Origin of the sequence: Mycolicibacterium nivoides, assembly GCF_003855255.1 — a bacterium.
Lineage (GTDB): Bacteria > Actinomycetota > Actinomycetes > Mycobacteriales > Mycobacteriaceae > Mycobacterium > Mycobacterium nivoides.
On sequence record NZ_CP034072.1, the window covers coordinates 2,880,300 to 2,935,848 of the forward strand.

Genomic DNA, 55,549 nt, shown 5'->3' on the forward strand with positions numbered 1-55,549 from the left:
AACGGCGGCACCGACATGATCACGGCCTTCGTGAACGGATTGTCCGGCAACGCCGCAACACCTGACGCCGCCATGGCACCCCAGTCGTGGCCGATGATGACGTCGCGCCCGGTCGGGCCGACCGCCTGCAGCACGCGCAGGGCGTCGTCCATCAGAGCCCCGACGTGATAGCTCCCGTCGGCCGGAATCGACGAGGGCAGGTAACCCCGCATGAACGGCGCCACCACTTTCCAGCCGGCCTCCGCCAGAACCGGCGCCACTTTGCGCCAGCCGTGGGCTGTGTCGGGAAAACCGTGCAGACACAACGCAACCGGGCCATCCTCAGGCCCCCACACCAGCGCCCGCAGCTGTACAGCCGGGGTGGCGACATCGATCCAGCGTGGCTCGGTCACAGCGGCACCGGTTCATACTCGGACATCAGCCAGCGGTCGCCCTCTTTGACCATGGTGGCCCGGGCAACCGACGGAGTCTTCTGCGGCATGTGATTTCCGACCTGGACGCTCTGGTTGACGAACAACACCAGTTCGACGGTGCCGGGCTTCACGCTCACCGTCCCCGCGCGCAACACCTCGGCGACGGCCGCGATCTGCTGAGCATGCGCTGCCGGGATGACCTCGTTGATCATCGCGGTGTAAGTCCCGAGAAAGTCCCCGGTCATCCGGTCGCGGGCCGCGGTGAGCTGCTGATCGACGGTCTCGGTCTCATACGACAGCATCTGGGCGGTGATCTCTTTGGCCGCCTGAACCGCTTCATCTCGGGCCGTGGCGCTTTGGTCCTCCGACACGGTCAGCCACCGCAGCACCGCGCAGGTCAATGCCAACACCAGAGCGATTGCCCCCAGCACCACCGGCAAGCCGACCCGCCGGCGTGCGCGCGACGGTTCGGGTTCGGCAGGCTCTTCAGCGGTCTCGTCAGCTTCGCTCTCGTTGGCCTCTGTCTCGTCAGCCTCGGCGTCTTTGCTGGCCTCCTCGGCGTCGACCGACTCCTCCACCACCGACTCGACGTCAGCAGACTCCACAGCTGCGGCCGGTTCCTCGGCGATCGATTCTTCGACGGTTTCCGGCTCGGGGCTTGCCGATTCGGAGTTCTCCGCAGCAGCCGCCGCGGCCTTACGACGCCCGGCCGGCGGCATCGTGTGCCGGCCGCTCATTGGATGAACTCCACGTTGGAAACCTTCGCCTTGCCTTCAATGTCCTGCACCGTCAACACCATTCGCCACACCTGCGGCGTCTGCTCAGGTACGCCCGCATTCGTCGACCGGACGGTCACCGACACGAGAACATCCGCCCTGTCGTCGGAGTAGGACTCCAGCCCCGATGAGGTCACCGTGCCCACCGACTTCGACTTGATCTGCTTGACCACTTCGAGGAAGGACTTCGATCGCTTCTCGAAGTCGTCGTAGAACTTTCCGGCCGACGTGTCCAGCACTCGCTGGATGTCGTCTTCGGCGTGCTCCCAGTCGATGCTCGTGAGGTTCGTGGCGCCCTGCCGTGCGGTGTCCACGAACATCGCGCGTCGCTGCTGCTCGTGATGCACCTGATAGAAGTTGTAGCCCAGCCAACCGGTCAGTGCCGCGAGCGCGACGACGAGCACCACTCCGACAAGCCCCGCGGTCGGCCCGCGCGGGAACCCGCGTCGCTTCGGTGCGGAAGCCTCAGCAGCCTCTTCGACCACTTCGGCCTCGGGTTCTGAGGCCTGGGCTTCAGGGGCGGACTGGCTCGACTCCTCGGTCTCGGTCGGCTCGACCGGCTCGGTGTCGGCGCTGTCGGCTGCCATTCATCTGCTCCTCGGTGGCACTGCGTGGCGCGTGCAATGGCACGCGTGCGGTCCAAAGTACGTGGCACCGGTCACACCGTCATCAGCGGTACCGGCAGTCCCGGATAGGCCCGCGCGGTCCCCGTCCTACCGGCCGCCGAGCTCCTGGGACGTGACGTGCGCCCCGACCGCACGCAACGCAAAGTCCACCGCCGCGGCACACGCGCACTCCCAATCTCCGTCGGCACCCAGACGAGACAACTCATGGCTGACCACTGCGCGGATCGCCGCCGCATCCCGCTCCGGCCTGGTCAGCGGTAACGACCCGTCGTCCCGGCCACGACGCAAGAGACCCGCCAGCGCCCGTTCGCGGTCGAGGCGCCACTGCTCTTGCACGGACTGGTAGCCCTTGGCCGAGCGGACCTCCTCCAAATCCAGAACCAACGCGCGCCCACGCAAACGCGCGTCGCGTATCACGCCGAACGACACCCTGATCCATTGCGCCAGCTGATCTGCCGGTGCACCATCGGTGTCGTCGGCGATCTGGTCGAGCCGGCGGCCCAACGACCTGCCCGAACTTTCCTGCATGGCCAGGAACAACGCATCCTTGGATTCGAAGTGCCGATAGAACGCCCGGGTGGACAGCCCGGCCCTGGCCAGTACCGCGGCGATCGGCACGGCTCCGGTGTGGGGCTCGGACAGGCAGGTGAAGGCGGCTTTGATGATCGCGTGGCGCTCATCGGCCATCGCGTCACCCGCGTCCGCACCTGGCTTGCTCTGCACGGTTGACGATTCTAGGAATGTCGGGTCGCAGATGCGGCGAAAACCCGCCTGGGTAACGTGACCTCCCGGGGCCTGCCGAGAGGAATGTCCGTGAGCACCGGGAAAACCGAGCACAGCGATTCGCGCACCGTCACGTTCCGGGGAGTCGACGACCTGAACCTGGTCGGCGACGAATGGAACCGGGATGCCGCATCGGCTGCCGGGCGGCCCACGGTCCTGCTGCTGCACGGAGGTGGGCAGAACCGGTTCTCCTGGAAAAACACGGGACAGATCTTGGCCGATCGCGGTTTGCACGTGATCGCGCTCGACGCACGTGGTCACGGCGACAGCGACCGCTCACCCAGCGCGAACTATTCGGTGGAAGTGCTCTGCGCGGACGTCCAGCAGGTGCTGTATCAGATCGGTCGCCCGGTGGTGCTGATCGGAGCCAGCATGGGTGGTCTGACCGGCATCCTGGCTGCGCATGAAGCAGGCCCGGAACTGGTCACCAAGCTCGTGCTGGTCGATGTGGTGCCGAGGTTCGAGAAGAGCGGCAGCGCCCGCATCCGCGATTTCATGTTCACCAACGTGGACGGCTTCGATTCCCTGGAGGAGGCCGCCGACGCCGTCTCCTCCTATCTGCCCCATCGCACCAAGCCACGTAGCCCGGACGGGCTGAAGAAGAATCTGCGGCTGCGCGACGGGCGCTGGTACTGGCACTGGGATCCGGCGTTCCTCACCAAGCCCGAGGACGACCCGTTCATCCGGGTGGAGAAGCTCGAGCAGGCCGCGATGAACCTGACCATCCCGATCCTGCTGATTCGCGGCAAGCTGTCCGATGTGGTCAGCCCCGAAGGCGTGCAGGACTTCCTGGAGAAGGTGCCCGCGGCCGAGTTCGTCGAGTTGTCCGATGCGGGGCACACGGCCGCCGGTGACGACAACGACGCGTTCTCCGAAGTCGTCGTGGAGTTCGTCGGGCGGTGAGCGCCGAGACCGCCACTGTCGGCTTCAACTTTCTGCGCGAACCTGAGCTGCCCGCTCCTCAAGTCGGTGAATCGCAGGCTCGCGACATCCTGGCCGCCCATTTCGGCCTGGATGCGAGCGTGAAATCGCTGGGTAGCCAGCAGGATAAGAATTTCCTGGTCGGCGACGGCGACGCGGCCACCGGCGTGCTGAAGATCGCGAACCCGGCCTTCAACGAGGTCGAGCTGGCTGCCCAGGAGCTGGCCGCGGACCGGATTGCGGCGGCCGAACCGGGCTTGCGGGTGGCCCAGTCATTGCCCAACCAGCGCGGCCAGAAGCTCACTGCGGTAACCGGTCTGGGCTCGAAGCGGGCCGACGGCACCGCCTATGTACGGCTGCTGCGCCACATTCCCGGCGGAACCCTGATCGAATCCGGTTATCTGCCTCCGGCCACGGTCGCCGAACTGGGCGCCCTCGCCGGGCGGGTCAGCCGGGCATTGGCCGGTTTCAGCCATCCCGGCCTGGACCGTGTTCTGCAGTGGGACCTGCGCTTCGGGGCCGAGGTGGTACGCAGGCTGGTCTCCCATGTCGACGACGGCGCCGCGCGTTCCCGGCTGCAGGCTGCGGCCGATCAGGCGTGGGCACGCATAGAACCGCTGGCCGACAGCCTGCCCCGGCAGGCCGTGCACATGGACCTCACCGACGCCAATGTGGTGGTGTCCCACGCCATCGGCGGTGTTGTCCATCCCGACGGGATCATCGATCTCGGCGATCTGTCCGACAGCTGGGCCGTGAGCGAACTGGCCATCACCTTGTCCTCGGTCCTGCAACACCCGGGCAGCGATCCGACGTCCGTGCTACCCGGGATCCGGGCCTTCCACGCCATCCGGCCGCTGAGCGTCGCCGAGGCAGAAGCGTTGTGGCCGTTGCTCGTTCTGCGCACCGCGGTATTGATCGTCAGCGGTGCCCATCAGGCCGGTTTCGATCCGGACAACGACTACATCACCGAGCAGTCCGACGGCGAGTGGCTGATGTTCGAGCGCGCCACCTCGCTGCCGATCGACGTGATGACCGCGCTGATCAAGGCCGACCTGGGCCTGGCGCCACCACCCTCGCCCGTGCAGGTCGCCCGCCCGATGATTGCCGCACCGCAATCGGTGACGACGCTGGATCTGTCCGCGACGGCCGACGATCTGGACGACGCGTTCATCGCCGGCGGCTGGGTACGGCCCGACGTCGAGGACGAATTGGCCAGGGCCGCAATCGATGACGGTGCCCGTTTGGTTGTGACCACGTTCGGCCAACCGCGGGTCTCGCGGGCCCCGGCGTTGAGCCAGGAAGAGCCCGCGGTGGTGCCCACCGGGGTGAGCATCTGGCCGGCAGATCGGCTGGCGCTGGCCGCGCCGTTCGACGGTGAGGTCATCGACCGTTCGCCGGATTCGGTGACGCTCCGCGGCGCTGAGTACGAGCTGACACTCACCGGCATCAGTTCCGCCTCCTGCGCGGGCGATGTTCTGGGCATGGCCGAGCCTGGCCGGTGGACGCACGTGGCGCTGCGTCCGGTCGGTGCGCCCCGCGCCCCTGAGCTCACCACCCCGGGCCTCGCGCCGGGTTGGCTGGCGTGCGTGCGTGATCCGCGGCCGCTGCTGGGGCTGGCGCCGCTCGATTCAGAGCCGACCGACGTCGACCTGATGGCCCGGCGGGACAGGGCGTTCGCGCCTGTCCAGGAGCACTACTACCGCCGGCCGCCGCGTATCGAACGAGGCTGGCGGCATTTCCTGATGTCCACCAGCGGGCGTTGCTATCTGGACATGGTCAACAACGTCACGGTGCTGGGCCATGCGCACCCGCGGGTCGCGGCAGCCGCGGCCCGGCAGCTGCGCAAGCTGAACACCAACTCGCGGTTCAACTACGCTGCCGTCGTCGAGTTCAGTGAACGCCTTGCCGGGCTGCTACCGGAACCACTGGACACGGTGTTTCTGGTCAACTCCGGTTCCGAGGCCAGCGATCTGGCATTGCGGTTGGCCACCGCTGCGGCCGGCCGCCCCGATGTCGTGGCGATGCGCGAGGCGTATCACGGCTGGACGTACGGCACCGACGCCGTGTCGACCTCCACCGCGGACAACCCCAATGCGCTTACCACCCGGCCGGATTGGGTGCACACCGTCGAATCGCCCAACAGCTTCCGCGGAAAGTACCGCGGCAGCGAGGTGGGTCGCTACGCCGCCGATGCGGTGGCCCAGATCGAGGGATTGATCGCGGACGGGCGAGCGCCGGCGGCGTTCATCTGCGAGACGGTCTACGGCAATGCCGGCGGCATGGCCCTGCCCGACGGATACCTGCACCAGATCTATGCGACCGTCCGCAATGCGGGAGGCTATGCCGTCGCCGACGAGGTGCAGGTGGGATACGGCCGTCTGGGCGAATGGTTTTGGGGCTTCCAGCAGCAGGGCGTCGTCCCCGACATCGTGTCGATGGCGAAGTCGGTCGGCAACGGCTACCCGCTCGGCGCGGTGGTCACCAGCCGCGAGATCGCTGAAGCGTTCCGCAGCCAGGGCTACTTCTTCTCCTCCACCGGCGGCAGCCCGTTGTCGTGCGCGATCGGAATGACCGTGCTCGACGTGCTGAACGACGAAGCGCTGCAAACCAACGCGGCCCGCGTGGGCGCGCATCTGAAGTCGCGACTCGAAGAGCTGGCGACGCACCATTCGATCATCGGCACCGTCCACGGTGTCGGCCTGTACCTGGGTGTCGAGATGGTCCGTGACCCTCAGACCCTGGAGCCGGCCACCGAGGAGACGGCACTGATCTGCGATCGGATGCTCGAGCTCGGCGTGATCATCCAGCCGACCGGCGACCACCAGAACATCCTGAAAACCAAGCCGCCGTTGTGCATTGACGTCGAAGCAGCCGATTTCTACGCCGACGCACTGGACCGGGTGCTGACCGAAGGCTGGTGAGCGAGACCCGCCCAGACAGGCCGGCTTATCGCGCCCGATCAGCCTGTTCAGCCTCGGCCAACCGCTGCTGGAGCCGCGCCCGGATATCCTGCGGGGTGTAGGCGTTGCGGCGACGTTGGTCCCGCGCCACTATCACGCCACCCGCAACGACACCGGCGACACCGGCCAGCCCGACCCACTTCCAGATACTCCGCATGCACCAAGTGTGCATAAGCTTCGCTTGTGAAAGCGAACACCGTGTCGTTGACCAAGGCGCTGGAGGAGACCCGGACCGGTGACATCTGGCTGTTTCGCGGTGGCTCCGGGCCGGACCGGGCCATCCAGACCCTGACCAACAGCCCGGTCAACCACGTCGGTATGACGGTGGCGATCGACGACCTGCCGCCGCTGATCTGGCACGCCGAGCTCGGCGACAAGCTGCTCGACATGTGGACCGGCACCAACCACCGCGGGGTGCAACTCAACGACGCGCGCCAGGTCGTCGAACGCTGGGCACACAGCTACGGGCAACGCTGCTGGTTGCGTCAGCTCACCCCGTTCGCGTCTCGCGAGCAGGAGGATCAGCTCCTCAAGGTGATCGCCCGGATGAACGGCACGGCCTTCCCCACCACCGCGCGACTGACCGGACGTTGGCTGCGCGGACGAGTACCGATCATCAGCGATTTCACCCGCGGAATTCCCTTTGTCCACAGCAAGGTTCGCGAATCCGCCGCACGCAAGAAGGAGCGTTACCGGCAGGTCGGGCTGGAGACCGCGTACTGCGCCGAGACGGTGGCCATCACCTACGAGGAGATGGGTCTGCTGACCACCGAGAAGCACTACAACTGGTTCGATCCCGGCTCGTTCTGGAGTGGTGACGAGTTGCCGCTGACCGCCGGCTACGGATTGGGCGATGAGATCTCCGTGATCGTCGACTGACCCCGCCTATACCTGCTGGCAGGTATAGGCGGATTGCCGCCAGCACTGAGGCATTCCGGTGCGCGGATGGCAAGGCTGGACGTGACAACCCCCACCAGCCCCGGAGGTCTTCGGATGGGCCGCATGCGCGTCGCCGAGGCGATGGCCGGACTACCGGAGGCGCACCGCGCTGTTCTCAGCCGGGCGTACTACCGGGGCTGGACTACCGGGAAGATCGCCGAGGACCTCGGGATTGCCGAAGGCACGGTCAAATCCCGGCTGCACGACGCGCTACATCGGCTGAAGCTGACCCTGGCCGAGATGGGGTGCGACACCGCGCCCGGGACGTAGCGTTCGCGGCCTCCCGGGGTGAAACTTGCCGAAAGCCGGCCCACGCCCCGCTGTCGCGGCACAATTGCCAGGTGAGGATGGCATCTTTACGGCCGACGCAGCGCCTCACGAGAGGGGACCGACCATGGGCCCGGTGTCGCGGTTGGCGGTTGTCATGGCGGCGTCGGGCAGCCTGGCTCTGTCCGGGTTGGGTCTCGGGGCCGGCGCAATCCACGCGGACCCGGCCTCCGGCCCGAGTTATGAGGGCGGGAACTGCCCGGGCGGTCTGACGTGCACCCACTGGTGTCCGGGCGATCCGCCGATACCCGGAAGCCAGGTCATCACCTGGGACGCCGGCATCTGCCACGATTGGTACTGGAACTCCGAGGGTGTCGTGGACATCGCCTCCAACACCATCTACCCGTGGCACGGCGTTCCGCATGAGGCTCCACCGCCACCGGTTCTGGGACCGCGACAGCCGCCCCCTCCCCCGCAGCCACTGCCGGCGGATTGCCCGCCCTGGTCCCCGATCCTGGCCCCGTCGCGCTGCGGTGGGCTCTGACGCCCGCTCTCGACGATCAGTACAGGCCGTCGCTGCACGGTTCCCCCGCTGTCGGCATTATGTTAATGTCGATTCTTAGATGAAATGGGCAGTTATCAGCCCATATACCCTTCATCAAGATCACAATCGGGAAGCTATGTGAATAACTATTCACGCGTTGGGGGCAGCGATGACCGAAACAACATCCAGGAACGGCGACGACGCGCTCGTAGCGTCCGACGACGAACCGACCGAGGCCGACATCACCCGGATCACCAAGACCCTGCGGGCGACCTTTCGTAGCGGCCGGACGCGATCAGCACAGTGGCGAGCGGATCAGCTGAGCCGGCTGGCGCAGATGATGACCGATAACGAGGCGGCGATCATCGATGCGCTGTCGGCAGATCTCGGTCGCGCGCCCTTCGAATCCTGGCTGACCGATATCGCCGGCACCGTGGCCGAAGCACGTTACGCCGCAAAGCATGTCAGGCGCTGGATGCGTCGCGACCGACGAATGCTCGAATTACCCCAGTTGCCCGGACGCGGTTGGGTCGAGTACGAGCCCTACGGGACCGTCCTGATCATCGGAACCTGGAACCTCCCGTTCCTGCTCACGTTGGGGCCTGCCATCGGCGCCATCGCGGCCGGAAACACCGTCTTGGTCAAGCCTTCCGAATTCGCCCCGCAGACATCACGGCTGTTGACGGAGCTGGTTCCGCGCTACCTCGACCACGATGCGGTGGCCGTGGTCGAAGGAGGGCGCTCCACCAGCGAACTGCTGCTCGAGCAGGCGTTCGATCGGATCTTGTTTACCGGCGGAGCCCAAACCGGCCGGAAGGTCCTGGCGGCGGCAGCACGGCATCTGACACCCGTCACCCTTGAGCTGGGCGGGAAGAGCCCGGTGATCCTTGCCGAGGACTGCGATGTCGACGCCGCGGCTGCCAGGGTCGCGTGGACGAAGCTCATCAATTCGGGGCAGGTCTGCGTCGCTCCCGATTACGTGCTCGCACACCGCGGCGTCGCTGAGCGCTTCGTCGACGGGGTGTGCGATGCGTGGGTGCGGTACCGGGAGAAGCAGCCAAAAGGCATGCGGATTCTCAACATCGACCACGTTGAGCGCCTGGGTGAGTACCTGATCGAAACCCGTGGAGACATCATCTTCGGAGGCGGCATCGACCGGGCGTCGCTATCCGTAGAGCCGACGGTGGTGCTCAACCCAGACCCGTCCGAACCGCTGATGACCGAGGAGATCTTCGGGCCGATCCTTCCGGTGCTCACCGTCGATTCCCTGGATGACGCAATAGATTTCGTGAACGACAGACCCAAACCGCTTGCCGCCTATCTGTTCATCCGATCCCGCGGAGTGCGCGACCGCGTCGTCACCGAGGTGTCGGCCGGCGGAATGCTGATCAACCATGTGGCCTTCCAAGCCTCCACCACGCGACTGCCGTTCGGCGGGGTGGGCAACTCCGGCATGGGTGCCTACCACGGGCGTTGGGGCTTCCAGGAATTCAGCCACGCCAAGACGGTGCTCACCAAACCAACCCGGCCCGATCTGTCCAAGATGTTGTACCCGCCCTACAGCGACCGGGCCTGGAAGCTGGCGCGCAAGCTGTTCTGAGCGACCTGTATCTCAGGTATCGAGGGCGTGCTTCACCAACTCGACGTCCAGTCTTGGAATGTGGACGTCGAATGACCCGGTGGCGCAGGCGAGATCGAACGCGGTGAACTTCGGCCCGACGGCTTTCTCACCCGATCCCGTCAGCGTCAGCGGCGGGTTCAGAGTGACGGCGTTCTTGTCCCGGCCGCGCCAGATCACGGGCTCACCGCGGGTGAGTGAGAGCGTTCCCAGCTTGGCCCGGGAGGTCGCCCCCTTGGGCCGCAGGAAGCAACTGACCTGCAGCGTCACCCCGGATTGCAGGTCGGAGAGATCCGCTGCGGGGTCCGGTCGCTTGCCTGCGAACCAGACCTTCAAGACGTCGGTGAAGGTCTGCGTGCCGGCCGCTCGACGGGTGTTCGATGCCACAAGCGCAGAGTGTAATGAGGTTGGGGGCCTCTTCACCTGTTGTCAGGCCATCCCTCGCGCGGCCCACGCGGTGGCCCTCACCGTGAAGGGTCCGTTGCCCAGGTGCTCGCGAGCCACGGATTCGAGATGTGCACGACGGTCGTCGTCGAGGCCGTGGACATAGTCACCGGCGGGACCGACACCGAATGTGTATGGCTCCCACCACTCCTCGAACGTGGGATGCACGACATCGACCGCAAGAGCACGCTCGTCCACATCGCGCAGACCGGCTGCTTCGAATATCTCGCTGAGGTGCCCGCCGCGCGCCCCGGAGAGCAGCGCCTCGTCCTCGGCGTCAGGGTCGATGAGGTGAACGGCCTCCCAGAACGGTGCCAGCGCGCCGGTCGGACCGTCCCACACACACGCTGCGATGACGCCGTCGCGCCGCGTCACGCGCGCCATCTGCCGGATGCCGACCACCGGATCCGCCATGAAGTGCACGACCAATTGCGCCAGGGCAGCATCGAAAGCTGCTGTTTCATAGGGCAATTCCTCGGCAGCGCCCCGTCGCGCATCGATATCGGGAAATCGCGCGCGGATCGCGTCGACGAACGGCGGTGACGGGTCGATCGCTGCCACCTGGGCTCCGAGCGACAGCAGCTGCGCTGTCAGCGCCCCCGGTCCGCATCCCACGTCGAGCACCTTGTCGCCCGCGCCGACGCCGGAAAACGCCGCGAACAACTCCGCAAGAGGCTCGGCGTACCGGCCCATGAAGCGTGTATAGGCGTCCGGCGGGACAACAAAACCCACGAGAAAATGCTACGTCGCCGGCCCCGTCAACAGGCCAATTCCAGGTGCGCCCACATTCACACCAGATCCTCGAAGCTGTCCTCGCCGGGACGCCAGACCATCCAGGCCCCGTCGTCGAATCCCGTGAGCATCGCGATCTCGACGTAGACCTCGTCCAACATCGGATGGATCACGAGTGTGCCCGTATCGAGTTCGATGCGAAGTCCGCTACCGGTCCGCTCAGCAGTCGAGGCCACGGTGCCAGGGGTCAACTTGCGCAGGCTGTCCGCGTAGCCGAGGTCAGTTTCCCGCCATACGCGGCCAGCACTTTCGACCACCGGCCAGACGTAGCAGGCGAGAACGGCTGGTTCTCCCCCACTGGCCGCCCCGTCGAATTTCAGGTGTACGTAGTCGTTGAGGACGATCTCGACCGAATACAGTCGCGCTCCGACGAGCCGGGAAAGCAGTTCGTTCGGGATATACATCGGCCCTCACTGTCGGTGTGGTGGAAGGATCTGCGTGCAGTGTCGCGGACTCCGGGGAGGAACGATGGTCAACCGCTGGTCTGGAGTGACGATCGATTGCGCCGATCCCATTCGGATGTCGGCTTTCTGGGCCGCGCTGCTCGGTATTCCAGCGTCGGGCGAGCATGGGGATGATCCGAACTGGGCGACGGTGGGCTCGCGGTCGGGACCGTTTCCCCGACTCACGTTCCAGCGCGTACCCGAACCGAAGGCCACAAAGGTGCGCATCCACCTCGACGTGCAGGTAGACGACGTCGCCGCTGGCCGCGAGCAGGTCGAGGCCCTCGGCGGACGGTGGGCGGGCATCCGCAACGACTACGACGAGGGCGTGGTCCTCGTCATGCTCGATCCTGAAGGGCACGAATTCTGCTTGGTCCAGTACTTCGAGGACCGCGCAGCTACTTGCGGTTGACCCTGACCGCCTCTTGAATCAGCGCTTTGAACGCGTCCACATCCAGTTCGTCGTCTTCGCGCAGGTCAATGGAACGCCCCACTGGCGCTTCGAGGCTGGCGTTGAACAAATGGTCCGGGTCTTTCACCGACGAGCCTTTGGCGAAATTCACCTTGACCTTGCCCTTGTACATCTCCAGCGTGCAGATCAGGCCATCCAGCGAGAACGCCGGCACGCCGTCAGGATTCGATGGCTTGCGCCACTTGATCTCCTCGACGACGTCAGGTTCGGCCTGTTTGATCAACGACCGGATCTCATCGACCCGATCGACGCGCCAATCCCCACTCACAGCCGTCAATGTACTCCGACCAACGGCGCACGACTGCCCGACGAGCGTGGGTCCTGTGCACGGAAAAGAGGCCTGATGCGTGCATATCCCCCACGCTCGCGGGATACGGTTTTCTGCCATGGCTGACGACAACCTGCGGGCTGCTCTTGAGGCACATTGGGCGTCATCCGACATGAACGACTTCGACGCCGAACATCAGATCTACCGCACCGACGCGGTCCTCGAATATCCCCAGTCAGGTGAGCGGATCCGCGGGCGGGACAGTATTCAGGCTTCGCGCGAAGCCCAGCCGAACGCCAAACGCTTCACGGTCCGCCGCATCCTCGGTGGCGGGGATCTCTGGATCAGCGAGCTCGTGCTGACCTACGACGGACAACCGTCCTATGTCGTGAGCATCATGGAATTCGTGGACGGCGAAGTCGTCCGCGAGACCCAGTACTTCGGGGATCCGTTCAGCCCCGGGCCATCCCGCGCTCAGTGGGTCGAATCGATGGAGTGACCGGTCTAGCTCGGTGGCAGCGGACATTCGAGAACCGCGATCGAGTTGCCGGAGAAGAACTGCAGATGTGGATGCTCGGCGAAGATCTTCACCGCCTCGTCATGTGAATCCGCTTCCACGATCGTGTAGCCAGTCGCGCTGTCGGTGAAGTCTTCAACGCCTTGCGCCGATACCAACTTCTTGGCGTTCAGTGGTGCGCCAGGGTCGACAATGGCGCTCTCGTGCGACTGCGCCCACGAGGCCCACGCGGTCATGAATTCCGACTGCTGTTGCGCGGTGATTTCGGCTTTGTCCGCTTCATCTGCCGCGCCATTGAAGATCGCGAGGAACTTGCCCATGTCCGCACCATACTGGCGCACCACGCCATGCTTCCGCTGCCACCTTGGTTGCCCGGCGAGCGTGGGCCCTATGCACGAAATCCGCACCGAATTCGTGCATAGCCCCCACGCTCGCATCCGCTGCAGTTCCTATTCGATGGCGGCGCGGACGATCTCGGCAACACGCCGCTCGGTGGCGTCGTCGAGGCCATCCAAGTACCAGGCCGCCGGAATCAAGAGGCCATCCTTGCCCCCGGATGGCTTCAGCGTGGCCTTCTCGCTCACCCCGAGGCTCATCCGCTCGTCGTTCCGGAAGAAGACCAGGACAGGACTGCTCGCGGACTTCGCATAGCCCGGCATGCCGTACCAGATGCGCGGCTTGAGTTCCGGCGCAGCAGCGATGATCACGTCGTGCATGCGTCGCATCACAGCCCGCGCAGGCTCATCCATTCCCTCGATCTTGTCGAGGACCTGCTTGAGGTTCTTGTCGTCCTTGGCAACCACTGTCATGTCCTTTCGCCTGCCGGTATCGATCCACCGGCACAATGGAATTGGCGCGCCAGAAGGCGCAGCACCCCATTCGGACATGTCCTGATCAGCTCAGGCCCCTCCGCAATGATTCAGGTGATCGTTCACCTGGAAGCGCAGACTGTGGCGGCAGACATCGTCGCCACGTCAGGCACGTTAACACGCGGTTCCCACGTCGAACCGGAACTCCGGCGCGCCCCGGCGACTACACGTTGAAGCGGAACTCCACCACATTTCGTTGCCAAACAACGTCTACAGCCGGAAGGGCGTACGCCTAACGGAACACCGGGACGGACTTCGGCTTGCGTACGGCGGCTGAACCATTGTGACCATTCGCAGCCTCGATGAGCTGGGCGAGTGCCGCCATCTTCTTATGGAGGTCAAGGTGATTCAGACCGGAATCCCATCGCCGAACTACCGCTTTGGCAACCTTGATCTTGTCGGGCCGGTTGTCCTTCGAGGCGACGGGCCGCAATGCATCAGACCAGCGATCTGTGTTCGCTGTCAGCTTCTTTTTGGGGTACAGCTGTCCGAGAACAGCCGACAACAACTCCTGCGGAACGTAGTTCTCAATGTTCCGGCCTTGCGTTATCCAGACCATCCCAGGCTCTTCCATCTCGTCTCGCACACGCCGCTTCGTGGCATTAAGCGCGCTCTGCGCGGAGGCTTTGTCGCTATCTATCACGATTGCCAGATGCCGGTTCAACCGCCGCAGTTTGATGAACTCACTGACTTCGGGGTCCGTCGATGTGAGGTGGTTGAGCAATCGGCCGCCGTAAAACATGATGGTGTAATCGATGCCCTCGCGCAGGTCAGGATTTAACAGCTCCAGCCAATGAGAGATGTAGATTCGATCAGAGGGACCCTCAACCCACACAGCGCAGTTCGTTTGAAGTAAGTCGCTTGGCCGATAGCCTAGGTCGTAGCAGAGGTCGCTCAGGTTTTGCGGCGTTCCCGCGAAGGCGAGCTCCGTTCCAGTCTGCGTATATGTGGCATGAAAGACGGTCGCGATTGATGAATCCAGCATGTTCGCTGAGTGAGTAGCGATTATGTACTGGTTGTCAGTCTCATCGTGCAGGTACCGAAGTAGCTTTCGCTGCAGGAGGGGATGCAGGTGCACTTCTGGCTCCTCAATGCACACCACGGTTTTCTGTTCAATCGAGGCATAAGCGGCCAGCATGATTACCTGCGAGATGCCGCTGCCCAGGTGTTCAAGCGGCAGGAGAAGATCACCCCGACGAACATTCAGCTGAGTCCGCGTATGCGGAATCTCTAAAGTTGCGTCGTCATCGTCGATTACCCAGCGCAAAAAGTCCCTGATGGCAGCGAACCTCTTACGATCGTCGTCTTGGTGCCACTCTGGCCGACTGAGTGCTGCAAGCTTTTCAATGATCGCTGCACCGTCGAGAGTGTCTTCGATTCGACGGGACGCTTGGACGAACCGGACCTTAGGGAACGTAAGCAGCGACTGCAGTTGCCTCAGCACTTCGGCTGCGTTCTCTCTCGGATCGCTGGAATAACTTGACATTCGTGACTGTATGTAGGCGGTAACTGCCTGCCGCGCGTCGGAGTCGCCCAGTGCCACCGATTGCCAGTAGTAGGCCGGTGCATTTCCATCGATTTTCGAGCGGATCCACACACCGCCATCGCCGCGAAGGTCAATCGCCGAGCTCTTCAGAATCTGTCGGAAGAGCTCGACCTGTTGCCCCTGAGTAATGTTCTGCGCCGCACAGAATTCCGCATGCACGGACGCTGCATCGCCGATACGCACTGCCAATTCGAACGTCGGCGGGTTGGACGTCTGCGGGATGTCGAGCCCCTGTGGCTGCTTGCCAATCATCTCTGGCATGTCACGAATTACGCGCAGCACGTTCGACTTACCGCTGTTATTCTGCCCAGCGATCAGATTGACCTTGGCGAGGGGATCCATGTACTGAACGCCACCAAAAAAGCTACGAAAACCAGTGAACCCAAACCCGGGAAGCTCCTGCACAGACACATTCCATCAGACTGACATACGCATCGGGCCTAGTTCACAACTCATTGCTACAGCCAGAACGGGGTGACTGACGTTCCGGTGCCGGCTATACGTTGAAGCGAAACTTCATCACGTCGCCGCGCCCTCGATTGCCTTTGCACCCGCGCACCCAGGTCACGCCGACGCAACCTTGTTCGATTTGGACCGGTTGCATTTCCAGCACAGCGTCTGAAGATTCTCCGGAGTCGACAAACCACCCCGGGAGACCGGGATGATGTGATCAACCTCGAGGAGGAGGTGCGGCTCCGCTACGAGCGACACCGAACAGTATCGGCAGGTGTGGTTGTCGCGTGCCTTGATGGCGCTCCGCAGTCTGGAGGTCATTAGCGCACGCTGGCCCGCGGCACTCTTTCTCCAACGGATCTTCTGCGAGAGCGTCTCGATGAGCGCGTCGATCGTCGGGGTGTCAAAGGTGACGGTTGCACGCTGCGAGCTGTTCCCACCGGCACTCACGTACTCAAAGACGTACACCGGGTACGGGACCGTGATAGGCGACACCTCCACCCCGACGTGCTTCATGAACTCGCCCGCGTAGTGCTTCAAAATGAATGTCGGCGGGTTGATCGACTGGGTAATGCTCGCCTCTCGCTGCTGAAGGTTGTAGACAGCTTCCTGCAGACGGGCGATGTCGTCGCCAAGATTCTCGACCTCAGCGAGGTGTGCCTCGTCAGCCTTGATGTTGAAGTACTTCATCACATACTTCAGAGGGTCTCCGCTAGCATTGCGCACCACCTGTAGCGAACAGTTATGCACGTTCGGTGCGTGGTAAGTCGCCACGTTCCGGTCCCGGCGGTAGTTCCAGTTGCTCGTGTTTTGGAACGAGGCTAGATGCGCCTGCGACCCGGTATACGACGCACCGAGCTCGAACGTTCCGCGACTACGGATCTCGGCAATGTAATGGGCAAGTTCGTTGTGCTCGGCAACAAACAATGCGATCTGCTTCTTATGCGCTAAGAACTCGTCGCTGGCGAAATACCGCTCTTTCAGGATGTATCGACCAATCCGATACGAGCCCCAACCCGCGAGCGCGAGAAGGCCGATTGCCAGGAAAGCTTCCATACCGTGAAATTTCCTTCGCCGGTTCTCCAGTCAAGCGACCAGAATCTAGCAAGGAATTACGACAGGCTTCCTCGATTTGGAACAAAGTGACCGGCGGCTACGCCTTCTTCTGTCGACTCACACGTTGAAGCGGAACTCCACCACGTCGCCGTCGACCATCACGTAGTCCTTGCCCTCCATCCGGACCTTGCCCGCGGCCTTGGCAGCGGCCATCGAACCGGCCTCGACGAGGTCGTCGAATGAAACCACCTCGGCCTTGATGAAGCCCTTCTCGAAGTCGGTGTGGATCACGCCGGCCGCCTTGGGAGCGGTGTCGCCCTGGTGGATGGTCCACGCGCGCGATTCTTTCGGCCCGGCCGTCAGATAGGTCTGCAGCCGCAAGGTGTGGAAGCCGGCACGCGCCAGCGCATCCAGGCCACGCTCGGTCTGCCCGATCGACTCCAGCAGCTCGTTGGCCGACTCGTCGTCGAGCTCGATCAACTCCGATTCGATCTTGGCGTCCAGGAACACCGCGTCGGCCGGGGCCACCAGTGCACGCAGCTCGGCCTGCTTCGCCTCATCGGTGAGCACCGACTCGTCGGCGTTGAACACGTACAGAAACGGCTTGGTGGTCATCAGGTTCAGCTCACGCAGCACCGACCAGTCCTTGCCGGTGGAGAACAGCGTCTTGCCGTCGTCGAACACCGCCTGAGCCGCGACCGCCGCATCCAGAACCGGCTTGCGCTCCTTGTTGTTGCGGGCTTCCTTCTCCAGGCGCGGCACCGCCTTCTCCAGCGTCTGCATGTCGGCCAGGATCAGCTCGGTCTCGATCACCTCGATGTCCGAGCGCGGGTCCACCCGCCCGTCGACGTGCACCACGTCGTCATCGGCAAACACGCGCACCACCTGACAGATGGCGTCGCACTCGCGGATGTTGGCGAGGAACTTGTTGCCCAGGCCGGCGCCTTCGGAGGCGCCTTTCACGATGCCGGCGATGTCGACGAACGTCACCGGGGCCGGCACGGTCTTCTCCGAGCCGAAGATCTCGGCGAGCTTGTCGAGCCGGGGATCGGGCAACGGCACCACGCCCTCGTTGGGCTCGATGGTCGCAAACGGGTAGTTGGCCGCCAACACGTCATTACGCGTCAGGGCATTGAACAGAGTCGACTTTCCGACGTTCGGCAAACCGACGATTCCCAGGTTCAGGCTCACAGGGAAGACAGTCTAGGCCGGTGTGACAGGCACGCCAGCGCGAGCTGGCAGCACGCGACCAGACTGAGCCGGTACGGTCTACGTGTGTCAGGACAGCGCGCGCAGTCGGCAGTGCCGGCTGACCATCGCTCTGTACACCCGCGATTCGCCGGTGTGCCGTGGTGGGGAGCTGTGCTGCTGGCGATCACCGCAACCGCGATCGGCTTTGCTTTCGACGCCGGTTCGGGCGATCGCGAGCTCAGCTCTGTATTCGCGATCTGCTACTCCCTGGGCTGCCTTCTGGCTGTTCTGACGGTTCAGCAGGCCGGCCTGTTCACCGCCGTGATCCAGCCCCCTCTCATCCTTTTCGTCGCCGTTCCCGGGTCCTATTTCCTGTTCCACGGGGGCCAGCTCGACGGCGTGAAGGACCTGGCGATCAACTGCGGATACCCGCTGATCGAACGCTTCCCGCTGATGCTGTTCCTCTCGGCGACAGTCCTGCTGATCGGGTTGGGCCGGTGGTATGTCGGTCTGACGGCGAAGCGCGGAGCCGACGCAGACGAAACGGCTGACGCCGGAACAGCCAAAACGGGCAGGGCCACGCCCGCCGCTGGAATTGTGTCATCTGTCACAGCGAAACTTTCCGGGCTGGTTCTCCGCAAACCCGCCACGGCGTCGGCTCGCCGGGACCGGACCGCGGAGCAGGACCCGGCAGCGGATGCCCCGCCTCGGCGCCGCCCGTCCCAACGCCCGCCCCGCCGCCGCCCGGCAGCCGCAGAGCCCGGCACGGGGGCAGCAGCGGCAGCCGCAGCAGGCTCCGGACGACCCCGCGGCGAGCGCAGGCCGACCAAGCGGCCCGCAGCCCCGCGGCCCCGCCCTGGCCGTGCCGCCGACGGCGATCTCGGCAGCGAACTCGACGGCGCGATGCCCGAGCGGCCACGACGGCCCAGGCCCCCGCGCTCGGCCGAGCCGGGAAGCGGCGAGCCGCGCCGGAGGGTGCGGACCCAGCCGCGCGAACCACGCAAGCAGCCGCCGCCGGAGCGCCGTGACACCGGCTCGTTCGACGCTCCGCGTGAGCGGCCGCAGCGACCGCGCCGCCGGTTCGACGACTACCAGCCGTTCGAGGATTCCTTCGAGCAGCCCAAGCAGGCACCCAACGGTTCCGGCCGCTCGACACACCATCCGGTGTCGCGGGTCCGTTACCGCGGTTCTGAGGACGAAGACCACCGCGTCGAACACCGGACGCGGCCACGGTCATCCGCCAGGGGACGTCACTCCTGGGATTCCGACGACTGATCGACGGCTAGCGCCGATCAGGAGCGCGGCGGGCGGATCTCACGCGGCAGCGCGAACACCAACGTCTCGTTGGCGGTGGTCACCGGCTGCACGGTCCCGTAGCCGTACTCGGCAAGCCGCTCGAGCACACCGCGCACCAGCACCTCGGGCACCGATGCCCCGGAGGTGACGCCCACGGTGGTGACGCCCTCCAGCCAGGTCGGGTCGATGTCTTCGGCGTAGTCCACCAGGTGGGCTGCCTGCGACCCCGCACCGAGCGCCACCTCGACGAGCCGGACCGAGTTGGATGAGTTCTTCGAGCCGACCACGATCACCAGCTCGCATTCCGGTGCCATCGCCTTGACCGCGACCTGGCGGTTCTGGGTGGCGTAGCAGATGTCATCACTCGGCGGATCCTGCAGCGTCGGAAACTTCTCGCGGAGCCGGCGCACGGTCTCCATGGTCTCGTCGACGCTCAGCGTGGTCTGCGACAGCCAGATCACCTTGTTCTCGTCGCGCACGGTGACGTTGTCGACGGCGTCCGGATTGTCGACCACCTGGACATGGTCGGGTGCCTCACCGGCGGTGCCGACCACCTCCTCATGCCCGGTATGGCCGACGAGCAGGATGTCGTAGTCGTCGCGGGCGAACCGCTTGGCCTCGTTGTGGACCTTGGTGACCAGCGGGCAGGTGGCGTCGATGGTCCTCAGATTGCGCTCGGCGGCCTCGACGTGGACGGTCGGCGCGACACCGTGCGCCGAGAACACCACGATGGCCCCTTCGGGCACCTCGCTGGTCTCTTCCACGAAGACGGCGCCGGCCTTGGCCAGCGTTTCGACAACGTGCACGTTGTGCACGATCTCGTGGCGCACATAGACCGGGGCGCCGTGCTTCTCCAGGGCGCGTTCCACGGTCTCGACCGCACGGTCCACGCCGGCGCAGTACCCGCGGGGCTCGGCCAGGAGGACCCTTTTGCCGGAGACTTGTGAACCGCCGCCTGACCTCACCGAGATCGTGGCACCCGGGATACCCATGTTGATTGTCGGCGGCATGTCTCCAGGGTACGGGGCTACCACCGCGCCGAGCCAGCCGTAGGCTGTGGGCCATGGGAACTGCACCGTACGGGGTCCGGCTGCTGGTGGGTGCCGCGGCGACCGCGATCGAGGAAACTCGCAAGCTGCCCCAAACCATCCTGACCTACCCGATGACGGTGGCCAGCCAGGCCGCGAACCTCGTCATGCACGTCCAGCAGAACCTCGCTGAGCTGGTCGTCAAGGGCGACGAAACGCTCGGGCAGCTGTTTCCGCCCAAGGACGAGCAGCCCGAGTGGGCCACCTTCGACGAGGATCTCGAGTCGGACTCCGACTCCGGCTCCGAGGTCGAGGCCGACGCGTCCGGCGACGGCGAGCGGCGCACCGAGGGACGGTTCGCCCTGTACAGCACCGGAGAGCCCGAATCGGCCGGCGCGACGAACGGGAAGGCCGCGCGCGCCACCGCTGCAGGCGCAGAGCCCGATATCGCCGGCGAGCTCGGATACGACGCGCTGACGCTGGCGCAGCTTCGCGCCCGGTTGACCTCGTTGCGTGTGGCCGACCTCGAAGCGCTGCTGGCCTATGAGGAAGCCGGCCGGGCCCGCGCACCGTTCGTGACGCTGCTCGCCAACAGGATCACCCGCGCGACCGCGAAGTGACCGAACCGGGTCAGTCACCGGAGAACCCCTGGCCGGTCCGCGCCGTGGCGACCCGCGTCGCCAAATGGATCGATCGGCTCGGCACGGTGTGGGTCGAGGGGCAGCTGACCGAACTGAAGGTCCGCCCGGACTCCAAGACCGTCTTCATGGTGCTGCGGGATCCCGCCGCGGATATGTCGTTGACGTTGACCTGCCCGCGAGATCTGGTGCGCAACGCCCCGGTCAAGCTGACCGAGGGCACCCAGGTGATCATCTGCGGCAAGCCCAATTTCTACACCGGCCGCGGGACATTCTCGTTGCGGGTCAGCGAGATTCGCGCAGTCGGCATCGGCGAGCTGCTGGCGCGGATCGAGCGCCTGCGCCGGCTCCTGGAGGCCGAAGGGCTTTTCGACCCGCGGCTCAAGCGGCCAATCCCGTTCCTGCCCAACACCATCGGCCTGATCACCGGCCGCGCCTCGGCCGCCGAGCGTGATGTAACCACGGTCGCCGGCACCCGCTGGCCCGCGGTGCGCTTCGCGATCCGCAACACCATCGTGCAGGGGCCCAACGCGGTTCCGCAGATCGTCGACGCTCTAGCAGCGCTGGACGCTATGCCAGACGTCGACGTCATCGTCCTGGCCCGCGGCGGCGGCAGCGTGGAGGACCTGCTGCCGTTCTCCGACGAGACGCTGTGCCGGGCGATCGTGGCCTGCCGCACGCCGGTGGTCAGCGCGATCGGCCACGAACCCGACACTCCCCTGTCCGATCTGGTCGCCGACGTGCGCGCGGCCACCCCGACCGACGCGGCCAAACGGATCGTGCCCGACGCGGCCGCCGAACAGGCGCTGATCAACGATCTGCACAGACGCAGCGCCCGTGCTCTGCGCAACTGGGTGCACCGCGAGCAGCACCACCTGGAGCAGTTGCGCAGCCGTCCGGTACTCGCGCACCCTCTCGCCGCGCTCACCGCGCGGGCGGACGAGATCGCGCGCGCCCGGGCCACCGCGCAACGCGACATCACGCGGCTGATCGCCGCGGAGACCGACACCGTCGGCCACCTGTCGGCGCGGTTGACCGCGCTCGGCCCGGCGGCGACGCTGGCCCGCGGGTATGCGGTGGTCCAGGCGGTCCCGGTGGCAGGGGCGCCGACAGTCCTGCGTTCAGTGGCCGACGCACCGAACGGCACCCGACTGCGAGTGCGGGTGTCCGACGGCGTGATCTCGGCGGTCAGCGACGGTAGCGAGTAGAGGGTGTGAGTATGAAGCCTATTAGTGAATTGGGCTACGAAGAGGCCCGTGACGAACTGATCGCCGTCGTGCAGCAGCTGGAGCAGGGCGGCCTTGACCTGGATGCTTCGCTCAACCTCTGGGAACGAGGCGAGAAGCTGGCACAACGGTGCGAGGAGCACTTAGCCGGAGCTCGGCAGCGCGTCGAGCAGGCACTGGCCGCGCGCGAGTCGGACGAATCTTGATCCAGCAACCATTTTTGCCGATGGCGCTCGAAACTGGAACCTGTTTCAGTTAAGCTGCCGGGCATGGGTGACGCATCTCTGACCACTGAACTCGGCCGCGTCCTGGTGACCGGCGGCTCCGGCTTCGTCGGCGCCAACCTGGTGACCGAGCTGCTCGACCGCGGACACACGGTGCGCTCGTTCGACCGCGCGCCGTCGCCGCTGGGCGATCACGCCGGCCTTGAGGTCATCGAGGGCGACATCTGCAACCCGGAGACCGTGGCCGCGGCCGTCAAGGACATCGACACCATCATTCACACCGCGGCGATCATCGACCTGATGGGCGGCGCCTCGGTCACCGAGGAGTACCGCCAGCGCAGCTTCGCCGTCAACGTCGAGGGCACCAAGAACCTGGTGCACGCGGGCCAGGCCGCCGGCGTCAAGCGCTTCGTCTACACCGCCTCCAACAGCGTGGTGATGGGCGGACAGGACATCGTCAACGGTGACGAGACCATGCCGTACACCAACCGGTTCAACGACCTGTACACCGAGACCAAGGTCGTGGCCGAGAAGTTCGTGCTCTCGCAGAACGGCGAACAGGGCATGCTGACGTGTTCGATCCGGCCCAGCGGCATCTGGGGCCGCGGCGATCAGACCATGTTCCGCAAGGTGTTCGAGAACGTACTGGCCGGGCACGTCAAGGTGCTCGTCGGCAACAAGAACATCAAGCTCGACAACTCCTACGTGCACAACCTGATCCACGGGTTCATCCTGGCCGGCCAGCACCTGGTCCCCGGTGGCACCGCGCCCGGTCAGGCCTACTTCATCAACGACGGCGAGCCGATCAACATGTTCGAGTTCGCCCGTCCGGTGATCGCGGCGTGCGGCCGCAAGCTGCCGACCTTCTACGTGTCAGGGCGCCTGGTGCACAAGGTGATGATGGCCTGGCAGTGGCTGCACTTCAAGTTCGGCCTCCCCCAGCCTTTGATCGAACCCCTTGCGGTGGAACGGCTTTACCTCAACAACTACTTCTCGGTCGCCAAGGCCGGACGCGACCTGGGCTATAAGCCGCTGTTCACCACCGAGAAGGCCATGACCGAGTGCATGCCCTACTACGTCGACCTGTTCCGCCAGATGGAGTCCGGCGACAAGCAGCCCGTCACCGCGTAGGCGGTCACGCCTCAGCGGTACAGGTGCACCGGGTGGTGCGTGGACTGTTCGATCCGTGCGGATGCGGCATGCAGTAGTTCGGTGCCCAGCGAGATGAGTGCGCGGGCCGCCGCGATCTCCTCACCGATCATCGGCGCACCGGGGTCTTTCGGGTTCCGGTAGGCGTCTCCGGTGGTGGATATCGTGTCGTCACGCACCTGTGCCCGAGCCGAGGCGTGGGTGTGGATCTCGTCTTCGGAGAACTCGATCTCGACGAGCCATTTGTTGGTCAGATCCTTGTCGTACATGTCGGATACCTCCACCTACAACTGTGCGCCGGGCACGGCGAGGATGCCAACAGTTTGGCGAGTCAGTGGTCGACCAGGGACAGCGCGTACCCGCGGCGAAGCTTGCCCGACGGTGTTTTCGGGATCGCTCCCGGCGGTAGGACGACGACCGTGCGTGGCCGTGCATCCACTTCAGCGACCACAAGATGGGCGACGTCATGCTGGATGCGGCGGACCTCGCTGTGGTCATCGAACGCACTCGATTCCACTGCGACGGCGAAGGACTCCGTCGAACGCCCGGAATGCAGTCGCACCGCAACGGCACAGCCCGGTCGGACGCCGTCGACGCGACTGGCAGCGCGCTCGATGTCGGTTGGATGGATGTTCCGCCCGGCCATGATGATGACATCCTTGACCCGGCCACAGACCACGATGTGGCCGTTCTCCATCAGGTAGCCCAGGTCGCCGGTGTCGTACCAGCCCCGCTCGTCCTGCGCGGGCACAAATCCCGCCGCCGTGGTGTAGCCCTGGGTCAGTGATTCGCCGCGGACCTGGATCACTCCGACACCGCGGGCCGGAAGCACTTTCCCGTCCTCGTCGACAATGCGGGCTTCGAGCCCGCTCAGTAAGGGGCCCAGTGTCGCCAACCGGCGACGATTGCCACTCTTCGTCGGCACCGCACGTCGCAGCGTCGCCAGGATGTCGGCATCCACCTCATCGACCACGAGGCCGGAGTTGCACTCCGAGAACGAAACCGCGACCGTGGTCTCGGCCATGCCGTACGCCGGCAGAATCGCTTCTGGTCGCAGGCCGAACTGCTTGCCTGCAGCGCACAGATCCTCGACGTCGGCCGGCTCGACCTGCTCGGCACCTGACAGCGCCCATCGCAACGTCGACAGGTCGAACTCGCCGGGTTGGGCCTGCCTGCGCAACCGCTTGGCCAACAGTGCATAGGCGAAGTTCGGCGCCGCGGTCATCGTGCCCTTGTATTTGTCGATGAGCCTCGCCCACAGCAACGCGTCCTGCAGGAAATCCATTGGCGTGATCTTGACCAGCTCCGCACCGAAGTACATCGGAACCGTCAGGAACCCGGTCATCCCCATGTCGTGGAACAGCGGCAGCCAGCTGACGATCACGTCGCTTTCCAGGTTGTACTCGGCGCCGACGAACATCGCCTCAGCGTTGGAATACAGGTTGCGGTGGGTGATTTGGACCGCTTTGGGAGGCCCCGTGGAGCCCGACGTCAGCTGCAACAGCGCCAGGTCGTCCTCGTCGACGTGCACCGGGTCGATGGGCTCCGTACCGAGCAGCTGCTCGATGGTGACTACGGCCAGCCCGCGCTCGGCCAGCGCGGGCTCGGCACCCAGAAACGGTTCGGACAGCACAACGGTGTCGGTGTCGATGGTTTCGACCACCTCGGCCGTTTCAGCCGCCCATTTCACGAGGTCGGTGCGAGGGGTGGGTTGGTGCAGCATGGTCAGGCTGGCACCACGCATCCAGACCGCCTGGGCGGTAGGCGCAACCTCGACCGGAAGTCCGGCCAGCACCGCGATCGCATCGCCTCGGCCTACGCCTGCCGCGGCGAGGCCGCCCGCGACCCGACGCGCCCGCTGATGTACTTGTTCCCAGGTATGCCGAACCGGCGCATGCGGTTCACCGGTCACCATCCCCCTGGTGCTTGCGTGTGCGTTTGCGTACATCGCCTCGGTGAATCTGCTCATGGATCCCCCTGAACCCACTACGTTTCCGCGAATGATCCGCACCCGAATGGCGCACGTAGCCATCGGCGATGCTCCCACGGCAATCAGAGCAATCGCAGACAGCGGCCGGACAGTCGGCACGGGACGAACCCACGATTCCGACAGAATAGCCAGCCTGAGCCAAGATTCGAGGCCATCTGTCGATCAACCGATGTTCGTGTCGGCGTTCCTGAATGGATATTTACTTGGGCAACAAGGCAATACGCCCGCCGAACAACGAGAATATCGACGGAGATGGCAAATTCGACCTTAGACCCCGATCGATACCCCGGTCCGAAAAGTGAGCGCCTGGGTAAATATCGGCTGAGAAGGGTCGAGAAGCCCACCGGTGGCCGCCGAAACCACATACCGTCGGCCAGAGACGAAAAAGTCGGGGATCGACAGGAGGACCGCACCATGCCAAACGGCAAGCCGAACATTCTCGTGATCTGGGGCGATGACATCGGCATCAGCAACCTGAGTTGCTACAGCGACGGCCTGATGGGGTACCAGACCCCGAACATCGACCGCCTCGCCAGCGAGGGCATGCGGTTCACCGACTCCTATGGCGAGCAAAGCTGCACCGCCGGCCGCGCGGCGTTCATCAGTGGGCAGAGCGTCTATCGCACCGGAATGAGCAAAGTCGGCGTGCCCGGTGTGGACATCGGTTGGGCCGCAGAGGATCCGACCATCGCCGAGCTACTCAAGCCGCTCGGATACGCGACCGGCCAGTTCGGCAAGAACCACTTCGGCGACCTCAACAAATACCTGCCGACCGTTCACGGCTTCGACGAGTTCTACGGCAACCTCTACCACCTCAACGCCGAGGAAGAACCCGAGAACTTCGACTACCCGCACGAGGATCGGTACCCGCGGCTCTACCAGCTGGCCAAGCCGCGGGGCGTGCTCAAGTGCAAGGCCACCACCGAGGTGTCCACCGAACCGGACGACCCGAAGTTCGGGCCCGTCGGCAAGCAGACCATCGAGGACACCGGCCCGCTGAACACCAAGCGGATGGAGACCATCGACGAGGACATCGCCGACTCCACGGTCGACTACATCAAGCGTCAGCATGCGGAGGGCAATCCGTTCTTCGTGTGGTGCAACTTCACCCACATGCACCTTTACACCCACACCAAGCCGGAGAGCCGTGGGCAGGCCGGGCTGTGGCAGTCGCCGTACCACGACACGATGATCGACCACGACCGCAACGTCGGCACCGTGCTGAACGTGCTCGACGAGCTCGGCATCGCCGAGGACACCATCGTCATCTACTCCACCGACAACGGCCCGCACCGCAACACCTGGCCTGACGGCGGCACCACCCCGTTCCGCAGCGAGAAGAACACCAACTGGGAGGGCGCTTTCCGGGTACCCGAACTCATCCGCTGGCCCGGAAAGATCAAGGCCGGCTCGGTCTCGAACGAGATCATCCAGCACCACGACTGGCTGCCCACCCTGTTGGCCGCGGCAGGTGATCCCGACATCGCGGAGAAGCTCAAGAAGGGCCACAAGGCCGGCGCCGACGGGGAGACCGAGTACAAGGTTCACATCGACGGCTACAACCTGCTGCCATACCTGACCGGCGAGGCGGAGACCAGCCCACGGCGTGGCTTCTTCTATTTCTCCGACGACGGGGACCTGGTGGCGCTGCGGTTCGAGAACTGGAAGATCGTCTTCGCCGAACAGCGGTGCCAGGGCACCCTGCGGGTCTGGGCCGAGCCGTTCACCCCGCTGCGGGTGCCGAAGTTGTTCAACCTGCGCACCGACCCGTACGAGTTCGCCGACATCACGTCGAACACGTACTACGAATGGCTGTTGCGGCACGACTTCTTCGTGTTCTACGCGACCGCGATGGCGACGAAGTTCCTTGAGACGTTCAAGGACTTCCCGCCACGACACGCGCCGGCGAGCTTCAGCGTCGACCAAGTCGTTGAGAAGTTGCACGAGTTTCTAGCGAAGGACTGAGTCATGCCGAACGGAAAACCGAACATCCTGGTCATCTGGGGCGACGACATCGGCATCTGGAACCTCAGTTGCTACAGCCGCGGCATGATGGGGTACTTCACGCCGAACATCGACCGCATCGCGAACGAAGGCATGCTGTTCACCGATTCCTATGGCGAGCAGAGCTGCACCGCGGGCCGGGCATCGTTCATCACCGGTCAGAGCGTGTACCGCACCGGGATGAGCAAGGTGGGCATGCCCGGCGTCGACGTAGGACTTCAGAAGGAGGACCCGACGATCGCCGAACTGCTCAAGCCACTGGGCTATGCCACCGGGCAGTTCGGCAAGAACCACCTCGGCGACCTGAACAAGTACCTACCCACCGCGCACGGATTCGATGAGTTCTTCGGCAACTTGTACCACCTCAACGCCGAGGAGGAACCGGAGCACGAGGACTACCCCACCGCCGAGGAAGCCCCGAAGATGCGGGCCGCGTTGCTGCCCCGAGGCGTCATTCACTCCTGGGCCACCGACCAAGACTCCGGCGAGGTGGACGAGCGCTACGGGCCGGTGGGCAAGCAGCGCATCGAGGACACCGGACCGCTGACCAAGAAGCGGATGGAGACCGTCGATGACGAAACAACCTCCGCGTGTGCCGATTTCATCAGGCGCCAGCACGAAGCCGACACCCCCTTCTTTGTGTGGATGAACTTGACCCACATGCACTTCCGGACTCATACCAAGCCGGAGAGTCGGGGACAAGCCGGCCGCTGGCAGTCCCCGTACCACGACACCATGATCGACCACGACCGCAACGTCGGCACACTTCTCGACCTGGTCGACGACTTGGGTATCGCCGAGGACACCATTGTCATCTATTCGACGGACAACGGCCCACACGCGAACTCCTGGCCGGACGGTGCGACCACCCCGTTCCGCAGTGAGAAGGCCACCAACTGGGAGGGCGCGTTCCGCATTCCGGAGATGATTCGTTGGCCCGGGAAGATCAAGCCGGGCTCAATCTCCAATGAGATTGTGCAGCACCACGACTGGCTGCCCACCTTCTTGGCCGTGGCGGGCGACCCGGATATCGTCGAGAAGTTGAAGAACGGCCATACGGCCGGGGCCGATGGAAAGACCGAGTACAAGGTCCATATCGACGGGTACAACCTGCTGCCGTACCTCACCGGCGAGGTGGAGAAGAGCCCGCGCCGCGGAATGATCTACTTCTCCGACGACGGCGACGTGCTGGGCATCCGAGCGGACAACTGGAAGATCGTGTTCATGGAGCAACGTTGCCAGGGCACCCTGCAGGTATGGTTCGAGCCGTTCACCAAGTTGCGTGCGCCCAAGCTGTTCAATTTGCGCACCGACCCCTTCGAGCGTGCGGACGTTACATCAAACACCTACTGGGACTGGATGATCGACCGCCTGTTCCTCATGTTCTACGGCTCCGCGATCGTGACGCAGTTCCTCGACACCTTCAAGGAATTCCCGCCGCGCCAGGAGCCGGCTTCGTTCACCATCAATCACGCCGTGGACGAACTCAAGAAGTTCCTCGCAACGGGCGGCGGCTAGGCGGTGACGGAACTGCTTTCCTGGGCCGAGGGACCCACGAAGTCGGCGATCGTCGACTTCGTGGACCGCGTCACCACCAACGGTCCGGATTTCGTTGCGCCGGAAGCCCGTGTCGCGGTGTTCGACAACGACGGAACCCTGTGGTGCGAGAAGCCGGCCTACATCCAGCTGGACTTTCTGGTGCGCCGACTGGCCGAGCAGGCCGCTGCCGACCCGGCGCTGGCAGCCACGCAGCCGTATCAGGCTGCGGCGGCCGGTGACCTGGCCTGGTTCGGGGATGCGGTCACCAAGCACTACAACGGTGATGATTCCGCCCTGAAAATCCTTGCTGGCGGCATACTTTCGGCTTACGCCGGAATGTCTGTCGAGGATCACGCCGATCAGATCAAGGCGTTCTTCGCCAAGGCGCAGCACCCGACGCTAGGCCGTCCGTACACCGCGTGCAGCTATCTGCCGATGGTCGAGTTGCTGCGTTATCTGGAGACCAACGGCTTCACGAATTACATCGTTTCCGGTGGCGGCCGTGATTTCATGCGCCCGGTGACTGCATCGATGTACGGCGTTCCGCCAGAGCGGGTGATCGGCAGTTCGGTGGGGCTCGACTTCGTCGATGGTCAGCTCAAGACGACGGCCACCCCGGAGTTCCTCAATGACGGCCCGGTCAAGGCGGTGCGTATCTGGGGACGCGTCGGGCGTCGGCCGATCTTCGCGGCGGGCAACTCCAACGGCGATATCCAGATGCTCGAATACGCCGGCGGCGGGACAGGACCGTCGTTGGGTCTGCTGGTGCGTCACGACGACGCCGAACGCGAATTCGATTACACCGCAGGCGCGGATACCGCGCTGGGGCTGGCCGCCGACCGCGGCTGGGCGGTGGCGAGTATGCGTGACGATTGGACGACGGTCTTTGACTGAGTCCGCACCGAAGTGGTCGACTCGACGCATGACAGCAGCCGATCTGGTCTGGATTCCGGCACAGACGACGGTCCTCGGCTCTGACTCGCACTACCCCGAGGAGGCGCCGGCCCGTGAGGTCGCCACCGCGGGATTCTGGATTCAGCGCCATCAGGTGACCAACGCCGAGTTCGGCGAATTCGTGGACGCCACCGGCTACCTCACCGTCGCCGAACGTCCGGTGAACCCGGACGACTTCCCGGGCGCCCCACCGCAGAACCTGGTTCCCGGCTCGATGGTCTTCCAGCGCACCGCCGGCCCGGTGGACCTGCGGCACCTCAACCAGTGGTGGGCATGGACGCCGGGCGCGTGCTGGAATCACCCCCGCGGGCCGCGGTCGTCACTGAAGGGACGCGAGCAGCATCCCGTGGTACACATCGCCTTCGACGACGCCGCCGCCTACGCGGACTGGGCCGGGCTCGACCTTCCGACCGAGGCCGAGTGGGAGACAGCGGCTCGCGGCGGGATCTGCGGCGCGGCATACACCTGGGGCGAGGAACCCGAGCAACCCGGACAGCGCCTGGCGAACTACTGGCACGGCGAGTTCCCGTACCTCCCCGATACCGGTTACGGCACGACGAAACCAGTCGGCAGCTTCGAGCCCAACGGCTACGGCCTGTTCGACATGGCAGGCAATGTCTGGGAATGGACCACGGACTGGTACGGCGAGGACCGGGCCACCACACCGTGTTGCGCCGCGGACACCTACGACCCGAACCAACCGCAGTTCCAGATCGGGCGCAGGGTGATCAAGGGCGGCTCGTTCCTGTGTGCCGACAGCTACTGCATGCGGTACCGCCCCGCCGCGAGGCGGCCCCAGATGGTGGATACAGGTATGAGCCACATCGGCTTTCGATGTGTGCGCCGCGCCGATCAGGGCTGAGCGTCGCCGAACGCCGGGGCGACGAAGCGCCGTAACATCTCCTGCTCGGCGGCCTCATCGGCACCCGGCCAGACCAGCAGTGACAGCACCAGGCGCACGATCCATGCCGCGGCCGCGGGGTCGTCTTCGCCCAGACCGGTGAGTTCGGTGGCGAACGCGGCCGGCACCGGCGATTGCGTCAGGTCGGCCATCCCGCCCCCGCTACGCAGCGAGCCGAGCAGTAGCCCGAACATCGGATCGGCTCGAATACGTTGCAGCGCAACGGTAATAGCGGTCAGAACCCGGTGCGCACCGGTCAGACCGTCGACCGCTCGCCGCACCTCCGCCACGATCGAAGCGGCCAACCGGGCGAGCACCGCGTCGCGGATCTGCGCCTTCCCGCCCGCATGCCGGTACACCGTCGCTCGCGAGCAGTGCACCCGTGCCGCGAGCGCGTCGATGTCCAGCGCGTCGAACCCATCTCGGGCGGCCATCTCAGCAGCCGCGGTATAGATGCGCTCGGCAGCTTCGACTCGGCGGTCGCCGCCGATCAACCAGTCCTTGCGCTCGGGAGACATCAATGCCAATTTATCGCACCTTGAGACAAAACTTCCGATAATTCTCACTCGCTCCGCTGGTCACCGCTCCCCGCTGAGACACCCCCGTCACTGCGATGCCCAGTGGCCGGTATCAACATGTCCCGGCTTCGTTGACTGGCCCATAATCGCCAGCCAACCTGGGCAAATGCTTCTGGCACACGAACTCTTCGAACCGGCTTGCCTGCAAGATCCCTATCCGCTCTACGACCGGTTGCGCACCATCGCCCCGGTGGCGCAGGTCGGGGACTCTCCGTTCTTCGTGGCGACGTCGTTCGACGCCGTCATCGAGGCCACCGCGCGTTTCCAGGACTTCTCCTCGAATCTCACCGCGACCATGTGGTCTCAGCCCGACGGCACCGTCTCCGCATTCGGCATGGGCGAGCCGGGGAGCCCCATCCACGTGTTGGCCACCGCCGACGATCCGGCGCACGCCGCCCATCGCAAGATGGTGCTGCCCCGGATGGCGGCCAAGCGGATAGCCGAGCTGGAACCGTTCATCGCTGACCTCACCGCCGAGCTGCTGGCCGGTGCGAGCGGGAAGCTCGAGTGGATGTCCGCGCTGGCCGACCGGCTGCCCATGCTGGTGGTCGCACAACTGTTGGGACTGCCGGCCGCGGACGTGGACCGACTGGTGGCCTGGGCCTATGCCAGCACTCAGCTGCTGGACGGGCTGGTCGACTCCGAGCAGCTGACCGCGTCGGGGATCGCGGCCGTCGAGCTCGGCGGGTACCTGACCGAACAGTTCGGTGCAGCTTCGGCAAACCCACGGGACAATCTGCTCGGGGACCTGGCCGCGTACTGCGCAGCCGAGCGCGTGTCCCCGGAGGTCGCGGTAATGATGCTGATCCAGCTGGTCGGCGCGGGCGCGGAATCGACCGCGTCGTTGATCGGCAGCGCGGTATTGATTCTGAGCCGCCGCCCCGAGATCGCCGAACGGCTGCGGCACAATCCCGCGGAGATCACGCCGTTTCTGGAGGAGGTGTTGAGGTTCGAATCGCCGTTTCGGGGGCACTACCGGCACGTGCTGGCTGATGCTGAACTGGCGGGCGTCGCCCTGCCCGCGGACAGCCACCTACTGCTGTTGTGGGGCGCGGCCAACCGCGATGAGACGGTGTTCGACGCTCCGAACGAGTTCCGGCTGGAACGACCGAACATCAAGAGCCACGTCGCGTTTGGCAAGGGCGGGCACTTCTGCCTCGGGGCCGCGTTGGCGCGGCTGGAGGCCCGCATCGTGATCTCGGCGTTGCTGTCCGCCACCAGCACAATTCGTCCAGCAGGCGACGCCGAATGGCAGCCCAGCCTGTTGGTACGCAGGCTACGCCAGCTTCCGCTGAGCCTGCGCTGAACGGGTCAGAGCTCAGGCAGCTTGCGCTGCGAGCGCGATGCTGTCGTCGTCGACGAACACCAGGCCACCGTCGTCGAGGTTGACTGCCCAGCGTCGCGCCGGTTCGACAATTCGCTCCCCAGCGACCTCGACCGCGGTCCCGGCCAAGTCGGCGAAATCTTCGACGACCGTGCCGTGCAATTCGTCGTCAGTTCCCGGATAAACGACCACCGAGGAACCCACAGCAACCCCTTCGGCAATTTCGCCGGAGTCGCTGTCGTTAACCCCCGTCACGACATCTTCAGACATCCCACACCTCCCCAATTGCTGACGCGTGCAACCGAGTACATCACAAACGCCTGCGATTGGCTCACTTTCGTCGATACCTACAGCCACACCTTGCATATGTCTCGGGCAAATTTCCAAATCCGGTAACAACGACCGTTCCTGCAAATGCATCACAGTGAGGTGTGCCGCGTGAGCCCGGTCACACCAATCCGCCGACAGTGCCATTGATCAATGCTTTTGAGGCAACCGCAGCAACATTCGCCTTCTCCGGTCCTCCCCCAGTAAGACGGCTGCGCGCCGGTTGCTGAGCAAACGCGGGCGAACGGCCCCCGATAAACCCTCGGACCCGGTCGGGATTGCCGTGACACACACCACATCCACGTTCGCTAGTGTTGCAACACGTTCTAGTGAGGAGGCCTATGTCCGACGCTGTTTTGGTTACCGGAGCGTTCGGTTTGGTGGGCTCCGCCGTCGTGAAGACGCTGGCCGCCGGCGGACGCACGGTGGTCGCGACCGATCTCGACGTCCCTGGAAACCGCAAGGCCGCCGCCGCCCTCCCGGCCTCCGTAGAGGTGCGCTGGGCGGATCTGACCGACGCCGCTGCCGTCGACGCACTCGTGGCTGCGGTCGCACCGGCCGCGATCATCCACCTCGCCGCGATCATCCCGCCGTTCTGCTACATGCGCCGCGGGCTGGCTCGGAAGGTGAACGTCGAGGCCACCGCATCGCTGCTGGGGGCCGCAGAGGCCCAGCCCACACCGCCGCGGTTCGTCCAGGCCTCCAGCATCGCGGTCTACGGCGCCCGCAATCCGCACCACATCGACGATGTGCTTACCCCCGACACCCCGGTCAACCCGTCCGACATCTACGGCGCCCATAAAGTCGAGGCCGAAGCCCTGGTCAGGGCCTCGAAGCTGGACTGGCTGATCCTGCGGCTCGGTGGGGTGATGAGCTCCGAGTTCAGCCTCGGCATAGACGTGGACCTCATCTCGTTCGAGAGCGTGCTACCCGCCGACGGGCGACTGCAGACCGTCGACGTGCGCGACGTGGCGGCAGCGTTCGTCGCGGCCAGCACGGTCCCGACCGAGACCGCCAACCACGAGGTGCTGCTGATCGGCGGCGACGCCGAAACGCACCGGCACATCCAGTCCGCGGTCGGTTCGCAAGCGGCTGCCGCGATGGGGATCAAGGGCGGCCTGCCGATCGGCCGGCCCGGCAACCCCGACGATGACACCGCCTGGTTCGCCACCGACTGGATGGACACCAGCCGCTCGCAGGAAGCGCTCGGGTTCCAGCATCACTCATGGCCGCAGCTGCTGGCAGACACCAGGGCGAACGCCGGGTTCAAGCGTTTCCCGATCGGCCTGGCGGCACCCCTGATCCGTGCGTTCCTGCGGTCCAAGTCCGCGTACAAGGACTATCCCGGGCAGCTGGCCGACCCGTGGAACGCCATCGACAAGAAGTGGGGCGATCATCGCCCGGATCAGGCCGACGAGCGCTCGCGCGAGGACAAGGAATGAGCAGCGGTATGTCAATGAATCGCGTCGCGATCATCATCGGCGGAGCGTCGGGAATCGGCTGGGCCAGCGCGCAGGCACTTGCCGCCGACGGCTGCCGAATCGTTCTTGCCGACCGTGACGCCGACGGCGCAGCCGCCCGGGCTGCCGAACTCGGTGCGCCGCACACCAGCGCCTATGCCGACGTCACCGACGAGGACTCGGTACAGAAGCTGTTCGAGACGGCCGGACCAGTCGATATCGTGCTCAACTGCGCCGGGTTCAGCAATGTCGGCCTGATCGCCGACATGCCGGTCGAGGATTTCCGCTCGGTTGTCGATGTCTGCCTCAACGGCGGATTCATCGTCGCCAAACACGCCGGCCGCAACCTGCCCGAAGGCGGTGTCCTGGTGTCGATTTCATCGTTGAACGGACGCCAACCCGCGGCAGGCATGAGCGCCTACTGCGCAGCCAAGGCCGGGTTGTCGATGCTGACCCAGGTGGCTGCACTGGAACTGGGGCCGCGCGGCATCCGGGTCAACGCGATCGCGCCGGGGTTCGTGCGGACCCCACTGACCGAACCCGCCGCGATGATCCCGGGTGTGGTCGAGGACTACATCGACAACACCGCACTGGGCCGCGCCGGTACACCCGAGGACATCGCCGGCGCGGTGGTGTTCCTGTGCTCGCCGCAGGCGTCCTGGCTGACCGGCGAGGTGCTCGACCTCAACGGCGGTGCACACCTCAAGCGGTACCCCGACGTGCTCGGTCACGTCATGAAGCTGGCCCAGGCGTGACCAGCGAGCTGTCCGGCAAGCAGGCGCTGGTCACCGGCGCCGGATCGGGGATCGGCGCGGCCCTGTGCCGAGCGCTGGTGGCCGCCGGTGCCCAGGTGCTCTGCACTGACATCGACGGCGACGCCGCCGCGGCGACCGCCTCAACGCTCGGCGCCCGATCGGCTCGTCTCGACGTCACCGATGCGGCCGCCGTGCAGGCCGCGGTCGACGACGTGGTGGAGCGGGCCGGAAAGCTCGACTTGATGTTCAACAACGCCGGCATCGTCTGGGGCGGCGACACCGAACTGCTGACCCTCGATCAGTGGAACGCCATCATCGACATCAACGTGCGCGGCGTCGTGCACGGTGTCGCAGCGGCGTATCCGCAGATGATCCGGCAGGGCCACGGCCACATCATCAACACCGCCTCGATGGCCGGCCTGGCCGCCGCTGGCCAGCTCACCAGCTACGTGATGACCAAGCACGCCGTCGTCGGCCTGTCGCTGGCCCTGCGTTCCGAGGCCGCCGCCCATGGCGTGGGCGTACTGGCGGTATGCCCGGCCGCGGTCGAGACCCCGATCCTGGACAAGGGTGCGGTCGGCGGTTTCGTCGGGCGCGACTACTTCCTGCAGGGCCAAGGGGTCAAGACCGCCTACGACGCCGACCGGCTGGCCGCCGACACCTTGCGCGCCATCGCCCGCAACAAGGCCATCCTCGTCAAACCCCGTCGCGCCCATGCCTCCTGGCTGATCGCCCGGCTGGCTCCGGGCCTGATGCAGCGGCTCTCGATGAAATTCGTCGCCTCCCAACGTGCCGGCCAGGCCGCCCACCGCTCCGCACCGGGCACCACCGTCACCCTGGAGTGACGCTCAATGCCGACCGTCGCGGCGGCGTGACGATAGGGTCAGCCCAACGGCGGGAAGGGGCCCGATGAAAGACGAGTTCAGCCTCACCCAGAAGCGGGCGCTGGCAGTCGTGACCGTGCTGGCCGTGTTGCTCGGTGCCTATTTCCTGCGCGGTTTCTTCGTCCTGATCGTGATGGCCGCGGTCGGCGCGTATCTGTTCACGCCGCTGTATCAACGGTTTCAGCGCCGCATGGGCACCGGCCTTTCGGCCACGCTGACGGTGTTGGTCGCCATCCTGATGGTGATCATCCCGGTATCGCTGGTGGTGTTCATGGCCATCGTCCAGGTGACCCAGCTCGTCAACACGGTCAGTACCTGGATCGCCGACACCGATGTCAGCACGCTCGGCGACCGGGCCCTGCAGCTGGTCAACTCGCTGCTGGGACGGGTGCCGTTCCTGGACATCCACCTCACCGCGGATTCGTTGCGCGACACCGTGGTCAAGCTTTCCCAGCACATCGGCGAGTGGCTGCTGGGCATCCTGCAGGGCGCGGTCGGCGGCATGGTCGGTGCCATCACGGCGTCGATCATCTTCCTGTACGTGTTCATCTCGATGCTGGTGAACAGCGCCGAGATGGCCACGCTGATCCGCCGGCTGAACCCGCTGGGCGAGGAGATCACCGACCTGTACCTGGCCAAGACCGGCGCCATGGTGAAGGGAACGGTCAAGGGCCAGTTCGTGATCGCGTTCTGCCAGGGCGTGGCCGGTGCCATCTCGATCTACATCGCCGGCTTCCACAACGGATTCTTCGTCTTCGCGATCCTGCTGACCGCGCTGTCGGTAATCCCGCTGGGCGGGGGGATCGTCACGATTCCGTTCGGCATCGGAATGATGTTCTTCGGCAACATCGTCGGCGGCATCTTCGTGGTGGCGTTCCATCTGCTGGTCGTCACCAACATCGACAACGTGCTGCGCCCTTGGCTGGTGCCCAAGGCCGCCCGGCTGGATCCCGCGCTCATGCTGCTGGCGGTGTTCGCCGGCATCTCGATGTTCGGGTTCTTCGGTCTGGTGATCGGGCCGGTGCTGATGATCATCATCGTCACCACGGTCAGCGTCTACCTGGCGGTCTTCAAGGGCGTCGAGCTCGAGACGACCGAACCCGACGAGCCGGGAGAACGCCCGTGGCGGCGGCTGTGGGACTGGTTCCAGAAACGGCTCGGGGGTCAGAAAGCTGAACCCCGAGCCGAATCCGAAGCCAAGGCCGAGAGCTAGCCGCTCACCTAGCTCGCACTCAGCCGCTCGGTGAGAAACGCCACCACACGCTTGCGCGCCTCATACGCGGGATGCCCGTCGACCTCGCGCACCTGATCGGTGAGCACCGAATGTGCGGACGCCGGGATGCCGTCGGGATTGCCCTTCTTCGAGTTGATCTCGATGACCTCGAAGGCGTCGCCGAGCCGGGCCTTGAGAGTGGCGAACCGCTCCCCGGGGGCCATCCGGTCCTGGCTGAACCGCAGGGCCAGCGCGCACAGGCCGTCGTTGGCGACCCGCTGTTCGACGATCTTGAGCTCGGCTTCCGACATGCCCGGATCGCGTTTCTGCGCCGCGGTCAGGGCCACCGGGATCGACGGCTGACTCAGCACCGGCGCCAGCACGCTGTCGTCCACCGCGGCAGCGAGCGCGAACCCGCCGGTGAAGCACTGCCCGATGACGCCGACGCCCTTACCGGGAGTGTTGGCGTTGAGATCGCGGGCCAGGGCCCGCAGGTAATGCGCGACGGGACGGTCGGCGTTCGTCGCGAACGCCGCGAATTCCTTTGTCACGCAGGCTTTGACCATGACCGGGATGGCGCCCGGACGGACGGCGGCCGCGCCCGGGGTACCGAACAGCGACGGTGCGGCCACCGTGAAGCCGTTGTCCACCAGATGGTTGCCCAGCGCGAGCACGCCGGGATGGAGGCCGGGGATCTCCGGAATCAGGACGACGCCGGGGCCTTCGCCCTTGCGGTACACGTCATAGGTCTGATCGGCGGCGGTGAATGGGGTGGCGGTCCACCCGGTGAGATCTGCAACTGGCGACGACAACACGGGCTCCATCCGGTAGCGCGTCACGGCCTCTTGATCGGCAGCGGCGACTGCTTCTGCGTCGCACCCGCCAGCGTACGGTACTCATCAGTACCACCGGCGCCCGTGATGGCCACCTGCGCCGGTCCGCTCAGCCTCGTCGTCCACACCGGTTCCGGGTCGCTGCTCTCGTAGACCACCCAGGTCACCCCGTCGACGTCCTGCGTGCCGGACGCATACGAATCCGGCTTGATCGAGGCCACCAGGGCGGCCTCGTCGGCATTGCTCTGGGTCAGGCTCAGGTACTTCCCATTGGGTGCCAGGTAGCCGATGCGCGAGGACACCGCGCGGCCGTGCTGGCCGTCGGGCAGCGTCAGACCGCCGTCGATGCCGTGGCGGCTGCCGGAGTTGGGCTGCCAACCCTCGGGCAGCTGGGGCAGCCGGATCGGGATCTTCAGGGTGTCGGCGTCAGCCTGCAGGGCGGCCGGCGCATCGAATTCCGGGGCCGGGCCGGCCCCGGGCCCACCTGCCTGGAACGAGCACATGCCCAGCATTCCGGCCAGGACGATGCAGGCCACGACCAGCGGGGCCATCGACCAGAACATGTCCCGGCCGTCCTGCAGCAACCGCGACTTTTCCGGCTTCGGGACCGGGGTTGGCTGGGAGGTCGGCTCGGAGGACATGCTCGCCAGTATCCCAGCTCCCAAACGCTGACCACGTTCTGGGACAATCTGGGCCATGAGTCCCACGCGGGGAGAAGCCCCGGATCGCAACCTTGCCCTCGAACTCGTCCGGGTGACCGAGGCCGGCGCCATGGCCGCAGGCCGCTGGGTCGGTCGCGGCGACAAGGAGGGCGGGGACGGGGCCGCCGTCGACGCCATGCGTGAACTGGTCAACTCGGTGTCGATGCGTGGCGTCGTGGTGATCGGCGAGGGCGAGAAGGACGAAGCCCCGATGCTCTTCAACGGTGAAGAGGTCGGCAACGGCGACGGACCGGAGTGCGACTTCGCCGTCGACCCGGTCGACGGCACCACGCTGATGAGCAAGGGCATGCCCAACGCCATCTCCGTGCTGGCCGTCGCCGAGCGCGGCGCCATGTTCGACCCGTCGGCGGTGTTCTACATGAACAAGATCGCCGTCGGCCCCGAGTGCGCCGACGCCATCGACATCACCGCCCCGATCGGCGAGAACATCCGGCGGGTGGCCAAGGTGCGCGGCGCCTCGGTGAGCGACCTGACGGTGTGCATCCTGGACCGGCCGCGGCACGCCCAGCTGATCGAAGATGCCCGCTCCGCCGGTGCCCGCATCCGGCTGATCACCGACGGTGACGTCGCCGGTGCGATCTCGGCCTGCCGCCCCAACTCGGGCACCGACATCCTGGCCGGCATCGGCGGGACGCCCGAGGGCATCATCGCCGCCGCCGCGATCCGCTGTATGGGCGGCGCCATCCAGGCCCAGCTGGCCCCGACCGACGACGCCGAACGACAGAAGGCCATCGACGCCGGCTACGACCTGGACCAGGTGCTCTCGACCGACGACCTCGTCTCGGGTGAGAACGTCTTCTTCTGCGCGACGGGCGTCACCGACGGTGACCTGCTCAAGGGCGTGCAGTACTACCCCGGTGGCTGCACGACCCAGTCCATCGTGATGCGGTCCAAGTCCGGCACCGTCCGGATGATCGAGGCCTACCACCGGCTGACCAAACTCAACGAGTACTCCGCCATCGACTTCACCGGCGACAAGACCGCCGCCTACCCGCTCCCGTAACTCGCTAGAAAGGCCAGTATGAGCACCGACAGTGTTGTCGACGACGCAGCAGACGGTTCATTCCGTATCGAGCACGACACCATGGGCGAGGTCCGCGTGCCGGTCAACGCCCTGTGGCGGGCGCAGACCCAACGGGCCGTGGAGAACTTCCCGATCTCCTTCCGCGGGCTGGAGCGCACCCAGATCCGCGCGCTGGGCCTGCTGAAGGCAGCCTGCGCGCAGGTCAACAAGGACCTGGGTCTGCTGGCCGCCGAGAAGGCCGACGCCATCATCGCCGCGGCCGGTGAGATCGCCGACGGCCTGCACGACGACCAGTTCCCGATCGACGTTTTCCAGACCGGCTCGGGCACCAGCTCGAACATGAACGCCAACGAGGTCATCGCCTCGATCGCCGCCCGCAACGGCGTGACCGTTCACCCCAACGACGACGTGAACATGTCGCAGAGCTCCAACGACACGTTCCCGACGGCCACCCACATCGCCGCCACCGAAGCCGCTGTGCGCCACCTGATTCCGGCGCTCGAGGTGCTCCACGAGTCGCTGGCCGCCAAGGCCAAGCAGTGGAAGACCGTGGTGAAGTCCGGCCGCACCCACCTGATGGACGCGGTGCCGGTGACGCTCGGCCAGGAGTTCGGCGGCTATGCCCGTCAGGTCGAGGCCGGGATCGAGCGGGTCAAGGCCACGCTCCCCCGCCTGGGTGAGCTCGCCATCGGCGGGACCGCGGTGGGCACCGGGCTCAACGCCCCCGACGGCTTCGGCCCCAAGGTGGTCGAGGTGCTGGTCAACCAGACCGGGCTGGCCGAACTGCGCACCGCCGCAGACTCGTTCGAGGCCCAGGCCGCCCGCGACGGGCTGGTCGAGGCGTCCGGCGCGCTGAAGACCATCGCGGCCTCGCTGACCAAGATCGCCAACGACGTGCGCTGGATGGGCTCGGGCCCGCTGACCGGCCTGGGCGAGATCCAGCTGCCGGACCTGCAGCCGGGTAGCTCGATCATGCCGGGCAAGGTCAATCCCGTTCTGCCCGAGGCGGTTACCCAGGTGGCCGCCCAGGTCATCGGCAACGACGCCGCCGTCACTGTCGGCGGCCTGTCGGGCGCCTTCGAGCTGAACGTGTACATCCCGATGATGGCGCGCAACGTGCTGGAGTCGTTCACCCTGCTGGCGAATGTGTCGAAGTTGTTCGCCACCAAGTGCATCGACGGCCTGGTCGCCAATGAGGACCACCTGCGCACCCTGGCCGAGTCGTCCCCCTCGATCGTGACGCCGCTGAACTCGGCGATCGGCTACGAGGAGGCCGCCAAGGTCGCCAAGCAGGCCCTCAAGGAGAAGAAGACCATCCGCCAGACCGTGATCGACCGCGGCCTGATCGGCGACAAGCTGTCGGAGGCCGAGCTGGACAAGCGCCTCGACGTGCTCGCCATGGCGAAGGTCAAGGACGGCGAGTAAACCCCTCGCCTTCTCTGCGCGAGCAGACAGAAAACTGCCCATTTTCTTCGGAAGATGGGCAGTTTTCTGTCTGCTCGCCAGGTAAGCGTCACTCGGGAAGCGGTGCGGCCCAACACAACACGGTTCCGCCGCCGGGCCGGTCGGTGATGGTGAACTGGCCACCGGCGCTGAGGGCACGGGCGCGCAGATTGCCCAGGCCGCTCTCGGTGACCTCGGCGGCGATCCCGCAGCCGTTGTCGGACACCTCGACGGACAGGTCGTCGGCCACCTCCACCAGAACGGCGAGTTCGGTTGCCCCCGAATGACGTACCGCGTTGCTGATCGCCTCGCGCAGCACCGCCTCGGCATGATCGGCCAGGGTCGCATCGACCACCGACAGCGGTCCGACGAACCGCGTGCTGGTGTGGATCGGAGCGTCGGCGAACTGGGCGATCACCTCATCGAGACGCTGCCGCAGCCGCGTCGTACCGGCCTGGGCGCCGTGTAGATCGAAGATCGCGGTCCGGATCTCCTGGATGACCGCCTGCAGGTCGTCGACGGTGTCGGTGAGCCGTTGCTGGACCTCCGAAGACTGTGCCCGCGGGATCGTGCCCTGCAGCGACAGGCCCACCGCGAACAGGCGCTGGATCACGTGATCATGCAGGTCCCGGGCGATCCGGTCGCGGTCGGCGAGGATCTCCAGCTCACGCACACTGCGCTGCGAGCTGGCCAGCTGCCAGGCCACCGCGGCCTGGTCGGCGAACGCCGCGGCCATGTCGAGTTGCTCAGCGGTGAAAGTCCGGGCGCCGTCGGCGCGCACAGCCACCAGTACCCCGGCGACAGTGTCGAAGGTACGCAGCGGCAGCACCAGCGCCGGGCCACCCGCACCGTCGAGCTCAAGGCGATCCAACCGGTGAGGGGTGCCGTCACGGAAAGCCTCGCCGACCGCGTCCTCGGCGGCGTGCCGGCCCAGCGGAATCGAATCGATCGTGGTCGGGCTGCCCGCCGTGGCGGCCACCACGAGGGCGTCCGCCTCGGCGGCCGGAACCTCGCTGCCGGGTACGGCGACCACGATGCGGTCCGCACCCGTGAGTTTGAGCGCCTCATCGGCGACCATCCGGAACACCGTCGCCGGCTCGGTGCCGCTCAGCAGTTCGGTGCCGATGTCGCGGGTGGCCGTGATCCAGGCCTGCCGGTCACGCGACAGCTGGTAGAGCCGGGCGTTCTCCACGGCCACGCCGGCTGCCGCGGCCAGGGCCTCGACGAGCACCTCGTCGTCCTCGCTGAACGGCTGCCCATTGGTCTTGTCGGTGAGGTAGAGGTTGCCGAACACCTCGTCGCGGATCCGCACCGGGACACCGAGAAAGGTCCGCATCGGCGGGTGATTGGGCGGGAATCCGACGGAAGCGGGATGCTGGTGGATGTCATCGAGGCGGATTGGTTTCGGATCGTCGATCAGAACGCCGAGCACGCCACGTCCCTCGGGCAGATGTCCGATTACGGCCCGGGTTTCGTCGTCGATGCCCTGATAGACGAACTCGGTCAGCTCGTGGTCGTCGCCTCGCACACCCAGCGCGCCGTAGCGGGCGTCGACCAGCTCGATCGCGGTCCGCACGATGGTGCTCAGCGTGAGCTCGAGGTCCAGGCCCGAGGTCACCGCGAGCATGGCCTCGACCAGTCCGTCGATCCGGTCGCGGCCGGTGATGATCTCCTCGACGCGGTCCTGGACCTCGGTGAGCAATTCGCGCAACCGCAGCTGCGAGAGAGTGTTCCGCAACGGAGGAGTTCGCTGTTCATCGTCGGGGTGGGCTCCGTGACCAGTCACGTCCACCATGCTGGCACTACCGGCTGCAACGCACCAAGCGCGTCCAGGTCGTCACTCCGCTTCGGGTTCAGGCCCGAAGCGGAAGCGGCGACCGGTGACCCGGACCGGTGACACCCGGACATAGTGCGTCTTCGCCGTCGCCGTCCACGGTAGTAACTGCGCCTGCTCGGCGTCGTCCAGTTCCTCGTCCGTGCGCAGGGTGCGTGCGACACCTCGCACGATCACGCTCCAGCCTTCGGCCGCGGTGTGATCGTCGGCTTCGAACACCACCTGGTTGTTGATCGCCGCACTGATCAGTTTCGTGCCCGCCGCGGTGCGGAACAGGATGGTCCGGTTCTGCACTACGAAGTTCACCGGGAAGACGTGCGCCTCGTCGTCGACAGCGGTGACGAGGCGGCCGAGCGACACACTGCCCAGCAGCTCCCAGCTCTCTCGCTCGGACAGAATCTCGACCGGATCACTGCGCGTTGACATTCCGGCTCCCGAGGCGGTGTCGACATCGTGGCTCATAGCCCCGAGATTATTGGCGCGAGGATCGCGGCACCATGGGCGAAAGCCCTATCCGCCAGGGACCAAAGACCCTGGTATCACTCGTGATTACGACGATCCAGCGTGGAAGCGAAGACCGCGGCCTGCGTACGGCGTTCCATCCCCAGCTTGGCCAGCAACCGCGACACATAGTTCTTGACGGTCTTCTCGGCGAGGAACATCCGGGCCGCGATCTGCCGGTTGGTCAGCCCCTCCCCCAGCAGATCCAGCAGCACCCGTTCCTGCTGCGTCAGCCCGGCCAGCGGGTCGGCACGCTCTGCGTCCCCACGCAGCTTGGCCATCAGCGCGGTGGCCGCGCGATTGTCCAACAACGACTTCCCGGCCCCTACGTCCTTGATCGCCTTGGCCAGTTCCATGCCCTTGATGTCCTTGACCACATAGCCGCTGGCGCCGGCCAGGATGGCGTCCAGCATGGCCTCGTCGGAGGTGAACGAGGTCAGCATCAGGCAGCGCAGATCGGGCATGCGCGACAACAGTTCCCGGCACAGCTCGATGCCGTTGCCGTCGGGCAATCGGACATCGAGCACCGCGACGTCCGGCGCCAGCGCTGGCACCCGGGCCAGCGCCTGCGCCACCGAATCGGCCTCGCCGATCACGTCCAGCTCCGGGTCGGCGCTGAGCAGGTCGATCAGCCCGCGGCGAACCACCTCATGGTCATCGACCAGAAAAACCCTGATCATCCCCCGAGTCTCACAACCGGGGGCGCCGATCGCAAGTGAGCACCGCGCAACCCGAGCGCGCCACCGCGGTCTGCAGCCCGGCCGCATCCTGCTGGTCCGCACCGAGCACGAGCACCTGAGCCGACTCCGGATGTGCCGTCAGGTATTCCGCGACGCTGTCGTAGCCGTCGATGCTCTGCGCATCGAGGTCTGGCGAGCGCTTCAGCGCACGGTTCAGGCGGCGCTCGAGTTGTGCGGCCGACAGCCGGTCGCGCTCGGCGACGGCGGTCTCGTCGTACATCTCGCGGTGCCGGGCTCCCCAGGTGGTCAGCACCCGCAGGGGCGCGCCGCGCCGCACGGCTTCGTCGATCGCGGTGTGCAGGGCGTCGTTGCTGGCGGTGCGGCCGTCGGCTTCGACCACGACGGCCGCACCAGCGGTGGGAGCAGTGGCGGAGGCGGGATCGATCAGGGTGTCGGTCATGGGTCAGCTCCTATCGGGACGGTCAGGATTCGAAGGTCAGGAAGGCCTCGACGGCGCGGCGCGGGGTTGGCGGCGGCGCGTCGGTGATCGTCGGGGCGATGCCGATCCGCACCAGTAGCTGCGGGCAGGCGTCGCGGCCGGTCAGGGTCGCGATGATGTCGCGGCTGGCGTGCAGTTCGGTCACGTGGCTCACCGGGCAGGTGGCCAGGCCCGACAGCGTGCATTCCAGCAGCAGCGCCGAGAGCGCCTCGCCGGCATCGAGGGCGTCGGCCCGGCTGTAGCCGTCGGTGGACAGCACCACGAGAGTGGCCGAATCGTCACGGACCGTGGGACGCCGATCGGTGTGTGCGGTGACCGGGAAGGTGCGTGCCACCGCGACGCGCTCACTTTCGGCGGCCGACACCAGCGAGCTCTGCGGGATACCGTCTTCGGTCGCGAACGGTGTTGTCCACCAGGCAAGTTCGGCGTGGTAGGCGGAATCGTAGAGACGCAGCGACTCGGTCAGCTCGGCGGCCTCGGCGACGGTTTCGCGCATCTCCTCGGCCAGCACGTCCAGGTGCACCGGGCCTTCGGCCAAGCGCGCCCGCAGCAGTACCTCGAAGGCATCCCAGTCCGCATACCCGGTCATGGGCAGCCGGTCGGTGCGCCGGGCCAGGATGGCGTCTGCCCTCCGGCGGTGGGCGTCGGTGACGAAGGACATCGGCGAGAACTGCAGTGTCGCCAGGTGGTCGGGGTCGTTCGGATTGGGGAAGCGGTCGACGGCGGTGTCCCACCCGGCCGCGGCCATGGCGACGCGCAGGTGGTCCAGGAGCACGCCGCAGCTGATGACCGCTTCACGCGAGGACCGGTCGGTCGCTCTGACCACCCGGTACGGGTCGAGGAACAGGTGTAGGCAGTCCTGTTCGGCCACCAGGCGCCACGGTTGGGTGTTGTGCAGGGAGGGCGCACGCGATGCCAGCTGCACCGCACGGGTGAGGGTCGCTGTATCGAACATCGTGTCGGGCATGCTTCAAGCCTCGTCGTGCCCGGGCCCGCCGGTTAGGGTCTTTGGTCCTCAAACCGACGCGATGTGCGTCTCATGCCCCGTTGTTGGGACCGCCCGAATTCGCACCGGGGATGTCGGTGATCGGGAAGTTCGGCATCGGAGCGGGCGACGGTGTCGCGGGCAGCGACGGGATTTCCTCCGGCGGGAGGTCCTTGAGCGCCTCGGCCGGCGGCACAGGCGGCCCGTTGTCCCGGCTGCCGTAGCTGGTGCCGGGCTCACGCTCACCGAGCATGTGGCTGACGGTCACCAGGTGGTAGCCGTTGGCCTTGAGCACCGGGATGAACTGGTACACCAGATCCACGGTGGACGAATAGGTGTCGTGGAACAGCACCACCGAGTTCGGCTTGATCTGCGTCATCAGCATGTACCGGGTGGCGGCGGTGTTGGCGTCGTTGGCCCAGTCGAACGGGATGACGTCCCAGTTGATGTCTGCCAACCCCTGCTTACGGGCCTCGGCCAGAACCTGGTCGTTGATCAGCCCGCCCGCCGTGCGCACCAGCTTCGGCCGCTGGCCCGTCGCGGCCTCGATCGCGTCGCTGGCCTTGCTGAACTGGGCCGGGATCTCCTCGGGCGGGATTGTCGTCATGTTGGGGTGTTCCCAGGTGTGGCTGCCCAGCTCCATCCCGGCCTCGACCACCCGCTTGGCGCCCTCGGGATTGGCGGCGACCTTGTTGCCGATCTCGAAGAACGTGGCCTTGGCGTCGTTGTCCTTGAGGATCTGCAGGAGCCGGTCGGTGTACGGCCCGGGTCCGTCGTCGAAGGTCAGCGCGACGCACTTCTCCTTGGAACAATCCACGTCATCGGGGCCGTCCCGGTGGATGTGGCCGGTGAGAACCCCCACCACCACGACCACGATGGCGGCCGTCACGCCGACTGCAGTCCACCGCCACGCCTGACTGTTGGGGAGCCTCGCCACTCCGGCAGCCTACCGGCTGGCGATTTGTGCACCTCCCGTAACGCCTGCCGTTACGGGAGGTGCACAAATCACTCGGACTCAGGGCAGCGCGCCGGGGCTGAACTCCTCCAGCATCTCGGTGACGAGCGCCGCGATCGGCGAACGCTCACTGCGCTGCAGCGTGATGTGGGCGAACAAGGGGTGGCCCTTGAGCTTCTCGATCACCGCCGCGACGCCGTCGTGGCGGCCCACCCGCAGGTTGTCGCGCTGGGCCACGTCGTGGGTCAGCACCACCCGCGAACCCGCGCCGAGCCGTGACAGCACGGTCAGCAACACATTGCGTTCCAGCGACTGCGCCTCATCGACGATGACGAACGAGTCGTGCAGGGACCGGCCCCGAATATGGGTCAGTGGAAGCACTTCCAGCATTCCGCGGGCGAGTACCTCTTCCAGTACCGCCGGGCTGGCCAACCCTTCGAGGGTGTCGAAGACGGCCTGGGCCCACGGACCCATCTTCTCGCTCTCACTGCCCGGCAGGTAGCCGAGATCCTGTCCGCCGACCGCATACAGCGGACGGAACACCACGACCTTGCGCTGAGTTCGCCGTTCCAGCACGGCTTCCAGGCCCGCGCACAGAGCGAGCGCGGATTTGCCGGTGCCGGCCTTGCCGCCGAGCGAGACGATGCCGACGGATTCGTCGAGCAGCAGATCGAGGGCGACGCGCTGTTCGGCTGACCTTCCCCGGAGGCCGAACACTTCGCGATCACCGCGCACCAGCTGCACCCGCTTCTCGGCGTTGACCCTTCCGAGAGCCGACGAACTGCCACCCAGCAACCGAATTCCGGTGTGGCAGGGCAGATCCCGAGCTTCGGTCAGGTCGATCTCGCCGTCGGCGAACAGCGTGTCGATATCCTCTGGCGCCACGTCGAATTCGGTCATCCCGGTCCAGCCGGACACCACGACGTCCTGCGCGTGGTACTCGTCGGCAGCCAGGCCCACCGCGCCGGCTTTGACGCGCAGCGGGATGTCCTTGCTCACCAGCGTGACATGCTTACCCTCCGCAGCGAGATTGGCCGCACACGCGAGGATCCGGGTGTCGTTGGTCTCGGTGCGGAAGCCCGTTGGCAACACCGACTGGTCGATGTGATTCAACTCGACCTGCAGCGTGCCGCCTTCTGCGCCAACAGGAATCGGCTGATCCAGCCGTCCGTGCTCAAGCCGCAGATCATCGAACATCCGTAGCGCCTGCCGAGCGAACCAGCCCAGCTCGTGGTGATGCCGTTTGGCCTCCAGCTCGCTGATCACGACCAGCGGGACCACCACTTCATGCTCGGCGAACCGCGTGCATGCCCATGGATCGGACAGCAACACGGATGTGTCGAGCACATAGGTACGGACAGGAGTATCAGTCACGTGGCGCTCCTAGAACCCGCGCGGCCCCACACGAGTTGCTCGGTGGACACTGCGGCACCAGGACCGGAGCCGGTCCTCTCGTGATCTAACCGATCGGTACCGTCCGGACAGCAGAGCATGTCGCTAGCCATCGGATTTGACGCTACTCCCGCCTCGGCGGGGTTGCTGGCTGGCGCGCCGCGTGAATGACGCCCGGCGCGTTACGTGTTGATGAACTCCTGGAGTGCGGGCTCGTCGGCCAGCCCCCAGGCGCTGATCCGGTCGGAGATGACCTTCGCCAGATCGGCCTTGCCGAAGATGCCGGCCTCGGCCACGACGGCGACCTTGTCCTGGTAGGCGTCGATGTCCGCGCCGATCACGTCCAGCTCGCGGGCCCGGGCCGCGATGGCCGCCACGGTCTCGTCGCGGTGGGTGCCCAGCAGGTGTGACACCAGGTTGGCGAAGAACTCCTCGTGCCGCTCCTCGTCGAGGACGATGCGGCCGACCAGAGACTTCAACACCGGCTCGGCGATCTGCGCCTCGAGGTTGCGGGTGAACACCGCGTGCGCACGCTCGAAGAACGTCATGAACACCAGCGTCTCGATCTGGCTGTAGCTGTCGGCGCGGTAGCCCTTCATCACGTGCTCGACGCGCACGTCCTCATTGGCCGTCGGGTCGATCTCGCGGGTGACGACGAGGTAGTTGCGCAGTGCGACGGCGTGCAGGTGCTCCTCGGCGGTCCAGCGGCCCAGGAAGCGGCCCCACTTGTCCTCGAGGATGAAATGCTCGACGAGCTCGCGGTGGTATCCGGACAGGTTGTCCTTGGTGATCAGCAGGATCTCCAGGGCGTCCGTGATCGTCTTGGGCAGGGTTACCTGCGACGGATCCCAGTCCTGGCCACCGAGGAAGGCGAAGTTCTCGCCCTGGTCGAACGGCACGTAATCGTGCGCGTACCAGAGATCCTCGGTATCCAGGTGGCGACGCAGCTCCGCCTCGACAACGGGCTCAAGCTCCAAGGTCAGCGCATTAGCGACAGGTTTCTGTGCCATGCGGTAACTGTAACCCGGGTTTACAGGTTTCCGAAACTCAGGCCCCTGTGTGTCGCGGCACTCCAGCTCAGAGAGTGAGACCCGGGTACAACGGGTTGGCGTCGAGCAGCTCGGCCGAAGCCGCGTGCACGCGCTCGGCGGTTCCGTCGGCCAACTTGTACTTGGCTTTGGAAGTGCCCTCGGGCTGCGTGTTGGACAGCACGTCGACGATCAGCTCGGCCACCCGGTCGAAGTCGTCGGCGCCGAATCCGCGGCTCGTCAGCGCCGGGGTGCCCAGCCGGATGCCGCTGGTGTACCAGGCGCCGTTGGGGTCGGCCGGGATCGCGTTGCGGTTGGTGACGACGCCCGCGTCCAGCAGAGCGGACTCGGCCTGGCGGCCGGTCAGACCGAACGACCGCACGTCGAGCAGCACCAGGTGGTTGTCGGTGCCGCCGGTGACCAGGCCCGCGTCCCGCTTGACGAAGCCGTCGGCCAACGCCTGGGCGTTGTCGGCGACCTGCTGGGCGTAGGTCTGGAACGACGGTTGACGCGCCTCGGCGAGCGCGACGGCCTTGGCCGCCATCACGTGGCTCAGCGGACCGCCGAGCACCATCGGGCAACCCTTGTCCACGGCCGGCGCGAACTCCTCGGTGGCCAGCACCATGCCGCCACGCGGGCCGCGCAGCGACTTGTGGGTGGTGGTCGTGGTGACGTGGGCGTGCGGCACCGGGTTCTCGTCACCGGTGAACACCTTGCCCGCGACCAGCCCGGCGAAGTGCGCCATGTCGACCATCAGGGTGGCGCCGACCTCGTCGGCGATCTCGCGCATCTTGGCGAAGTTCACCCGGCGCGGGTAGGCCGAGTAGCCCGCGACCAGCACCAACGGCTTGAACTCGCGAGCCGCTGCGGCGACCGCGTCGTAGTCCAGGAAGCCCGTCTCGGGATTGGTCCCGTAGCTGTGCTGGTGGAACATCTTGCCCGAGATATTGGGCCGGAAGCCGTGGGTGAGGTGCCCGCCGGCATCCAGGGACATGCCGAGCAGACGCTGGTTGCCCAGCTTGTTGCGCAGGGTCTCCCAGTCCGCCTCGGACAGGTCGTTGACGTGCTTGGCGCCCAGTTCGGCCAGGCCCGGTGCCTCCACCTTGGTGGCCAGGATGGCCCAGTAGGCAACGAGATTGGCGTCGATGCCGGAGTGCGGCTGGACGTAGGCGTAGGGGGCGCCGAACAGCTCACGGGCGTGCTCTGCGGCCAGGGCCTCGACAGTGTCGACGTTCTGGCAGCCCGCGTAGAAGCGGTGCCCCACGGTGCCCTCGGCGTACTTGTCGGAGAACCAGGTGCCCATGGTGAGCAGCACGGCCGGGGAGGCGTAATTCTCACTGGCGATCAGCTTGAGCGAATCACGTTGATCGGCAAGCTCTTTGCGGGTGGCTGCCGCGACCCGGGGCTCGACGGATTCGATGACCTGCAACGCGGCCTGGTAGGCGGCGCTTGAGGTGTCGGCGTAATCAGCGCCGGAAGCCGCGGGCAAGGTGGATGACGAGTCTGCTGCCATGCCTTTTAGCCTAGTCGGGGCGGTTGTGGCCGTTGATCGGGCCCGGGGCTGGATAGCCGGGGTGGGGGTACGGCTGCTGAGGTTGCGGCGCGACCGCGAGGCCCTTGGTGAGCTTGGAGAGCAGCACGAACCACGCGGCGGGCCCGACGAAAACGCAGCCCCACCAGAGCAGCAGGCTCACGGTTTCCGCCCATGGCCGCTCACCGAGCAGCTTCATCAGGATCGACGGGCTGGTGCCACTGTCGCCTCCGTCGGCGCCGAACAGGCCGAAGCCGAACATCGACGACCACACGACGATCTGTGACCAGGCCTGCCCGGAGGTGAGTTCCGGCCCGGGTAACCGACGCATCATCCTGGTGGTCGCCACCAACGCGAGCACGAGCACGGGCGAACACAGGACGACGAACACCGTCATCCAGCCCAGCGGCACGAACAGGCCCCGGCCGACCGCCATCCAGAGCACCAGCAGAAGGTTGATCGGGGTGGCGATGGTGGGGATGTCTCGCCGCAGAGACGACATCGTGCGAGCCTAAGCCCGCAATGCCGACGGGATCAGCAGCAGATCACTTGGTGTGGTTCCAAGCGCCGCCAGCCTTTCCGTTGGCAAAGCCGCCGCCCGGCCACCCCTTGCTCCAGTCGTGACCGGCCCAGGCGCCTCCCGGCCACCCCTTGCTCCAGTCATGGCCGGCCCACGCGCCGCCGGGCCACGGGATCACGAGGCCGGGTGTTGGCGGATCCACCGTTTCGCCATTCAAAACGACGACGGGATCGGCATTGGCCACCGCCGTAGGTCCGGCCAGCCCCATCGAGCCCGCCACCACGATCACGCCGGCCATCAACTTGACCCGGTTCGATTTCGTCCTCGTTGCAGCCATGTCGACTCCCTTGCTGCCACCCGGTTGCATCGCCGTGATGTTCAGCAAACATTTTACGCTTCATCGAAGAAGCCGATCAACCAGCTGGGCAGCGCGGACCCCGCGACGGGATGCACCGCAAATCAAGGTCAGTATTTGCAGTTTCAACTGCCGTTTCCCTTTAGGGGTCGAACGGCAGGACAAGCACCCGGCCGGCGGGAGCGCCGAAGGTCAGAGCGCCCATCAGCAAACATCGTTCGACGCTGGGCGGACCCGTTGAGTCCGCCCAGCTTTCTCGGGTTATCCGATCAGTCCCGGTGGTTCCAGGCGCCGCCGGCCCTGCCGTGGATGGCAGCGCCGCCGCCCTTGCCGTTGGCGAAACCGCCGCCGGGGTATCCCTTGCTCCAGTCGTGGCCGGCCCACGCACCGCCGGGCCACGGGCTGACGAGGGGCGGGATCTCGGCGCCGGAGATGGCGGGGACCCCGGAGATGCCAGAGATGGCGGACGTCACCGGATCGCTACCGACCTTGGTGAAGGGCGCTTTCTTACCGCCAGGACTGACCGGCGCCACCGGATCGCTACCGACCTTCGTGACGGGTCCGGCGTTGGCCACCGCGCCAGAGCCGAGGATGCCGGCAAGCGCCATCGCACCCGCCGCCACGACCACGCCGGCCGCACGCTTGATCCTGTTCAGACTTCCCCTTGTTGCTGCCATGGCCATTTCCTTTGCCCGGCCCGGCACTGCCACCGGACCCTTCGGCAACAATGTTACTTATCGGTAACTAGGCGATTCAATCACTTGGGACCGAGGTCATACGTGATTGCCGACACAACATCGAACGCCGTAAGGCAAACGCATGACGCACCATCGCGGCGCCGTCGAAACCGGATTGAGAGATTTGCTGCCCAGCTTCGACAGCCGGCCATCCACCGGCTCAGGAACCCCGCAACGTCGAGGGAATCAGCGGCTCGTCGAGCAACCGACCGAAGCGCTGGGTCAGCGTCACACCGTCGGGCCGGTCGTCCAACCACGCTCGCAGCAACCGGTAACCCTCGATGTAGGTGCTCGTGTAGGCCCGCCACAGCGGCGAGGACAGGAACCGCAGCGACTGCCTGGCCCGGTTGTCGTCGACCAGCAGCCACCGCTTGAGGAACTCCGCCACCTCGTCGACGTCGCGATGCTCGTCGTGCAGCATCAGCGCCGCGTCCTGGCGCACGTCGGCCAGCCCGGCCACCGCCTCGGAGATCGCCTCGGCGCGCTCCCCGTCGAACCGCAGCCCCAAGTCGGCGTAGATGTCGGCGGCCCATGCGCCCCATCCCGGCCCGACGATGGCATGCAACGCCAGGTCGGCCAGGCCCTCGGCCATCAGGCACTGCGGGGTGTTGACGAGGAAGATCGTCTGTTCCAGTTCGCCGTCGCGGGCCACCAGGCCGGCCTCTTTGCGGCAGTGCTCTGTGTGATGGCCCGGGTAGGACTCGTGGGCCACCAGCCGGGGCAGGTTGGCCATCTGTTGTTTGAGGTCGGCGTTGACCGCGACGGTCGACTTGTAGTCGCCCAGGTAGTAGTTGAACCCCGACCACGGTTTGTCGGTGACCACCTCGTAGGTGATGGTCTCGGTCTCGGGCAGCGGGTACGCGGCGCGCACCTTGTCGCGCAGGGCCGAGGAGAACGCGTGGATGCACTCCTCCAGCCGGGCCGGTGGGATCTCGTCTCCGGTGCGGTGGGCCTGAATTCGCTCGGCCAGCGGGCCGGTGCCGCCCAGTGCATCGTCGAGTTTCGCGTGGGCCTGGCGGTAGCGCTCGGGGTCGCCCTTGCTGATCCGCACGTCGAAATAGGCCTGCACCTCGTCGACGAAACCGACCTGCTCACCGGCGAATTTTCGGCCCGCGCAGTTGAGCGCACGCAGGTGCGCGGCGATGTATTCGGCCCGGTCGTGGTCGAGGTCGTCGGGGATCTGGGCCAGTAACCGATCTGCCTGGCGGGCCAGCTCGGCCGGGTCGGGCGCGGGCTCGTTCTCGACCGCGCGACGCAGCTGCGGGTCACCGGTGAAGGAGTCGACGTAGCCGTCCTCGACACGATCGAACCGCAGTCCGAGCAGCAGGTACTCGCGGACGAAATCGGCTGAGTCCGTCCCCGAGCCGATTCCCAAGTCCATCCCGTTTCCCATGCCCACAACCGTAGATGTAAGACTGACCGAATGCCGCGGCCGAGCGAGCCGAGCCCCTATGTGGAGTTCGACCGAAGTCAATGGCGTGCACTGCGCATGTCGACACCGCTGAAACTCACCGAGGATGAGCTGCTGCGCCTGCGGGGTATGGGCGAGAAACTCGACATCCTCGAGGTCGAAGAGGTCTATCTGCCCCTGGCGCGGTTGATCCACCTTCAGGTGGCCGCCCGGCAGCGTCTGTTCGCCGCGACGGCGGAGTTCCTCGGTGAGCCGCAGCAGAATCCGGACCGGCCGGTGCCGTTTGTCATCGGCGTCGCGGGCAGTGTGGCGGTCGGGAAATCCACCACCGCCCGTGTGCTGCAGGCCCTGTTGGCCCGCTGGGGCCATCACCCCCGGGTCGACCTGGTGACCACCGACGGATTTCTCTACCCCAACAAGGAGCTGCACCGCCGGAACCTCATGCACCGCAAGGGGTTCCCGGAGAGCTACGACCGGCGCGGGCTGATGCGGTTCGTCACCGCGGTGAAATCGGGTGCCGACGAAGTCTGTGCGCCGGTGTACTCACACCTGCTCTACGACATCGTGCCGGGTGAGAAGCAGGTGGTACGGCATCCGGACATCCTGATCCTGGAAGGGCTCAACGTCCTGCAGACCGGCCCGGCACTGATGGTCTCGGATCTGTTCGACTTCTCGGTGTACGTCGATGCGCGCATCGAAGACATCGAGCAGTGGTACATCTCCCGGTTCCTGACGATGCGCTCGACGGCGTTCGCCGATCCGGCCTCTCACTTCCACCACTACTCGACGCTGACCGATGAGCAGGCCGTGTTCGCCGCGCGCGACATCTGGCATTCCATCAACCGGCCCAACCTGATCGAGAACATCCTGCCGACCCGGCCGCGGGCCACCCTGGTCCTGCGCAAGGATTCCGACCATTCGATCAACCGGCTGCGACTGCGGAAGTTGTGATCAACGGTCCGCAGCGGACATCGAAGCGCTCCCCCACCGTGTCCAGTGCGCGACGCAGGTGCTCGCGGTCGCGGTGGTGAGTCGCGATGAACCGGGCGGTGGCTGCCAACTGGCGCGGTTTCGGATACCAGCGGTTGAAGTCCAGGCCGCATTCACGGAACACTTTGACCGGCAACGTATCCGACAGCAGGCTCAGGTTGTATTGGGCCAGCGCGAACATCGCGTACGGCAACGCCGTCTTGCACTTTCTCGACAGGTCCTCCAGGTCGAGTTGGTAGAGCGGCACGGTGTTCAGCTTTCCGAGGAACATCAGATGCGTCGCGAAGTAGGCCGCGTATGACGTCAGATGCAAAGTCGCGGAACGGATTTGGATCGATAGAATCGATCCGGCGCCGGACAGGTACGGCTCATACGGATGCTCATCGGTGATGAGGTAGCCGGTGCAGTTCACGATCCAGCTGCCAGTTGTGACCGGTTTCGAATCCCCGCTGCGCAAAACCAGATCGACGGAGCCACGGTTGTCGACGACATCCACCAAGTGGTCCATCACCACCTCGTTCAGACCCGCGGCGATGGTGGCGTTCTCCGCTTCGGACAGCACGCCGGCCATGAAGTTGGTGGCTCGCGGCGTCGGGCAGGTGCCGTAGACGGACCGGAACCACGACGCAACTTCGTTCTCGTTGGTGCCGTCGAAGCGCCGCGTCATCTCGATGGCCATCTTGGTCAATTCGACCCCACCCCACCAGCGCTGGGCACCGGT

The 55,549-nt window shown here is 65.9% G+C and carries 59 protein-coding genes and 1 pseudogene (2 of these 60 only partly in view); 25 read left to right on the top strand and 35 right to left on the bottom strand.

Annotated elements, in window-relative coordinates; genetic code table 11:
• The 4 genes from EH231_RS13690 to EH231_RS13705 all read right to left on the bottom strand — a co-directional run.
• Positions 1 to 392: the beginning of an alpha/beta fold hydrolase gene (locus tag EH231_RS13690; protein WP_124712567.1), read on the bottom strand. 514 nt of this gene lie to the left of the window's left edge; the window shows 392 of its 906 coding nt (coding positions 1-392); it begins with the start codon at positions 390 to 392; its stop codon lies beyond the left edge, outside the window.
• Positions 389 to 1,150, bottom strand: a complete 762-nt coding sequence (locus EH231_RS13695) for a hypothetical protein (RefSeq protein WP_164480881.1) — start codon at positions 1,148 to 1,150, stop codon at positions 389 to 391. The genes EH231_RS13690 and EH231_RS13695 overlap by 4 nt, the downstream gene beginning before the upstream one ends.
• On the bottom strand, positions 1,147 to 1,776 hold the full coding sequence (locus tag EH231_RS13700) for an Rv1363c family protein (protein ID WP_090427993.1): 630 nt from the start codon (positions 1,774 to 1,776) through the stop codon (positions 1,147 to 1,149). Before EH231_RS13700 ends, EH231_RS13695 begins: the two co-directional genes overlap by 4 nt.
• 126 nt (positions 1,777 to 1,902) lie before the next feature.
• A complete protein-coding gene (locus EH231_RS13705; RefSeq protein ID WP_234927246.1) occupies positions 1,903 to 2,538 on the bottom strand; it encodes a TetR/AcrR family transcriptional regulator in 636 nt (211 codons plus the stop codon).
• Positions 2,539 to 2,622: 84 nt separating this feature from the next.
• On the opposite strand from EH231_RS13705, the gene EH231_RS13710 reads away from it, so the two are divergent.
• Both EH231_RS13710 and EH231_RS13715 read left to right on the top strand, forming a co-directional pair.
• Positions 2,623 to 3,501 (top strand): alpha/beta fold hydrolase, encoded by an 879-nt coding sequence (locus EH231_RS13710; RefSeq protein ID WP_164480882.1) that lies wholly within the window; start codon positions 2,623 to 2,625, stop codon positions 3,499 to 3,501.
• Positions 3,498 to 6,440, top strand: a complete 2,943-nt coding sequence (locus EH231_RS13715; protein WP_124712568.1) for an aminotransferase — start codon at positions 3,498 to 3,500, stop codon at positions 6,438 to 6,440. The genes EH231_RS13710 and EH231_RS13715 overlap by 4 nt, the downstream gene beginning before the upstream one ends.
• Before the next feature lie 25 nt (positions 6,441 to 6,465).
• On the opposite strand, the gene EH231_RS13720 is transcribed toward EH231_RS13715, so the two are convergent.
• Positions 6,466 to 6,636, bottom strand: coding sequence for a hypothetical protein (locus EH231_RS13720; protein WP_124712569.1), 171 nt, complete (start codon positions 6,634 to 6,636; stop codon positions 6,466 to 6,468).
• A 41-nt stretch (positions 6,637 to 6,677) separates the two neighbouring features.
• Between EH231_RS13720 and EH231_RS13725 the strand changes: the two genes are divergently transcribed.
• The 4 genes and pseudogenes from EH231_RS13725 to EH231_RS13740 all read left to right on the top strand — a co-directional run bounded on the left by EH231_RS13725 (position 6,678) and on the right by EH231_RS13740 (position 9,829).
• Positions 6,678 to 7,358 carry a guanylate cyclase gene (locus tag EH231_RS13725; RefSeq protein ID WP_090428936.1) on the top strand — a complete coding sequence of 227 codons (681 nt, stop codon included), beginning with the start codon at positions 6,678 to 6,680 and terminating at the stop codon, positions 7,356 to 7,358.
• Between the two features lie 114 nt (positions 7,359 to 7,472).
• Positions 7,473 to 7,688, top strand: a pseudogene (locus EH231_RS13730) (sigma factor-like helix-turn-helix DNA-binding protein); the annotation flags it as partial.
• A gap of 124 nt (positions 7,689 to 7,812) precedes the next feature.
• On the top strand, positions 7,813 to 8,229 hold the full coding sequence (locus EH231_RS13735) for a hypothetical protein (RefSeq protein ID WP_124712571.1): 417 nt from the start codon (positions 7,813 to 7,815) through the stop codon (positions 8,227 to 8,229).
• A gap of 169 nt (positions 8,230 to 8,398) precedes the next feature.
• Positions 8,399 to 9,829, top strand: a complete 1,431-nt coding sequence (locus tag EH231_RS13740; protein WP_124712572.1) for an aldehyde dehydrogenase family protein — start codon at positions 8,399 to 8,401, stop codon at positions 9,827 to 9,829.
• A gap of 12 nt (positions 9,830 to 9,841) precedes the next feature.
• Here the strand turns inward: EH231_RS13740 and EH231_RS13745 are convergent, their stop codons facing one another.
• The 3 genes from EH231_RS13745 to EH231_RS13755 are packed head-to-tail and all read right to left on the bottom strand — an operon-like array spanning position 9,842 to position 11,487.
• Positions 9,842 to 10,234 carry a hypothetical protein gene (locus tag EH231_RS13745; protein ID WP_124712573.1) on the bottom strand — a complete coding sequence of 131 codons (393 nt, stop codon included), beginning with the start codon at positions 10,232 to 10,234 and terminating at the stop codon, positions 9,842 to 9,844.
• Positions 10,235 to 10,276: 42 nt separating this feature from the next.
• Positions 10,277 to 11,023 carry a class I SAM-dependent methyltransferase gene (locus tag EH231_RS13750; RefSeq protein ID WP_124712574.1) on the bottom strand — a complete coding sequence of 249 codons (747 nt, stop codon included), beginning with the start codon at positions 11,021 to 11,023 and terminating at the stop codon, positions 10,277 to 10,279.
• A 56-nt stretch (positions 11,024 to 11,079) separates the two neighbouring features.
• Complete coding sequence (locus EH231_RS13755; RefSeq protein WP_124712575.1) at positions 11,080 to 11,487, bottom strand: hypothetical protein; 408 nt, start codon at positions 11,485 to 11,487, stop codon at positions 11,080 to 11,082.
• A 64-nt stretch (positions 11,488 to 11,551) separates the two neighbouring features.
• Here EH231_RS13755 and EH231_RS13760 point away from each other — a divergent pair, with 64 nt between their 5' ends.
• Complete coding sequence (locus tag EH231_RS13760) at positions 11,552 to 11,938, top strand: VOC family protein (RefSeq protein ID WP_124712576.1); 387 nt, start codon at positions 11,552 to 11,554, stop codon at positions 11,936 to 11,938.
• On the opposite strand, the gene EH231_RS13765 is transcribed toward EH231_RS13760, so the two are convergent.
• A complete protein-coding gene (locus EH231_RS13765) occupies positions 11,925 to 12,266 on the bottom strand; it encodes a DUF1801 domain-containing protein (protein ID WP_044519911.1) in 342 nt (113 codons plus the stop codon). The genes EH231_RS13760 and EH231_RS13765 overlap by 14 nt on opposite strands.
• A gap of 118 nt (positions 12,267 to 12,384) precedes the next feature.
• Here EH231_RS13765 and EH231_RS13770 point away from each other — a divergent pair, with 118 nt between their 5' ends.
• Entirely contained in the window at positions 12,385 to 12,765 is a 381-nt protein-coding gene (locus tag EH231_RS13770; RefSeq protein WP_090427963.1) for a nuclear transport factor 2 family protein, read from the top strand.
• A gap of 5 nt (positions 12,766 to 12,770) precedes the next feature.
• Here EH231_RS13770 and EH231_RS13775 read toward each other — a convergent pair whose 3' ends face one another.
• The 5 genes from EH231_RS13775 to ychF form a co-directional block, all read right to left on the bottom strand.
• On the bottom strand, positions 12,771 to 13,103 hold the full coding sequence (locus tag EH231_RS13775; RefSeq protein ID WP_090427960.1) for a YciI family protein: 333 nt from the start codon (positions 13,101 to 13,103) through the stop codon (positions 12,771 to 12,773).
• Positions 13,104 to 13,232: 129 nt separating this feature from the next.
• Complete coding sequence (locus EH231_RS13780) at positions 13,233 to 13,592, bottom strand: DUF1801 domain-containing protein (RefSeq protein ID WP_124712577.1); 360 nt, start codon at positions 13,590 to 13,592, stop codon at positions 13,233 to 13,235.
• A 292-nt stretch (positions 13,593 to 13,884) separates the two neighbouring features.
• Positions 13,885 to 15,603: an AAA family ATPase gene (locus tag EH231_RS13785; protein WP_124712578.1), complete on the bottom strand. Its 1,719-nt coding sequence runs from the start codon at positions 15,601 to 15,603 to the stop codon at positions 13,885 to 13,887.
• A 159-nt stretch (positions 15,604 to 15,762) separates the two neighbouring features.
• Complete coding sequence (locus EH231_RS13790; protein ID WP_124712579.1) at positions 15,763 to 16,707, bottom strand: HNH endonuclease; 945 nt, start codon at positions 16,705 to 16,707, stop codon at positions 15,763 to 15,765.
• A 117-nt stretch (positions 16,708 to 16,824) separates the two neighbouring features.
• A complete protein-coding gene (gene ychF / locus EH231_RS13795) occupies positions 16,825 to 17,898 on the bottom strand; it encodes a redox-regulated ATPase YchF (RefSeq protein ID WP_090427952.1) in 1,074 nt (357 codons plus the stop codon).
• Positions 17,899 to 17,982: 84 nt separating this feature from the next.
• On the opposite strand from ychF, the gene EH231_RS13800 reads away from it, so the two are divergent.
• Complete coding sequence (locus EH231_RS13800) at positions 17,983 to 19,173, top strand: DUF6542 domain-containing protein (protein WP_164480884.1); 1,191 nt, start codon at positions 17,983 to 17,985, stop codon at positions 19,171 to 19,173.
• Positions 19,174 to 19,190: 17 nt separating this feature from the next.
• Here EH231_RS13800 and EH231_RS13805 read toward each other — a convergent pair whose 3' ends face one another.
• Positions 19,191 to 20,204 (bottom strand): 4-hydroxy-3-methylbut-2-enyl diphosphate reductase, encoded by a 1,014-nt coding sequence (locus EH231_RS13805; RefSeq protein ID WP_090427946.1) that lies wholly within the window; start codon positions 20,202 to 20,204, stop codon positions 19,191 to 19,193.
• 53 nt (positions 20,205 to 20,257) lie between these two features.
• Between EH231_RS13805 and EH231_RS13810 the strand changes: the two genes are divergently transcribed.
• From EH231_RS13810 to EH231_RS13825, 4 genes are all read left to right on the top strand, one after another.
• Positions 20,258 to 20,842 carry a lipid droplet-associated protein gene (locus EH231_RS13810; RefSeq protein WP_124712580.1) on the top strand — a complete coding sequence of 195 codons (585 nt, stop codon included), beginning with the start codon at positions 20,258 to 20,260 and terminating at the stop codon, positions 20,840 to 20,842.
• Complete coding sequence (gene xseA, locus EH231_RS13815; protein ID WP_090427941.1) at positions 20,839 to 22,068, top strand: exodeoxyribonuclease VII large subunit; 1,230 nt, start codon at positions 20,839 to 20,841, stop codon at positions 22,066 to 22,068. The genes EH231_RS13810 and xseA overlap by 4 nt, the downstream gene beginning before the upstream one ends.
• A gap of 11 nt (positions 22,069 to 22,079) precedes the next feature.
• Entirely contained in the window at positions 22,080 to 22,292 is a 213-nt protein-coding gene (locus EH231_RS13820) for an exodeoxyribonuclease VII small subunit (RefSeq protein ID WP_039324491.1), read from the top strand.
• 63 nt (positions 22,293 to 22,355) lie between these two features.
• The gene (locus EH231_RS13825; protein WP_090427938.1) at positions 22,356 to 23,441 is read left to right on the top strand and encodes a 3-beta-hydroxysteroid dehydrogenase; all 1,086 of its coding nucleotides are present in this window, start codon (positions 22,356 to 22,358) and stop codon (positions 23,439 to 23,441) included.
• Between the two features lie 11 nt (positions 23,442 to 23,452).
• On the opposite strand, the gene EH231_RS13830 is transcribed toward EH231_RS13825, so the two are convergent.
• Positions 23,453 to 23,728 (bottom strand): DUF1876 domain-containing protein, encoded by a 276-nt coding sequence (locus EH231_RS13830; RefSeq protein ID WP_090427935.1) that lies wholly within the window; start codon positions 23,726 to 23,728, stop codon positions 23,453 to 23,455.
• A 62-nt stretch (positions 23,729 to 23,790) separates the two neighbouring features.
• On the bottom strand, positions 23,791 to 25,428 hold the full coding sequence (locus EH231_RS13835) for a fatty acyl-AMP ligase (protein ID WP_124712581.1): 1,638 nt from the start codon (positions 25,426 to 25,428) through the stop codon (positions 23,791 to 23,793).
• Between the two features lie 435 nt (positions 25,429 to 25,863).
• Between EH231_RS13835 and EH231_RS13840 the strand changes: the two genes are divergently transcribed.
• Genes EH231_RS13840 through EH231_RS13855 form a run of 4 tightly spaced genes read left to right on the top strand, consistent with a single transcriptional unit; the run spans position 25,864 to position 30,808 of the window.
• Complete coding sequence (locus EH231_RS13840; RefSeq protein WP_124712582.1) at positions 25,864 to 27,414, top strand: arylsulfatase; 1,551 nt, start codon at positions 25,864 to 25,866, stop codon at positions 27,412 to 27,414.
• A gap of 3 nt (positions 27,415 to 27,417) precedes the next feature.
• A complete protein-coding gene (locus EH231_RS13845; RefSeq protein WP_090427927.1) occupies positions 27,418 to 28,971 on the top strand; it encodes an arylsulfatase in 1,554 nt (517 codons plus the stop codon).
• A gap of 3 nt (positions 28,972 to 28,974) precedes the next feature.
• Positions 28,975 to 29,886, top strand: coding sequence for an HAD family hydrolase (locus tag EH231_RS13850; protein ID WP_124712583.1), 912 nt, complete (start codon positions 28,975 to 28,977; stop codon positions 29,884 to 29,886).
• Positions 29,887 to 29,914: 28 nt separating this feature from the next.
• Positions 29,915 to 30,808 (top strand): formylglycine-generating enzyme family protein, encoded by an 894-nt coding sequence (locus tag EH231_RS13855; RefSeq protein ID WP_124712584.1) that lies wholly within the window; start codon positions 29,915 to 29,917, stop codon positions 30,806 to 30,808.
• Here the strand turns inward: EH231_RS13855 and EH231_RS13860 are convergent.
• Positions 30,799 to 31,365, bottom strand: coding sequence for a TetR/AcrR family transcriptional regulator (locus EH231_RS13860; RefSeq protein ID WP_090427918.1), 567 nt, complete (start codon positions 31,363 to 31,365; stop codon positions 30,799 to 30,801). The genes EH231_RS13855 and EH231_RS13860 overlap by 10 nt on opposite strands.
• A 166-nt stretch (positions 31,366 to 31,531) precedes the next feature.
• Here EH231_RS13860 and EH231_RS13865 point away from each other — a divergent pair, with 166 nt between their 5' ends.
• On the top strand, positions 31,532 to 32,731 hold the full coding sequence (locus EH231_RS13865; protein WP_124712585.1) for a cytochrome P450: 1,200 nt from the start codon (positions 31,532 to 31,534) through the stop codon (positions 32,729 to 32,731).
• A gap of 12 nt (positions 32,732 to 32,743) precedes the next feature.
• Here EH231_RS13865 and EH231_RS13870 read toward each other — a convergent pair whose 3' ends face one another.
• The gene (locus tag EH231_RS13870) at positions 32,744 to 33,019 is read right to left on the bottom strand and encodes a hypothetical protein (RefSeq protein WP_170856328.1); all 276 of its coding nucleotides are present in this window, start codon (positions 33,017 to 33,019) and stop codon (positions 32,744 to 32,746) included.
• 398 nt (positions 33,020 to 33,417) lie between these two features.
• Here EH231_RS13870 and EH231_RS13875 point away from each other — a divergent pair, with 398 nt between their 5' ends.
• The 4 genes from EH231_RS13875 (at position 33,418) to EH231_RS13890 (ending at position 37,388) form a co-directional block, all read left to right on the top strand.
• On the top strand, positions 33,418 to 34,518 hold the full coding sequence (locus EH231_RS13875) for a cholesterol dehydrogenase/isomerase (RefSeq protein ID WP_090427912.1): 1,101 nt from the start codon (positions 33,418 to 33,420) through the stop codon (positions 34,516 to 34,518).
• 8 nt (positions 34,519 to 34,526) lie between these two features.
• A complete protein-coding gene (locus EH231_RS13880) occupies positions 34,527 to 35,291 on the top strand; it encodes an SDR family NAD(P)-dependent oxidoreductase (protein WP_164480885.1) in 765 nt (254 codons plus the stop codon).
• Positions 35,288 to 36,136 carry an SDR family NAD(P)-dependent oxidoreductase gene (locus EH231_RS13885; protein WP_241177969.1) on the top strand — a complete coding sequence of 283 codons (849 nt, stop codon included), beginning with the start codon at positions 35,288 to 35,290 and terminating at the stop codon, positions 36,134 to 36,136. Before EH231_RS13880 ends, EH231_RS13885 begins: the two co-directional genes overlap by 4 nt.
• Before the next feature lie 64 nt (positions 36,137 to 36,200).
• A complete protein-coding gene (locus EH231_RS13890) occupies positions 36,201 to 37,388 on the top strand; it encodes an AI-2E family transporter (RefSeq protein WP_090427910.1) in 1,188 nt (395 codons plus the stop codon).
• Between the two features lie 8 nt (positions 37,389 to 37,396).
• On the opposite strand, the gene EH231_RS13895 is transcribed toward EH231_RS13890, so the two are convergent.
• Positions 37,397 to 38,200: a dienelactone hydrolase family protein gene (locus EH231_RS13895; protein WP_164480886.1), complete on the bottom strand. Its 804-nt coding sequence runs from the start codon at positions 38,198 to 38,200 to the stop codon at positions 37,397 to 37,399.
• Positions 38,201 to 38,223: 23 nt separating this feature from the next.
• Positions 38,224 to 38,862, bottom strand: a complete 639-nt coding sequence (locus EH231_RS13900) for a DUF4245 domain-containing protein (RefSeq protein ID WP_090427903.1) — start codon at positions 38,860 to 38,862, stop codon at positions 38,224 to 38,226.
• Positions 38,863 to 38,917: 55 nt separating this feature from the next.
• Between EH231_RS13900 and glpX the strand changes: the two genes are divergently transcribed.
• Positions 38,918 to 39,946 (top strand): class II fructose-bisphosphatase, encoded by a 1,029-nt coding sequence (glpX, locus tag EH231_RS13905; RefSeq protein WP_044519933.1) that lies wholly within the window; start codon positions 38,918 to 38,920, stop codon positions 39,944 to 39,946.
• A gap of 18 nt (positions 39,947 to 39,964) precedes the next feature.
• Positions 39,965 to 41,392, top strand: coding sequence for a class II fumarate hydratase (locus EH231_RS13910; protein WP_090427900.1), 1,428 nt, complete (start codon positions 39,965 to 39,967; stop codon positions 41,390 to 41,392).
• 88 nt (positions 41,393 to 41,480) lie between these two features.
• Here the strand turns inward: EH231_RS13910 and EH231_RS13915 are convergent, their stop codons facing one another.
• From EH231_RS13915 to EH231_RS13975, 13 genes are all read right to left on the bottom strand, one after another.
• Positions 41,481 to 43,205, bottom strand: coding sequence for a sensor histidine kinase (locus tag EH231_RS13915; RefSeq protein WP_124712586.1), 1,725 nt, complete (start codon positions 43,203 to 43,205; stop codon positions 41,481 to 41,483).
• Positions 43,206 to 43,247: 42 nt separating this feature from the next.
• Complete coding sequence (locus EH231_RS13920) at positions 43,248 to 43,670, bottom strand: pyridoxamine 5'-phosphate oxidase family protein (RefSeq protein WP_090428926.1); 423 nt, start codon at positions 43,668 to 43,670, stop codon at positions 43,248 to 43,250.
• A 113-nt stretch (positions 43,671 to 43,783) separates the two neighbouring features.
• On the bottom strand, positions 43,784 to 44,425 hold the full coding sequence (dosR, locus tag EH231_RS13925) for a hypoxia response regulator transcription factor DosR/DevR (RefSeq protein WP_090427894.1): 642 nt from the start codon (positions 44,423 to 44,425) through the stop codon (positions 43,784 to 43,786).
• 10 nt (positions 44,426 to 44,435) lie between these two features.
• Positions 44,436 to 44,885, bottom strand: coding sequence for a universal stress protein (locus tag EH231_RS13930; RefSeq protein ID WP_090427891.1), 450 nt, complete (start codon positions 44,883 to 44,885; stop codon positions 44,436 to 44,438).
• Positions 44,886 to 44,907: 22 nt separating this feature from the next.
• A complete protein-coding gene (locus EH231_RS13935) occupies positions 44,908 to 45,891 on the bottom strand; it encodes an Acg family FMN-binding oxidoreductase (protein ID WP_124712587.1) in 984 nt (327 codons plus the stop codon).
• 70 nt (positions 45,892 to 45,961) lie between these two features.
• The gene (locus EH231_RS13940) at positions 45,962 to 46,846 is read right to left on the bottom strand and encodes a polysaccharide deacetylase family protein (RefSeq protein WP_090427886.1); all 885 of its coding nucleotides are present in this window, start codon (positions 46,844 to 46,846) and stop codon (positions 45,962 to 45,964) included.
• A gap of 78 nt (positions 46,847 to 46,924) precedes the next feature.
• The gene (locus tag EH231_RS13945) at positions 46,925 to 48,238 is read right to left on the bottom strand and encodes an RNA 5'-3' helicase PhoH2 (RefSeq protein WP_090427883.1); all 1,314 of its coding nucleotides are present in this window, start codon (positions 48,236 to 48,238) and stop codon (positions 46,925 to 46,927) included.
• A gap of 200 nt (positions 48,239 to 48,438) precedes the next feature.
• Positions 48,439 to 49,266 carry an acyl-ACP desaturase gene (locus EH231_RS13950; protein ID WP_090427881.1) on the bottom strand — a complete coding sequence of 276 codons (828 nt, stop codon included), beginning with the start codon at positions 49,264 to 49,266 and terminating at the stop codon, positions 48,439 to 48,441.
• A gap of 67 nt (positions 49,267 to 49,333) precedes the next feature.
• Positions 49,334 to 50,797, bottom strand: a complete 1,464-nt coding sequence (locus tag EH231_RS13955; RefSeq protein WP_090427878.1) for a glycine hydroxymethyltransferase — start codon at positions 50,795 to 50,797, stop codon at positions 49,334 to 49,336.
• Between the two features lie 10 nt (positions 50,798 to 50,807).
• Positions 50,808 to 51,317, bottom strand: coding sequence for a hypothetical protein (locus EH231_RS13960; protein ID WP_090427875.1), 510 nt, complete (start codon positions 51,315 to 51,317; stop codon positions 50,808 to 50,810).
• 43 nt (positions 51,318 to 51,360) lie between these two features.
• A complete protein-coding gene (locus tag EH231_RS13965; RefSeq protein ID WP_090427873.1) occupies positions 51,361 to 51,720 on the bottom strand; it encodes a hypothetical protein in 360 nt (119 codons plus the stop codon).
• A 239-nt stretch (positions 51,721 to 51,959) separates the two neighbouring features.
• The gene (locus EH231_RS13970) at positions 51,960 to 52,367 is read right to left on the bottom strand and encodes a hypothetical protein (protein WP_124712588.1); all 408 of its coding nucleotides are present in this window, start codon (positions 52,365 to 52,367) and stop codon (positions 51,960 to 51,962) included.
• Between the two features lie 220 nt (positions 52,368 to 52,587).
• Positions 52,588 to 53,820 carry a DUF885 domain-containing protein gene (locus tag EH231_RS13975; RefSeq protein ID WP_090427867.1) on the bottom strand — a complete coding sequence of 411 codons (1,233 nt, stop codon included), beginning with the start codon at positions 53,818 to 53,820 and terminating at the stop codon, positions 52,588 to 52,590.
• Positions 53,821 to 53,850: 30 nt separating this feature from the next.
• On the opposite strand from EH231_RS13975, the gene coaA reads away from it, so the two are divergent.
• Positions 53,851 to 54,789 carry a type I pantothenate kinase gene (gene coaA / locus EH231_RS13980; RefSeq protein ID WP_090427864.1) on the top strand — a complete coding sequence of 313 codons (939 nt, stop codon included), beginning with the start codon at positions 53,851 to 53,853 and terminating at the stop codon, positions 54,787 to 54,789.
• Here the strand turns inward: coaA and EH231_RS13985 are convergent.
• Positions 54,761 to 55,549, bottom strand: the 3' portion of a protein-coding gene (locus EH231_RS13985; protein ID WP_124712589.1) for an NAD(P)/FAD-dependent oxidoreductase. The gene runs 684 nt beyond the window's last position; 789 of the gene's 1,473 nt are visible here — the last part of the coding sequence; the start codon falls outside the window, past its right edge; it ends in the stop codon at positions 54,761 to 54,763. The genes coaA and EH231_RS13985 overlap by 29 nt on opposite strands.

What these genes read in the sequence shown, in the direction of transcription:
- EH231_RS13805 (WP_090427946.1), bottom strand. Translation starts at nt 20,204, where the DNA reads ATGCCGCCGACAATCAACATGGGTATCCCGGGTGCCACGATCTCGGTG.
- EH231_RS13960 (WP_090427875.1), bottom strand. Translation starts at nt 51,317, where the DNA reads ATGTCGTCTCTGCGGCGAGACATCCCCACCATCGCCACCCCGATCAAC.
- EH231_RS13860 (WP_090427918.1), bottom strand. Translation starts at nt 31,365, where the DNA reads ATGTCTCCCGAGCGCAAGGACTGGTTGATCGGCGGCGACCGCCGAGTC.
- EH231_RS13810 (WP_124712580.1), top strand. Translation starts at nt 20,258, where the DNA reads ATGGGAACTGCACCGTACGGGGTCCGGCTGCTGGTGGGTGCCGCGGCG.
- EH231_RS13820 (WP_039324491.1), top strand. Translation starts at nt 22,080, where the DNA reads ATGAAGCCTATTAGTGAATTGGGCTACGAAGAGGCCCGTGACGAACTG.
- EH231_RS13720 (WP_124712569.1), bottom strand. Translation starts at nt 6,636, where the DNA reads ATGCGGAGTATCTGGAAGTGGGTCGGGCTGGCCGGTGTCGCCGGTGTC.
- EH231_RS13950 (WP_090427881.1), bottom strand. Translation starts at nt 49,266, where the DNA reads ATGGCACAGAAACCTGTCGCTAATGCGCTGACCTTGGAGCTTGAGCCC.
- EH231_RS13855 (WP_124712584.1), top strand. Translation starts at nt 29,915, where the DNA reads ATGACAGCAGCCGATCTGGTCTGGATTCCGGCACAGACGACGGTCCTC.
- EH231_RS13955 (WP_090427878.1), bottom strand. Translation starts at nt 50,797, where the DNA reads ATGGCAGCAGACTCGTCATCCACCTTGCCCGCGGCTTCCGGCGCTGAT.
- EH231_RS13920 (WP_090428926.1), bottom strand. Translation starts at nt 43,670, where the DNA reads ATGTCAACGCGCAGTGATCCGGTCGAGATTCTGTCCGAGCGAGAGAGC.
- EH231_RS13735 (WP_124712571.1), top strand. Translation starts at nt 7,813, where the DNA reads ATGGGCCCGGTGTCGCGGTTGGCGGTTGTCATGGCGGCGTCGGGCAGC.
- EH231_RS13890 (WP_090427910.1), top strand. Translation starts at nt 36,201, where the DNA reads ATGAAAGACGAGTTCAGCCTCACCCAGAAGCGGGCGCTGGCAGTCGTG.
- EH231_RS13830 (WP_090427935.1), bottom strand. Translation starts at nt 23,728, where the DNA reads ATGTACGACAAGGATCTGACCAACAAATGGCTCGTCGAGATCGAGTTC.
- EH231_RS13710 (WP_164480882.1), top strand. Translation starts at nt 2,623, where the DNA reads ATGTCCGTGAGCACCGGGAAAACCGAGCACAGCGATTCGCGCACCGTC.
- EH231_RS13970 (WP_124712588.1), bottom strand. Translation starts at nt 52,367, where the DNA reads ATGGCAGCAACAAGGGGAAGTCTGAACAGGATCAAGCGTGCGGCCGGC.
- EH231_RS13935 (WP_124712587.1), bottom strand. Translation starts at nt 45,891, where the DNA reads ATGCCCGACACGATGTTCGATACAGCGACCCTCACCCGTGCGGTGCAG.
- EH231_RS13740 (WP_124712572.1), top strand. Translation starts at nt 8,399, where the DNA reads ATGACCGAAACAACATCCAGGAACGGCGACGACGCGCTCGTAGCGTCC.
- EH231_RS13930 (WP_090427891.1), bottom strand. Translation starts at nt 44,885, where the DNA reads ATGACCGACACCCTGATCGATCCCGCCTCCGCCACTGCTCCCACCGCT.
- EH231_RS13760 (WP_124712576.1), top strand. Translation starts at nt 11,552, where the DNA reads ATGGTCAACCGCTGGTCTGGAGTGACGATCGATTGCGCCGATCCCATT.
- EH231_RS13840 (WP_124712582.1), top strand. Translation starts at nt 25,864, where the DNA reads ATGCCAAACGGCAAGCCGAACATTCTCGTGATCTGGGGCGATGACATC.
- EH231_RS13910 (WP_090427900.1), top strand. Translation starts at nt 39,965, where the DNA reads ATGAGCACCGACAGTGTTGTCGACGACGCAGCAGACGGTTCATTCCGT.
- EH231_RS13870 (WP_170856328.1), bottom strand. Translation starts at nt 33,019, where the DNA reads ATGTCTGAAGATGTCGTGACGGGGGTTAACGACAGCGACTCCGGCGAA.
- EH231_RS13775 (WP_090427960.1), bottom strand. Translation starts at nt 13,103, where the DNA reads ATGGGCAAGTTCCTCGCGATCTTCAATGGCGCGGCAGATGAAGCGGAC.
- EH231_RS13695 (WP_164480881.1), bottom strand. Translation starts at nt 1,150, where the DNA reads ATGAGCGGCCGGCACACGATGCCGCCGGCCGGGCGTCGTAAGGCCGCG.
- dosR (WP_090427894.1), bottom strand. Translation starts at nt 44,425, where the DNA reads ATGATCAGGGTTTTTCTGGTCGATGACCATGAGGTGGTTCGCCGCGGG.
- EH231_RS13770 (WP_090427963.1), top strand. Translation starts at nt 12,385, where the DNA reads ATGGCTGACGACAACCTGCGGGCTGCTCTTGAGGCACATTGGGCGTCA.
- coaA (WP_090427864.1), top strand. Translation starts at nt 53,851, where the DNA reads ATGCCGCGGCCGAGCGAGCCGAGCCCCTATGTGGAGTTCGACCGAAGT.
- EH231_RS13915 (WP_124712586.1), bottom strand. Translation starts at nt 43,205, where the DNA reads ATGGTGGACGTGACTGGTCACGGAGCCCACCCCGACGATGAACAGCGA.
- EH231_RS13790 (WP_124712579.1), bottom strand. Translation starts at nt 16,707, where the DNA reads ATGGAAGCTTTCCTGGCAATCGGCCTTCTCGCGCTCGCGGGTTGGGGC.
- glpX (WP_044519933.1), top strand. Translation starts at nt 38,918, where the DNA reads ATGAGTCCCACGCGGGGAGAAGCCCCGGATCGCAACCTTGCCCTCGAA.
- EH231_RS13755 (WP_124712575.1), bottom strand. Translation starts at nt 11,487, where the DNA reads ATGTATATCCCGAACGAACTGCTTTCCCGGCTCGTCGGAGCGCGACTG.
- EH231_RS13900 (WP_090427903.1), bottom strand. Translation starts at nt 38,862, where the DNA reads ATGTCCTCCGAGCCGACCTCCCAGCCAACCCCGGTCCCGAAGCCGGAA.
- EH231_RS13835 (WP_124712581.1), bottom strand. Translation starts at nt 25,428, where the DNA reads ATGAGCAGATTCACCGAGGCGATGTACGCAAACGCACACGCAAGCACC.
- EH231_RS13880 (WP_164480885.1), top strand. Translation starts at nt 34,527, where the DNA reads ATGTCAATGAATCGCGTCGCGATCATCATCGGCGGAGCGTCGGGAATC.
- EH231_RS13975 (WP_090427867.1), bottom strand. Translation starts at nt 53,820, where the DNA reads ATGGGAAACGGGATGGACTTGGGAATCGGCTCGGGGACGGACTCAGCC.
- EH231_RS13825 (WP_090427938.1), top strand. Translation starts at nt 22,356, where the DNA reads ATGGGTGACGCATCTCTGACCACTGAACTCGGCCGCGTCCTGGTGACC.
- EH231_RS13780 (WP_124712577.1), bottom strand. Translation starts at nt 13,592, where the DNA reads ATGACAGTGGTTGCCAAGGACGACAAGAACCTCAAGCAGGTCCTCGAC.
- EH231_RS13700 (WP_090427993.1), bottom strand. Translation starts at nt 1,776, where the DNA reads ATGGCAGCCGACAGCGCCGACACCGAGCCGGTCGAGCCGACCGAGACC.
- EH231_RS13865 (WP_124712585.1), top strand. Translation starts at nt 31,532, where the DNA reads ATGCTTCTGGCACACGAACTCTTCGAACCGGCTTGCCTGCAAGATCCC.
- EH231_RS13845 (WP_090427927.1), top strand. Translation starts at nt 27,418, where the DNA reads ATGCCGAACGGAAAACCGAACATCCTGGTCATCTGGGGCGACGACATC.
- EH231_RS13875 (WP_090427912.1), top strand. Translation starts at nt 33,418, where the DNA reads ATGTCCGACGCTGTTTTGGTTACCGGAGCGTTCGGTTTGGTGGGCTCC.